This window comes from Shewanella sp. 2_MG-2023 (assembly GCF_030548905.1).
GTDB lineage: Bacteria > Pseudomonadota > Gammaproteobacteria > Enterobacterales > Shewanellaceae > Shewanella > Shewanella electrodiphila.
Genome location: NZ_JAUOSO010000014.1, coordinates 115344 through 160013, shown reverse-complemented (window position 1 = coordinate 160013; position 44670 = coordinate 115344). Strand labels below are relative to the sequence as shown.

Here is a 44670-nt window from a genome sequence, read left to right as displayed (position 1 = left end):
ATCGAAAAGGGAAATGCTGTTGTTTCCCTTTCGTCTGGTGTGGGCGAAGCGCCACGACCTTGATTAAGATCTTGATTAAGATCTTGATTTAGATTCGATTCAAATCTAGAAATCATTAGCTAACTAAAGCTGCTAACAAGTTTTGGGGCATAAACGAGTTACCCGTTTATGTGTTGCACTTTATCTATATTGGCTCAATTACTTAAGACCATCGCTTCAATCTAATCCATTGCCTGCCGCTGGGATGTTCAGGATGAACGGAATGTCGCGATCACATGGATGTGAAAAGCGGCCTTTTGTGCAAGCACGACTGTGACACGCAGCAAGTTCGTCCCTGAAAGCTCGGCCATGACAAATAACATCCATGTTAAACGGCCAGTTCGGCACCCATGCCTCTCGCTCATAGCGTTTCACACTGTGAAACTTCGCCATGTTTTCGAAGGTCTTGAACGCATCTACACTGGGATTATTGTCTCTTCGATTTGGCATATTCGTGCCAATTAAAAACTGCAAAGACCAAGAATCTTTTCAGCTAAAAGACTCCATTTGAATTGAGGACGTTGAAGAAAATCGCGTGAGCCTGACAGGAGGTCAGACTAGCTTTCGTGGTGCAGGGTCACTCCTTGGCATCCATGCCATCGTGACATTCATAAATCCATTTACTTCAGATGCACCACCGGAAGCGTTAGCATTTTCGAATAAGACCGACGTTAGCAACAAACGAAGTCAGAAACTGGAGTAATCCCCATCGAAAATTATGCGCTTTTCAGCATTTTTCGTCGGGGCAGCGGGGCCTAATTCTTTTACAGGGAGTATAGAGGGTATTGCTGTTGATACCCTTTTGGTCGGGTGTGGGTGGATAACCCACGATGTTAATCCAAACGAAGTTTGGAAATTCAGGATTAAATCCAGATATCAGAATCAGGTGTGGGCGAAGCGCCACGACCTTAATCCAAACGAAGTTTGGAAAATGTGGCTAACTACAAGTAACTTTCTTTTGAGCTTGAGTAATCCCCCTGAGTCTAAAGATACTTTTGAAACCAATTCACTAATTCCAAATTGACCTTTTCTTTGCTGTTTCTCAAATAATGGTTATCAGGATAAAGCACCAGTTTATGGGGAATATCATATTTGGTTAATGCATCAGCAAGTACGATAGATTGGTTTGCTGCCACACGTTTATCTTCGGTGCCGTGGATTAATAAGATAGGCACATTGGGGGATAAATTGCTGGCCCAGTTGATAACAGAGCGTTTTGATAACTCGGCATCTTTTTTGAGTTCATAATAAGGGATACGTTTCTTATAAACATTTTCCATTTCTGGGCGTTCTATTAACCCTTGTTGTAAATCCGATACACCCGCAATCGTAGCAATTGCTTTGATTTTGTTAGTTTGTTTCATTGCTAAGTGTGTTTGCATGCCACCGCGACTGCCACCATACATGCCAATACGCTGCGGATCTGCGCCTTCAATATTTGGGATGAAATCGAGTAGGGCAATAACGTCATTCACATCTTTTCCGCCAAATTCATCTTTTGCACTTGGCTGCTTAACGTGAACTCCACGGTATTGACTACCAATGATGACAAAGCCTTGCTCTACAATCGGAAATAGTCCGTACATCATTGCGCCAAAGACGACACTGCCAAAATTACCGTTACCACCACGGTTATAAACTAAAACAGGTAACTTAGTGTCAGATACTCTGGGCTTTATGACATAACCCATCACCTCGGTGTTATTTACCGAATAACTAAATGTGCTACAGGATAAATTCGCTTTAAAGTGATTGAAATCGTCTTCGCTAAAAGTAGCGTTAAATTGTGATAGTGCTTTATTGAATTTTTGTTCGATTTTTATCTTGTTTCGATATTTTTCTTCCATGAATTTATGCCAAGTATCGTATTCAGCAAAGATAGAACTAAAGCAATCAGTTTGATTACTGATGCGATCATCGTTAATTAAATGAATAGCTTGAGTACTGAAGGAAGAGAATAACAAGGTAAATAGTAGAAAATACTTTATCACGTGAACTCCATGTCTGTGATTAAACGTCTGTGATTAAACTGTTTTTGATGTCTATGTATTGAGTCGACTAACTTAAGTGATTGATAAAATGAAATCAACAGAGAAAATATGTCGTCAAAAAATTCAAAGTTAAAACGTTTTGGCTTTTTTAATGTTCAAATTGAATGGCAATAAACGGGGGAATTGGGCGAGTATGACAACATGAAGCATCACATCGGCTGCTTAACTCAACTCAACTCAACTTAACTTAACTCAAGCCAGTTTAACTCGAATCATTTCACAACCAAAGTTGATCAAGAAACTCTATATCAAACGTATGTTTGAATATCTTTTACTTTAGATATAAAAAAGACAGTGAGAATGGCATTAAAAAGCCCCTTAGAATCGAAACTCTAAAGGGCTAGTCAAGCTCTATGTAGCAAGTGAGCTGCAAGAGCTGTTTTGCGCTAACAAAACATCAAGGGTAACGTCCAATGTCCATAACAAGCTAATTGCATGCTCAAGACATCTTCCGTTGTATTGCTGCTCAACATGGTCCCAAAGGTGTTTCCAAAATTCAGCAGCAATATAAAACTAATTAGTACGCTTGGTACATTTCAACAAAAACACGTTTGTAGCTATTGATGAAACGCTCAAATAATTTAGTCATTTTAAAATCTCCACTCAGTAATAAATTCAAATTAGTAGAGTTGGGGATGTAACTTGAAATCCATTTTGTTCAAGTCCAATCGACCTTCTCTCAACACAGGACGAATTCTATATCTGTTCAAAAAATAGCTCAAACGAATAAAATTAATCTTTACCATTATTAAAACTAATCCAATATTTGGTTTCTTTAATGCTTCTTAATAGATTTTTTGGTATCTTAGTATTTAAATCAGTAAGTTATGTTTTTGGTTGTTTTATTTTATAGTTAGTAAATCTATTGCAGATATGTAAAAAGTTAATTTTTGGGTTTGATAATGTTTTCATTAGTTTTAGATAGTTTAGACTTAGTGATTTTACAAAAATGTAAATAAATCCCTACCAGCTATCAGTGGTAGGGTCAACACCTAAAAGGTGGTACTTTGCGCACCTACTCAAAACCCGCAAAAAACACATTTTTTATAAGTCATTTTGTTGATTGAGGTCAAATTTCGGTGGTATAAATTAAAGGTCTGCAGTATTTGTTGTTTGCTGTAAGTTGTTGAATTTAAAAGGTAAGCTAAAAGGTAAATAATGGCAGTCACGATCGCAGTCACGTTACGTGATTAAGTGTGATGTGAGTCTCACATTATTTGTGTTTTATCTGGCTAAATTGAGTTTTCGTAGAATGTTATAAAAGCGCTTAGTTAACATTGAATTAACATGTTAAAAAGAGCATTACTTTTAAATAAAATTTTTCCTGCAATGGCACTTGTTGTGATTGATGGGAATCATCATGGCATTTGGATGTACCGAGTAAGGAGTCGCCAATGATTATTGAAGAGGTTGTAGAGCTGTCACGATTGCAGTTCGCGCTAACAGCCATGTACCACTTTCTGTTTGTACCTTTAACTTTAGGTCTAGCTTTTATTTTGGCTATTATGGAATCGCTTTATGTGATGACTGATAATCAAATCTATAAAGATATGACCAAGTTTTGGGGTAAGTTATTCGGGATTAACTTTGCACTAGGTGTTACCACCGGTTTAGCAATGGAATTCCAGTTCGGTACTAACTGGGCATATTTCTCACATTATGTGGGTGATATTTTCGGCGCACCACTCGCAATTGAAGGCTTAATGGCATTCTTCCTAGAGTCGACTCTAGTGGGTATGTTCTTCTTCGGTTGGGATCGATTCAGTAAACGTCAGCATTTAGCAGTAACCTGGTTAGTCGCCATTGCTTCTAATATGTCAGCGTTATGGATTCTGGTTGCCAACGGTTGGATGCAAAACCCTGTCGGTTCTGTGTTTAACTACGAAACCATGCGTATGGAAATGACTAGCTTCGCTGAAGTGGTATTTAACCCTGTAGCGCAAGTTAAGTTTGTTCATACAGTGGCATCTGGTTATGTAGCCGGTGCGATGTTCGTTCTAGCTATTAGTTCTTACTACATCCTTAAAGGTCGTGACTTACCGTTTGCTCGTCGCTCGTTTGCGATTGCAGCAAGTTTCGGTATGGCATCTATCCTGTCAGTTATCGTGTTAGGTGATGAATCAGGCTATAAAGTGGGTGAAGTACAACGCGTTAAGTTAGCAGCGATTGAAGCTGAGTGGCACACTGAGCCAGCTCCAGCAGCATTTACTGCGGTAGGTTTCCCAAATCAAGAGAAGATGGAAACTGACTTCGCGATTAAAATTCCTTTTGCAATGGGTATCATTGCTACGCGTTCTATCGATGAGCAAGTAACAGGGATTATCGATTTAATCGACGAGCATGAGATCCGCATTCGTAACGGTATGGTTGCTTATTCATTCCTCGAGCAGCTTAAAGCTGGCGATGAAAGCCCTGAACTGCGTGCAAACTTTGAAGCAACAAAAGGTGACTTAGGTTACGGCTTATTGCTTAAGCGTTACACTGAAAACGTGGTTGACGCGACTGAAGAACAAATTAAAGCTGCTGCCAAGGATTCTATTCCTAACGTAGCGCCAATGTTCTGGTCATTCCGTATCATGGTTGGTGCAGGTATGATTATGTTGTTTGTATTTGCCGCAGCATTCTGGCAAAGCACACGTCATAAAATTGAAGAGAAGCCTTGGGTATTACGTGCGGCGCTTTACAGCTTACCACTGCCTTGGATTGCGATTGAATGTGGTTGGTTTGTGGCTGAATACGGTCGTCAACCTTGGACTATTTCAGAAGTGCTTCCGACCTTCATGTCAGCGTCAAGTCTAACGACTTCGGATCTGTGGTTCAGTATCATTTCTATCACTGTGTTCTACTCGATTCTATTAGTGATTGAATTGTTCTTAATGTTTAAGTTTGCTCGTCTAGGCCCATCAAGCCTTAAGACAGGTAGATATCATTTTGAAAACCAAGATGCTTAATCTGAGGACCTGATTATGTTTGATTATGAAATGCTAAGATTTATCTGGTGGGCTCTGATTGGCGTATTGCTAATAGGGTTCTCTGTGACCGACGGTTTTGATATGGGTGTGGGTGCGTTATTACCTGTAATTGGTAAAGACGATACTGACCGCCGTATTATGATTAATACCATTGCCCCACATTGGGATGGTAACCAAGTTTGGTTAATTACTGCTGGTGGCGCTTTGTTTGCTGCATGGCCTATGGTTTATGGCGTATCTTTCTCTGGCTTCTATGTGGCTATGATGTTGGTACTGTTTGCCTTATTCCTACGTCCAGTTGGCTTTGATTACCGCTCTAAAATTGAAGATCCAAGATGGCGTAAGTCGTGGGATTATGCATTATGTATTGGTGGCTTCGTACCACCGCTGATTATCGGTGTCGCGTTTGGTAACTTGCTTCAAGGCGTACCGTTTGATTTTGATCAGTTCTTACGTGCAACTTACCACGGTGGTTTATTCGGCCTATTAAACCCATTTGGTTTATTAGCAGGTTTAATTGCAGCGTTTATGTTTGTGATGCAAGGTGCATCATGGCTACAAATGAAGACTGAAGGTGAGCTACGTGTTCGTGCTGCTAAAGCTGCACAAATTACAGGCCTTTTAGTTGCTGTGTTATTTGCTATTGCAGGTGTTTGGTTAGTAAATGGTATCGACGGTTACGTCATTACCTCTGCTATCGACACTGCTGGACCTTCAAACCCAACGACTAAAACCGTTGCGGTTGAAGCTGGCGCTTGGTTAGCTAACTACGATAAGTACCCACTGACGATGTTATTCCCTGTATTGGGTCTGCTTATGCCAGTACTGGTTGTACTTGCTAGCCGTTTAAACCGTAGTGGTTTTGCATTCTTGTTTAGCTCATTAGCTATTGCAGGTATCATTTTGACATGTGGCGCAGCAATGTTCCCATTCATCATGCCATCTTCTTTAGACCCGAATGTAAGCTTAACAATGTGGGATTCTACAGCGAGTGAAATTACGCTTAATGTGATGACTTGGGCTGCAATCATTTTCGTACCGATTGTACTGAGTTATACCGCTTGGACTTATTACAAGATGTTTGGTCGTTTGAACCGTGAGTTCATCGAAAAGAACAAGACATCATTATATTAATTAAGGAGCCATTATGTGGTATTTCTCTTGGATACTAGGTGTATTACTAGCCTGTGCTTTTGGCATCATTAATGCGCTTTGGTTAGAAAACACTGAAAACTTAGATAGAATCAAAGAAGCTGATTCTGAAAAGTAATTAGTCGTTTAAGCTAATATTTAAAACCCTGCCATTGTGCAGGGTTTTTTATTGGCTAAGAAAAATATGGTCGCAGGTGAAGCTATTGATATAAAGAGCGTTGAGTATATAGCGTTGTGGTTAGCCTTATGACTGTGTTATCTGCTGATACTGTGCAGCAGTAATAAATTGACCAAAACTCTCGCACCAAACGATTAAGGTGTTGTACTCAGCGACATTCACGTTAGCCGTTATCGGCACTAAAAAGTTATCGAAGGTTTTGATGTCAGCGACCTGAACCATTTCTGATTTTAAGCGATTGAAGTCCGCTTCTGTTTCTACAAATTCTTTGGCCAAATAAACTTTAAAGTCGGGACCAGGTGAGAGTTTGCCATCGAGTGCGATAAATTCATCGCCGATAGTGACCGTGCCTTCGCCCCAATGTAATGCATCGCTGTCTTTTAGCTCGCGATTAAATTGAGCGGTAAATCGCTGTTGGGCGCTAATGGATAACACTTGTTCACTACTAGGCGCTTCAGGTGCTGTCAGAATTGGCAGGGCATAAATCCCAGCGCCAAAACCAATGGCGAGCACTAAGGCATGGGTCGAGAACAATGTTGCTATGGTGCGTTTTTTCATGGGCGGCCTATATTTCCTGTCATTGTTAAGTTTTCTAATAAAAAGGCATGAACTTTTCAGCTCATGCCTTCTATAAGACCTGCATTAATAGCGATAAATTTCAATTACCCGATTAATGCATATCAACAGCTAATTTAACCCTACATTCAAATTTAAACGTACCTCTAAATCTAAATACATGCTTAGACTTTAAAGAAGTTAATTTTAGTTTTTAGCTCACTAGCAAGTTCAGTTAAACCATCTGCAACCTCAACGGTTTCTCCTGCACGTTCTTGTCCTTCATTTGCCAAGGTGGATATTTGGTGTAGGTTACGGGTTATTTCATCTGCTACGGCGCTTTGCTGCTCTGTGGCACTTGCTATGCTACTGGTAAAGGTGGCTAGCTCACCGATGCTTACAGTTATTTGGCTCAATTGCTGACTTGATTGAGTTCCTTGCTCGGCTGAGAAGGTGCCCAATTTATGGCTATCTTCCATTTGCTGGGCAGTATTTTTAACTTGAGATTGCAACTGAGCAATGGTTTTACTGATTTCTGATATTGAGCTTTGGGTGCGCTGAGCAAGAGAGCGAACCTCGTCAGCAACAACAGCGAATCCTCGGCCTTGTTCGCCTGCACGTGCAGCTTCAATTGCAGCGTTAAGGGCAAGCAAATTGGTTTGCTCGGCAATACTGTTAATCACCTCAGTGACTTGGTTAATCGCTTCACTTTCTTTACTGACATTTTCAATGTTAGCTTGGCTTTCATTCAGTTGGGTTTTAAGTAAATCTAACGACTCAACCACTTCTGTTAGCTGTTGATGACCAGAGCGTGATGACTCATCCACTTGCTGGCTTTTGGTCGCGCCTTCATTTGAATGATTTGCCACATCACGGATAGAGGCTGACATTTCTTCAATGGCAGTGGCAATCTGGTTGGTTTGCATCATCAATGACTCTGATTCATCACCATTTAGTCTTGCCATATCTTGGGCTTTTTGGGCTTGTGATTCTAAGCTCTCCACTGAGTGCTGCAGCGAGTCAATTAAGTCTTTTAGGTTGGTGGACATATCAGCTGCACTGGCAGTAATAAGGTCAATTTCATTATTACTGTTGGGGTCTGTTACTTCAAATTGCTGGGATAAGTCGCCTCGGCCTAGTAGTTGAAGTTGTTGCTGTAATTTTTGTAACGGCGCGAGGGCTTTAACTTGCAGCATCGCCAATAAACCACTGATTAAGATAATCCCTAAGGCTGCAACGCCCGCAGTAATGTACAGCAGTTGCAAGCTTTCATTATTTAGCTCAGCGGCTTCAGTTAAGCCGATTAATGTCCAGTTCCATCCTGGAATATTAATACTATTAGCAAGCATGGTTTTTTGCTGATTGTTGAGGTACTCATAACTGAAATGCTGACCGAGCACTTTATTAGTATCTAGGCCATTTAAAATGTCAGGAGTAAGTGCTTCACCAACCTTAAATCTTGGGTGTGATATCAGGCGTTTGTCACTGTTTCTGACCAGCATGTAAAAACCAGACTCTTCAACCACCAGGTTGTTGATGGTTTTTTGTAGTTCAGTAATCGACTCGGTAATGTCAAAACCGATATATAAAATGCCAATGACGTCGCCAGTTTCATTTTTAATCGGGCGATAAACTGTCATGTAGTCTTTACCGAAAAGCTTGGCATAACCTTCATAGGTCTCACCCTTAATCAAAGTTTGATAACCCGGATGAGATTGACCGAGGTAGGTGACTAATGCTCTTGAGCCATCTGCTTTTTTGAGTGAAGTGGAAATTCGTAAGAAGTCATCGCCATCTTTGACAAAAATAGTCGCTGTACCGCCAGTAAGGTTTGAAAAGCGATCTACTTTACTTTTAGTCGCATTGATTTGGGCACTCTCATGGACAAGTGACGGGGTTTGGGTGCTATAGATTTTGACGCTGCGATCAGGTTTGTGAAAGTTACCTGGATACATAGCGCGCAGAATGTCGGCATTACGGCGAGCAAGGTTTAATAAGCTGACATATTGCAACTCGATAAGTGCAGCATTACTTTGCATTTGCTCATTCATCGAGTCGATGGCTTTTTCTTTTAAAACGTTAGACGAACTGAAATAGGAGACAGAAGAAATAATACCGAATACCAGTATGGTAAGCGCTAGCGAAAAGTACGTTATTTGTTTTGTTATTGACCAACTTCGATAGTTCATGTGATAAGTTCCGAAAAAAGGATAAGTATAATCTAGTGGTTATGACCCCGAATTTATTTGATTAAGATCATGGGAAGATTGAGAATTATCAAGAATTAGTAATTCAACATCTTAAACAAAAAAACGACGCATAAATGCGTCGTTTTTTGATGGTTATTAGGGCGTGTTGATCTTTTAGGGTTGTTTTTGCAGCGAGTTGTTGTTCATTTAGACAAGGCAGAGACTTTGTAGTGTAGTTATTCTACATAAAAAGCCGATAACGAAGTAAAAATGAACAACAAACGCTGCCCTTAGGGTTCGGCTAAAAACGGATTCTGCATTGTTGAGCGAATTTTGCTTAGATTACTAGGCGGCAATTCACTCGCCGCGCTTAATCCGTTTTTATCTCGAACAAAAATCAATCAGCAAAGAACAGCACGCCCTATTTGAAAATATTACACTTGTACGGGTGTCAATATTTCAGATTTCTGTGATTTTTTCTTCATTAAAATAAGATACATTGTCGGTACCCAAATCAGCGATAACATAGTCGTTAACAAGGTTCCGCCAGCAATGGCAATTGCAAATGGAGGCCAGAAACCGCCGCCTGCAATAATCAAAGGTAAAAAGCCGCCGATGGTGGTAATGGTGGTCGAGCCGATATGCCTACCGCAACTGCTGACCAGTTCGATAATGGTCTCTTTATTACCAAGCCTTGCTTCGGGCACATCTTCTAACTCAGCCAATATTACGATAGCGGCGTTAATGGCTAAGCCCATGAGTCCAAGTAGACCTATGATAACGGTAAAACCAAACGGGTAGCCAAACAGGTAAACGGCTAATAAGCCAAGACCCGCAGACTGAAACGCACTGAGTAAGATAATGGCGGTTAACCTAAATGAGTTAAACGACAATACAACCGTTGCCAGTAATAAGGTGACGACCACGACAATGTTAGACAGTAAGTTGCCAACTGCTTCATCTCGCTTAGCACTCTCACCGCCTATTTCTAAGTGATAACCTGAAGGAAGCTCGATTTGCTCGAGTTTAGCTTTGACTTCACCGAGTACTTTACCCGGCAATACTCCGCTAACGATATAAGCTTCGATGGTATTGACGCGTTCGCCATTTCGGCGCGGTATACCGCCGCGACTAACATTGATTTGGTTATTAGCAATAGCAGAGAGCGGAATGGTATCGCCATTGGCTGATACGATATTGATCTCAGATAAGCGAGTTGCTTGCTCACGAGATTGATCTGCTAACCTGACTCTCACTGGCAAGGATTCAGTTTGCTCTAAAATACTGCCGCCTATGATCCCTGTCGTCGCCATCTCGACTTGTTTAGCGATATCGGTAAGGCTTAAACCACTCATTAAGCTAGCGTCTTCATTGACTTGTAACCAGACTTTCGGAGAGCCTGCACTTAACGTCGCTCGAGTATGAATAACATCTTCGGTTTGCATTAATAGACCGCGAGCTTGTTCACCAAGTTGGTTTAATGTGTCTAATGATGGACCGTATATACGTAACTCTACTGGCGCATTAAATGGCGGGCCTTGTTCTAGTTTTCTGACTAGGATTTGCGCTTGCGGTAAGTCAGTATCAAACTCTTTTTGTAAGGATAAAATCAGTCGGTTTGCAGCGTCAAAATCAGTGACCTTAACCATGGCTTGTGCATAGTTTGTCGCACCTTGCTGACGTTGGGTAAGGTTGTAATAAAATGATGGTGTATTGCCGCCAACAACCCAAGTAATCATCTCTACATCGTCAATAGACTCAAGACGTGCATCAATGGATTTAACTTGTTTTAAGGTGTTATCTAAGCTCACATGAGGCGCTAAATACACTTCAATTTGAAACATGTCTCTGTCAGATGGTGGAAAGAATTGCTCAGTCATCTTAGTTGAGACAAAAAAGCCCACAAGCGGCAATATACCAATTAATAATGCGCTGAATAATGGGCGTTTTAGCGCAAAGGCTAAACTGGTTTTAAAAGCATGACCTAAACGAGGAAAAGCCATGCCTTTTTGATACCAAGCCATAGATTCACTGTCTTGACTAAAGCGACCAGCGAGCCCTGCGATAATAGTATGTGAAATAAGGTATGAGCCTAATAGGGCAAACATCACTGAAATCGCAATGCCGCCAACAAACTCACCTGCAGCGCCAGGCATTAGCACTATCGGGGCGAAGGCAAGCATAGTCGTTATGGTAGATCCCGCTAACGGCAACCATAAGTGGTGCAGTGTTTTACTGACGGCTTCGAGTTTGCTTAACCCTTGTTTACGACGCTGGGCAATGGCATCGACGATGACAATGGCGTTATCAACCATGATCCCAAGTGCCACGACTAAACCTGTCACTGACATTTGGTGAATGGGTAAACCAGTATATTTCATGCATGCTAAGGTAAACAGCGCGGTTAATGGTAATGATAATGCCACGATAAGCGCGTTTCTTAAGCCCAAGGTGAGCATTAAAACAAACAAGATAATAAAGAAACCTTGGATAAGGTTTATCATTAAATCGCCTAAACGAACGCTAGTGTAACCTTGTTGGTCAAATAACCATTGAACTTCAATATTGGCTGGTAAATTAGCTTTGTAACTCTCAACAACCTGACTGACTTGAGCTTGCCATTTATCAACACGGTTGTTATCAATCATACGCGCAGAAACGAGCACACCAGGTTGGCCATTAATTAACGCGATGGTTGTTGCAGGTGTTTTAGGTTGACGACTGATGTTTGCCACATCAGCGAGGCGAATAATCTGCCCATTAGTGTCAATTTTGAGTGGCACTTCACTGACGCGGGTAATTGAGTCGAGTTCACCAGAGACTTCAATTAACGCTTTAAATGTGGCGTTATTGATTTCACCCGCTGAGATTTTACTGTCTGCATTGGAAAGGATAGAAGCGATGCTAGCTGGAGTTAATTTAAGTTGGCTAATTTTATTGCCATCGAGTTCAACTAAAATTTCTTCATCTGGTGTGCCAGATAGTTTTACAAAATCAGTGCCATTTAAAACTCGAAGCTTGCTTTGTAACTCTTTTGCATATCGATTAAGTATATCGGTACGAATAGGTGTATCACTGCTCCACACCAGCCCTAAAATGGCGGTATTGGCATAGCCTGTTTGATCGTCTAATAAGCTATTTTGCGCTGATGTAGGCAGCTGATATTTGCTGTCTGCAATAAGATCTCTGGCCCTAGACCACACAGGGGCAGTATCGATGACGTTGTCTTTCAACTCAAGCTGGATAACGGAAATACCAGGTCGAGAGGTTGATTGAACCAGCTTTAACTCTTCTAATCGGCGTAGTTCATTTTCTAAGACTTCAGTGACTAAAGCTTCAACACGCTCAGCCGAAGCACCAGGGTATTGAGTGACAACCGAGGCAAATCGGTTGGTAATTGTTGGATCTTCTGTGCGTGGTAAGCTATTTATCGCGCCTAAACCTGCGACTAACAGCAGTGCAATCATCAAACTGGCTAGTCTGCCATTTTCAACAAATGCCTTAATCATAGTGACCTCGCCACAGTCTCAGACGTCGGGTTAACATGTTGGCCTACCACAAGCTTGTGTAGCCCTTTAGTCACGATGACATCGTGTTTGTTTAATGCACCATTGATGTAAGCTTGTTGTTCGGTGGTATAGATAATATCAACATCACGACGCTCAATTTTTGAGATACCTTTCTCATTTTTGGTCACTACAAACACATTCCATAAACCTCTTACACCGTCAGTGAGTGATGCAATAGGCACCCAATAGCCAGCATCTTCAATTTGCTGTTGGTACGCTAAATAGGCTATCTCACCGTTAATGATTGGCTGGTTACTTTTGGATAAATCATTACTAGGTAAATCTATGCGTAATTGCACCGTGCGGGTCACGCTATCAATTTCAGCGCTGATACCGGCAACACGGCCTTTATAGCTTTTACTGCCAATGAGTATGTTCACCATTTGGTTAGTTGTTAAAGTCTGCGCGACAGCAATAGGTACACCGATATAGGCCTGCTGTTGACTGGTGCCAATTAAGGTAAAAACAGGGCTACCTAGAGCGATTACTTCGCCCAAGTTGTGATGGCGTTTGCTGATAGTGCCATTAAAGGGCGCGACTAATGTGGATTTTTCAAGTTTAAGTTCTGTTGCATATAAAGAGGCTTGTAGACGTTTTTGGTTGGCTAACAGGCTGGAAACCTGTTGCTGGGTTTCGTCAAATTGTTGCTCTGAGACATATTGCTTCTTTTTAAGCTCTACTGAACGTTCGAAGTTACTTTGGGCTAAGTCTAAATCGGCTTGGGTCTGTTGCAATGAGGCACTTAACTGTTGATATTCAGCCTCGAGTAATTGGGTGTTCAGTGAAGCCAGTTTTTGCCCTTTAACCACAGCGTCGCCACTGTCGACAATAATATCACTTAGCTTACCAGCCAGCTCAAAACCGACCCCTGTAGTATCTGTTGAGCGAACGCTGCCAGTATAGCGCTGCTGATGTTGGTAACTTGAGCTAAAGTTGAGTGGTTGGGTTATGACTTTGGGTACTGCAATAACGGTTGTTGTACTTGCTTCATCGTTGTTGCAGGCGCTGAGTAGCATTATCGAAAAAGTCATACTCAGTAAAGAGACTGCTCGTGTCGACTTTGAGCTTGATAATAGCGATCTTGATAATAGTGATCGTAAAAATAATGGTCTTGAAAAAAATGTTCCTGTAAACAAAGAGCGTACAGACAAAGAACCTGCAGAAAAAGACCGAGACACTGTTTTCATGGGGAGCATTCCTATTGCTAATACTACTTTATAGGCAATTCAATATGGCTCATATTGACCTGCACTTAACATCGTGCGATTCTAAATTTCAGAACTAGACTGTCTAGTCCATTTTGATGTAAGTGTATTTCCATAAAACTAGACTGTCCAGTCTAATTTGTGATTAAATGTTATCTCTTGTAACAAGTTTGCTGCAAGAAAATGTAAAAAAGGCTTTAAATCAATAAGCGAAGCCCCAAAAAAATAAAAGATGAATTTATAATGATAACTGCGAAACACTCTACACTTTGCCAGCATAATGCGCCGAAAACGCGTAGTGAGCAGAAATGTGCCCAAATACTTCAAGCGGCGATCGAGCTGTTTTGTGTGCAAGGGTTTCCTAATACCAGCATGGATTTAGTGGCGAAAAAAGCCGGGGTATCAAAGCAAACCGTCTATTCCCATTTTGGCTCTAAAGATGAGTTATTTATTGCTGCGATTGAGTCTAAATGTGTCGTGCACCAATTAACCGGTGACTTACTTGAAGACTCAACGAATGCTGAGCAAACCATAAGAACGTTTGCTACCCAATTTGGCGAGTTGATTGTCAGTGAAGAAGTTTTGGCGGTATTTAAAACCTGTTTAGCTCATGCTGATACTCACCCTGATTTATCTAAATTGTATTTTGATGCAGGGCCAAAGCATGTATTAGGGTTATTAAGTGATTACTTTAGCCGAGTGAACAAACATGACGAGCTTTATTTTGCCAAGCCACACGATAGTGCAGTGCGACTGTGTTTGATGCTGTTTGGTGAACTCAAAATGCGCTTAGAGCTTGGGCTGGATGTGAGCGATCTTTTACAAAATAGGCAGAGCTATATTGAGGATACTGTGAGCTTATTTTTAAATGCCCACCGAAAATAAACCAGCCATGTTATATCATCAAATATTAATATAGCAGCGTGTATTCACTTGCTACTGTTGTGATAACCTAAAACTGTGTAATATCTCATAATACATTGAATTTGTGATCCAAATTGAATAGGTCAGAGTATTGACGTGTAGATTTGGCATTCAATATTTTGATCATAATAATAATGAGAAAGGAAGCAGTTAATGAACGTTACCCCAAGCTTGTTCCAAGCTAATCAGCTTAATGCTGGTCGATTAAAAAAAGTGGCGCAATTGAGTGTGATTGCGGGACTGTTTCTCACTCCTTATGCTGCTGCATATGATTACTCACCTTTTAAGTTCCATGTATCGCGCACTTCTACAGATGCAGCTCAAGTGGGTGACACTAATACTGAATTACAACGTGATGTTTGGCGATTAAAACTTTCAGGCGCTATGCCACTGAGCAAAGAGTGGATGCTCGGCGCTAATATTGGTTATGACAATTTAGATTACGGCTTTAAGAATATTGATAGTGACCTACTAAATGGTCGGGTTGCCCCTTGGAGTTCAATTAATAAATACAGTGCAGGTTTGTCATTAACTTATCGACCAACTGACACAAACTGGATGTTTTTGTTAGCGCCAAAACTGCAATATGCTTATGCCAATACTGCGTCATCGTCTGATGCACAAAGTTATGGTGTGGTGGGCTCGGCTATGTACCGTTTTGAATCAGGTAATATGCTTGGATTCGGCGTGGCTTACCTTAACGATATTTCTGAAGTTAAGACTGTTCCTTACTTAGCTATTCGCTGGAAAATTACCGACAAACTTACCTTGGGTAACCCATTTCAAGCCGGCTTTAGTGGTCCTGCAGGTTTAGAGCTTTCCTATGAAATGAATGACAAGTGGAACTTCGGTGTTGGTAGTTCACGTCGTTCAGAGCGCTTTTTGATTACAGATCAAGAACAAACCATTGAGATGGAAGAGTGGGTAGGCTTTGTCCGGGCGGGTTGGAACATCAGTAAAAAAGCGACCATTAATGCTTATGGCGGTTACTTCTTTAACAGTGAAATGGAGCTCAGTGAGCCTAATGTGACTGACGAAATAGAAAATCAGTCTGCGATAGGCTTAGCTTTCGATATTAAGTTTTAATCTACAAGTTTTAGTCGATAAATTTCATTGTTTAGGGGCTGAGCATATAGCACATAGCGGATTGAGTTTTTTATAGTCTCGTTGCTAACGACAGACCAAAAAAAAGCGACCATCAGGTCGCTTTTTATTGCTTTAAGCTTTTTGCTGCCAAGGTTATTGAGCCAACATGTTTTTACGTAAGCTTTTTTGCGCAGGTTCGTCGCCTAACCAAATTTTTAGCAGTGCTTGTCTGAATGCTTCACCTGCGATTGTGGCTTGTTCGACACCATTTTTAAAACTGGTGACGCCAGCGCCTTTATGGGTGACAAAGGTAAATTGATCGCCTTTACTGACTTCTTCAGTAAACAGGCCCATAAATTGGGCTATGTCTTTGTCTATTGAAGCGGTGTTGCCATTGGTTGCGCTGTCAAAGCCTTCTTCAATTGCATCGGTCATTTTGTCTGAGGTGATCATACCCGAGGTAATGTTAAGGCGAATAACAGCAGTTGATTGATCTAATACGGCGGTTAAATCATTGGCTGGCGTGGCAATGTAGAGGCTACCAACATATAAATCCATAAAGAATTTACTGCGAACGCCTGCGCCATTTAACGCTAGTGATTGCTCGGCAATAGTTAGGTTATCTGCTAACTCAACACCAGAAACGGTTTTAGCTTCAGCAAGTATTGGGGTCAGTAAAGCTGCGGTAAGTGCGATGGTTGAAAGTGCTTTCATAGGGTACTCATTTATTATTTTCGTATCAGTCAGGTCGATGTTGAACTCGACGAACATTTAAAACGCTCTGTCGAGATCATTGAGTAAACCTGGCTTATTGGTTTTTTAGCTGCGCATCCCTAGCTTATATTGTCCATTTTGTTCAAACATGATTGCTTGTTTTTTCTTGGGAGCAATCAAGATAGGACCGTCATCAAAAAACAAAAATGCTTTCCAATTACGGGCAAATACAGCCCAAGTGGTTTCGATTATTTGGTATTTTTCGTAGCAGAAAAACACTTGAGTGTCTTCGTCCCAATCAATGAACTCAGCGATAGGCTCTGGTAATGTATTATCGTCAGAATCCCATGCTGATTGCCAATGTTCGGTTTGTTTCCAAGCATCTTGCTTTGCAGCCCAATCTCCTTTAGAAAACAATTCAGCACGATTACATTTATTACTGATCCATTGATTCCAAACCGTCATAGCACTTTTTTCAGTGAGCGGTTTGATTAATGCTTTATCTGTATCTAACACGGGTAAATCTTTATGGTTAAAGATCCACTTGCGTTTGTATGCATCTAATGGAATGTAAGTGTGTGCCAAAAATAGCTCCTAGGTTTAAGAAAGGGTCTTCGATGTAAGCGAAGGATTATAACTTTTCACCATTGATAGTGCTAGCAATGTACGAGGAGAGATTGATATGAACGGCATGTTGAAGGTTAACATGCCGTTCATGGGGTGAGTAACAACTGAGATTACAGGCGAAAGCGTCTAATTAACGAATGGAAGGTACTGATGGTGCTTTCTAGTGACTCACTGGCTCGTAGAGATTCTTTAGCGGCATCTGCAGTATCAGAAGCGCCATCTGCAATGTCGATGATTTGCTGATTAATATGTTCAGCGACTGCACTTTGTTCTTCAACGGCTGATGACATTTGAAAGGTCATATCAGTAATATTACCTACAGCATCTTTAATCTCACCAAGGGCATTTCGGGTGTTTTCAACAATTTCTACCCCTTGTTTCGCTGCAAGTTCACCTTGAGCCGACATATCTACGGCACTGCTTGTACGAGCAGATAATTGCTTAATCACAGCATGAATCTGATCTGTTGATTCACGGGTTTTAAGGGCGAGGGCACGTACTTCATCTGCTACAACACTAAAACCTCGACCTTGCTCGCCTGCACGTGCCGCTTCTATGGCTGCGTTAAGAGCCAGCAGGTTCGTTTGGTCTGCAATAGATGAAATCAGATTAGCTGCTTGGCCTATTTGCTGAGTAGAATCTGCCAGCTCTTTAACTGTCACAGCAATACTGTCAACTGTGTGGCTTAATTGATGAATTGAGTTAAGTGATTCATCAGCTAAGTGGGTGCCAGTATCGACAAACTGCATCACGTTTTCAGCGCTATGTGAGTTCTCCTCAATCTTTTGAGCGACTTCTTGTATTGCCTGAGACATTTCAGTGATGGCTGACGCAATTTGTTGAGTGGCTAAGCCCTGCTGTTCAACAGAGGTTTGGGTGACTTTGACCTGTGCTTTACTGGTTGAAGAGGTATCATCAAGACCTGATACCGACTCATTAATTCGGGTGAGTGCTGTACGGCACCTCGCTATTTCACTGATAAAAGCAAGCTTTGCTTGTGCGCTTACACCAGCATCATCAAAGTAGGTTTGCGCGACGGTTTTATCTGCGAATGACTTGGGGCTAATAGCGAGTAATGACCGCCAATGTGATGCTTGTTGCTGCAGACTCCAAAAGCTACTGATACTTGCCGCAATTAGGGTTGCAATCACTGCAGTGGTGTTGCTTTGCCAACTGAAAAACAGAATGAGTAATGTGCTAGGCAAAAGGGTAGGCAATAGCTTATTGAAATTTAAACGAGCACTGGTTAACAGTGTATTGGCAGACTTACCCGCTTTGATACGTTGGTAGGCTGTATTGGCTCGCTGCTTTTCTGCAGGCTCAGCGCATACTCTAACGGATTCATATCCCACTAGCTTTTTACCATCATATACTGGCGTTACGAAAGCACTGACCCAATAGAAGTCACCGTTCTTACGGCGGTTTTTAACTAAGCCCATCCACACATTACCTGCCTTTAGGGTTTTCCACATTGTGGCAAAAACCGCGGAGGGCATATCGGGGTGGCGAACAATATTGTGTGGTTTTCCCAGTAACTCTTCTCGGCTATAACCACTGGTTTCAATGAAAGCTTGATTACAGTGGGTGATGTTGCCTTTGGGATCGGTGCTGGAAACGAGAGGGGTGTCGGGAGAGAAAAAGTACTCTTTATTGCTGGCCGTATATTGGGTCATAATGCTTCTTATATTTGACTGCAGAGATCTAATTATTATTAAAATTGTGATGCTAATCTCAAAATATTGGCCAAATGTAAACTAAAAGAGATGTTATTAAAAGTAGTGAAAACAACTGTTTAAATAGAAAAAATAGATGAAGATACTGCAAGGGTTAAAAACCTTAGTTTAAACAGGTGTTTAATTTATTTTGTGATACTTAGCTTGGATACAGATTGAAACACCTTTTATCTAAGGTGATGAAAATAAACTTTATTTTTAATATAGATGATTTCATATATCAAAAAGCCCTAGCTAAATGATGTTAGCTAGGGCGTCTTAAAGTGATAAATAGTTTGGCTTATAAACCGTTTTTATATTGCAAGTGGGTTGATTCTGGCACCATGGTCGCAAGAGTCGTGCTGACCTCATTTTGGCCATCAAGCAAAGCCTCAAACTGTTTAATTAGCTCAACCTTATCTGGCGACTCTTTGTCACCTGCACCTATGTTAGTTAAATCAATCATAAAGCCGTCGAACATATGGCTAAGATCATCAATGATCTCGGTATTTAAGAACTGATCTTGGTTATAAATACTTGGGTATCCGGCTTTTTGCTTATCAATAGCGAACGAGTCACCCTTGAGGTTTTTAATGCTGGTGGATTTATCACAAGACAACATACAGCCATTATCAATACGGGGTTTTTCACAGCCAACACTTTGCTGGAAAAAGCACTGACGGCTCGCCATCAATAGAATGGGATGATAAATACTGTAGAGCATTTTAAAGTTGTTAGGTCGGGCAATTTGCTTAATTTGCTGTTTGTTAATTTCATTAGAAATAAACGCACCTGCACAATCAAAGCCTTCTTGCATAGCCAGTAAAGCATAAGAGTTAGTGGTATTTAAAAACGGACCTGCAATCCACTTAATCCCAAGTTGCTGCGCGTGATAAGCAATACCTGTGTTATTGGTGACAATTAACTCGGGCTTAACTTGCTGTAAAATATTTAATGCTACGTCATAATCCTTACCAATCAGCACTGGTGGGAACCAAGGGATCAATCTTGGGTTTTGTTGTAAAAAGTCAACATACTTAGTACAGCCACGCTTGTATGCATCAGGTAATTTAAAGTAGATGTCCCCATCGGTCACTTCAGCAAGTTTGGCATCTTCCTCATCACAAATTAGCATTGAAAGTGCAGGCTTTTGCTCTGCATCTTTTGGATGACGTGCAAGTTTAGGTAGTTCAACTTCAGCAATAACTGCAATGCCATCATTCAAGTAAGCTAACAATTCATTTTTTAAGGTGGTGATTTCACGGTATGGAATACTTAATCCATCGGTAAGCTTGTCAGTTTGCAGTTGGACTAATTCATAGTTGGCATTGTTGATATTTTTAAAGCGTTTTTCAATGGCTTCTTTATCAACACTGAGCTTCTCACTTGGCATCATTAAGCTACTCGAGCTAAACACCACTGTTTTAGTTTCAGCATCGGCCAAATCACTGCTGTTATGTTCAGTGGTTACCGTTAAGGTTAACGGCTTATTTGGCTCGCTTGCAAAGCTTAAGTTGAGATTTAATTTCTCAATACTTAGATGTGCAATTTTATCGTCAACTGAAGCATTAATTTGTTGCTTGTCGACTTGTAATTGTTGCTGAGCATCATGGATTTGCACCACTGAAATTGACTCGCCTTTGTCAGCTTTGAGTTGATCAACTAAGTGATTTTTTGAATTGTCACGTGGGTTATCAATAAACATTGACTGATTTAAGTCACCACGTAAGAAGGCATTAGTGAAGTCACGGTTAAAGACTTTGTATAAACGCTCGCCGTCTTGGGTGAGTTCGCCTGTTTCAACATAACCATCAATTTGTTTACGGAAACTATCAATCACAGTGTGAACGTAACTTGCGCCTTTAATGCGGCCTTCAACTTTAAATGAATAAACGCCAGCGTCGATTAATGCAGGTAGGTCAAAAAAGGCCGAGTTATCTTTAATGTTAAGTGGAAAGTTATTTCCTGACTCTGTGGTTTCGTATTCTTCACGGCATGCTTGGCTACAACGGCCACGGTTACCAGAATTACCAGCACTGGCAGAGGTTGAATAACATAAACCAGAGAAAGCGACACATAACGAACCATGCACAAACACTTCTAATAAGGTGTCGTGTTCTTTACTGACTTGCGCAAGGGAGGTAATTTCTCGTAAGTTAAGCTCACGAGATAAATTGACTCGGGTTGCGCCTAGTTTTCTTAAAAATGGAATTTGTCCGGCATTGTGGGTGGTCAACTGGGTTGATGCATGAATATCTAAGGTTGGGAAATGCTTACGCAATACATAAAGCAGCCCCATATCTTGCACAATTACACCATCTAAAGTGGTGTTAACCAATCTGTTGAGCAGCTTCAATAGGGTCTTAAATTCTTGTTCTAAAATAACGATATTTAGGGTTAAGAAAATACGACAGTCATATTGATGGGCAAGTCTTATGATCCCGACCAATTGATCGAAGGAAATATTAGCAGCGCGATTACGGGCGTTAAAAGTATCTAAGCCGCAATAAACAGCATCTGCACCCGCAATAATGGCCGCTTTAATCGCATCGACATCACCACCTGGGGCTAATAATTCAATCTTCGGTTTCATGATCTAAAAGGTTCTCAGTTAATTTTAATGGGGGGATGTTACCCGTATATTTTGCTAATGAATATCGTTAAAGTACATTATTAATTAGTAAGCCCGTATATAAGTTGTAGGGAAAACAACACAAGAATGAATAAAATCATGGATTTACCCGTACTCTACTCGTTAAGAAACTGCCCCTTTGCAATGCGGGCAAGAATTGCCATTTATAAGTCGCAGCAGCCTGTTTTGCTGCGAGACCTGGTTTTGAGTGATAAACCTTCAGAAATGTTAGTGGCCTCACCTAAAGGAACTGTGCCAGTGATTGTGACTGAAAAGGGCATTGTGATTGAAGAAAGCTTTGAAGTGATGCTATGGGCATTAACTCAGGGTGACCCTGATGATTTGTTGTTTACAGATACTCCTGAGTTACTGGATAAAATGCTGATATTAATTTATCAATTTGATAGTGAGTTTAAACGCTGCTTAGAGAACTATAAATGTGCCAAGCGTTATAGCGAGTCAAATATCGATGAATGTCGTCAAGCGTGTGAAAAATATATCCATCAGTTAGAGCAATTGTTAGACGGGCAAGATTATTTAATGGCCGATCGAGAAAGTTTAGCCGATATAGCACTGTTACCCTTTATCCGTCAGTTTGCCCGCGTTGAACGTCAATGGTATTTACAGTCACCTTATCCCAATGTCAGAGCATGGTTAAATCGTTACTTACAAAGCAAGATGTTCAGTAAGGTGATGACGAAATACCCACTTTGGTTAGATGCCAAGCAAGATGTGATGTTTGGTGGTTAAGGTAGATAAATATGCAAAAACACGACGCTTTATTTTCAAAAAAGTCAGCCCCTGAGAGAAGTGCTCGTATGGTTGAAACGATATACGGGTGTAAGTGGTCACTGACGGTCTATCAATTACTGGCTAACGGTATTAATCGACCTGGAGCGATGGTGAACCATGTTGAAGGGTTAACCACTAAAGTGTTGAACCAATGTTTAAAGCGTAACGTTGAATTTGGTATTTTAGATAGGGTGACTTTTAGTGAAATTCCGCCAAGAGTTGAATATCAAGTGACAAGTTTTGGACAAAAGTTTTTGCGGATTTTAGATGAGTTAGAGAAGCTACAGCAGGAATTGGATGCTAATGATAGTTAACACCAACCAAGCATGCGCGATTAAATAATGAAAGACATATAAAAGCCCGCTAAAAAGCGGGCTTAGTTATCTTAAAGTGGTGCAAGATTAATCAACGTAATTACAGCTCAACGTTAATCCACACTAAACGGTGATCTGATGAGACAGACTTTCCGCCACCGCCCCAGTTACCTACACGTTCGTCGTTCATCATTAAACGACCATCTTCAAATGATGCAGGCCAGAACACACCAGAATCAGTGATATTTAAATCGCTTGAAGGAATAACGTGGTCTAAACGAAGGCCTGAAGTGCTGGTGATAACATCTGGGTATTTAGTGCCCCAGTTTTCAGCTCTACATTCACCATTGGATAAACATTCAGGGCCACCTAAACTGCTTGGTGCATATACACCATGCGTAGCAAGTTGATTAACGTGGTCACTGTACATTAACCCTTTGATGGTATCTAAGTAGCCGTCGCCTGATTCAGGATCGGCATTTAAATCGCCTAGAATAACGAAAGATGAGTCAGCAGAAATACCGCCTTTAGTGCCAGCATCATCGTAAATGTAACTACCTTCACCTGAAATGTAATCGTCCCAGAATTTGATTTCTGCACGGTTAAGCAGTTTGTTATTTTCGGTAACCGTGTCGAAAATAGGGGGAGTTGGGTGAGACATTAATAAGTGAATCACTTTGTCGCCATCAGCAGTAGGGATGATAATAGGCGCATCAACGTGGTTTTTAGATGACATTGGCTTTTCAGCCCAAGCTTCTGCTGTGTACCATTCATCACCACAAGCCAAACCTTCAGGAATTGGATTGTTTTCGTCTTCACAGTTAGTGATAGTTGGGTTTGCTTCACCTGGCATATCTTTCCACTTAAAGTTTTGGAAAGTACGCACGTTGTCTGTATCGATTGGGTATTGTGATAATAGTCCGAAGGCATATTGACCGTGGTAGAAACCAAAGCCCCATGCATCACCTGGCAATGCGACAGTGCCATTACGATCTAAGTCGTGATCACTTAATAGGCCAGTGTTAGTGGCAAAGCTCTCAGCATACCCGAATTGAATAGGCTCAAGTAATTCAACATCATCAGATGTCGAACCTAATGCGTTTTGCGGCACTGAAAGGTAGTTTAAGCGGAAACCTTGAATGGCTTGTTGGTCTTCACCTGTCCCGTCGTTATTGAACTCACCCATTAATAGAACTGCTGGGCGCTCAGTTTGAATAATCGCTGCTACGTTACGGATTTGAATGACTTTTTCTGCAACTGCGAGTTCATCGTCAGTTAATGTGCCGTCAAACCACTTGTCCATTAAATCCTGCTGAACAGCCGGTGTTAGCTTCATTTCTTCAACAAGATCTGCGTAGGTACTTCTGTCAAAAGAAAGGTTATAGGTACCGATACGAACATCTGTGGTTTCAGGTGTAGGTTCACCTGGGTAATAATTGTTGGTTTCGTCGTTGCAACCCGCTAGTAATGCAACACTGACAGCAAGTGCTGCAGCTGTTTTGAATACTTTCATTTTAAAACCCCATTGTTATTTATATATGCTGCCTTTAGTGGAAGCTGAGTGGGATTTTATACAAGTGTTTTTATATGTTCCAAATAAAACATATCAATGTAAACAGTAGGTTGCGATTTTATCTCTTTGTTGTTTTTGTGCTTGAGGTGAGTGTTAATTGGGTTGTGTTTTGGTTATTTGTTTTGATGTTTATTGCTGATTGCTTAAGTTGGTGGGCTGATGTGATGTGATGTGATGTGATGTGGTCAAGTAAATCTGTACACACTTAGCGGGAGCTTGTTGTAAAGCTTGAGCACTTAAATTTTGCTGAAAAGGTTAAAAAAATGGGCAAGACATTAATAGCGTCAGTACCCATTTTGATTATTGAGGGTATTTATTCACCTTTTTGAAAGCTCAGCTCTGTGGTGCTTTCTACCGAAGCCGCAATATCAGATTCAGCAAACAAAAGTGGTCTAAACTGTTTTTCAGTTGAATATAATATGCTTTGATCAGCAAAGGCTGGTTTAAGAATATTACTCGACTCAGAGTAAGTTAATATGCCTTTTGCGACAGGCCCTTCATCAGTGAAGCTCACCGCCATCATCCAGCTAGAACCATAGCGGATTTGATATCCTTCTGCAGTTAACCCTGAAGAAAGCGGTGCACCTGAAACTGCATCCATCACTGCAGCATATTTGTGCTGTGGTATTAACGTATCATCGCCAGATAAGCTGGTGGAGAATACATTAAAACCACCTTCTGCGTTATGTGTACCTGGCCAAGGTAGTTTAGTACCTGAAGCAGTACCATCAGGCAGTGATTTTTCAACGAACTGAACCGTTCCCATTGTTGAATCAACGGTAAACCCAGCAGTTTCAACATTCATAGCTGCGCGTGCAAGCGCCACGAGCGCACTACCATCAGTGGCTAATGTGTTGGGTGTCATGGCTGCATTGGTGGCATCAAATGGCACTGATAACATGGTGCTTTGATCGAACAGATGGGCAAATTCACGAATTAACGCGCCGCCGACACTGTCGTTATCTTGCTTGCCGTTCCAAGCCGTTAATGCACCACATGCAGCACTGATGTCTTTTGACTGGGTTGCACTTACTTCTACAGGAGTATCCGCTTGTGCTTGGCACTGGCTGATTAAATCACTGAAAACCAGATCGTTTAAAAAGATTCGGTTGGATAAGACTGCGGCTTCTAACTCATCAACATTGAACTTACCGTCATCACCGGCTGCATCTTCCATCAAGGTTAAGCCCATTCGGGTTCGCAATGATAATTGACCGCGTTCAGGGCCGTACATGGGTGAGTAGTTTTCCAGTGGCTGAGCTAAGTTAGTTGACCAAAATGAGTTATTTGAGTTTTGTACGAAATCAGTTCGCTCAAGCTTTGGTGCTCGCTCATATGGCATTGGGCTATCAAAATGAAAAATTGACGTGTTCCCCGGTAAAATGGTAAATCCTGCCTGCTCTCTTGCGGCAATGATATCAGGGTTGGTTTTAAGCAGTGATACGGCGAAGTCGGTTAAACCAGGTACTGTGGAGTCATCAATATAAAAAGCATTGCCTTCTTTATCTGCATACATAGTGTTATTAAATATAACCCCGTCAAAGCTTTTAAACGCTTGCTGAAACTCCTCTTTATTTGTTGCACGGTTCATAGCAAACCAATGATCGATAGGATCTTTATTTGCCATATTGGCATCTTGAAGCATAAAGGCTTGGCCATCATCCCAACCAAAGGGAGCAAGGGCTGCTGGGGCTTCAACAATGGGGCCTTTAGCTGTGGTGTAAATATCTTTTTCAGCAATAAGCATCCCTGCTGCGCCGCCATTTACCAAAACCTGTACGGTTTCTTTGGTAATTGGCATTGGGCTGCCTTCATACATATATTGCATGCGGTCGCCACTGACGAGCTCAAGGTTATACATCACAAAATGCTCAGCGGTTGAGAAGGTATGTGTCCAAGCTAAATCCTTGTTAAAGCCAATATTAATTAACCCTGGCATGCCTACTAATGAGCCGCCCATGACATCAAGCTGACCAGGGATCGTCACATGAGATTGCCAAAAACGTAAGTTACCCGTATGCGGGAAATGCGGATTACCTAACACCATGCCTTTACCATTTTCAGTTTTATCTTTGCCTAAACCCCAGCCATTTGAGCCTAGGTTACGTGGATTGGTTTCTGGCGTAGTAATGGTGTTTGCTCGAGCTAGTAGCTTATTATTCACATCTTGAATGAAGGCGGTTTGAGATGCAGACGGTGCAGGGCCGACGATACGAGGAAGATACTCTTCTCCGTCACCAGGATTGGCGTAGAAAATGAGGTCTAAGAAGTTTGCTGCACCGGGTAGCAGGGCGATTGAGAAGAGATAGTTGGCAATGTCGACGCCTTCAATCGGTTTAACCCAAGGTTGGCCGGCACAAAATGGTTCTGCTTCTTGTTCACCTGCTTCAACATCGGCTAGGAATTGATTGTAGCCTGCGCTAAAGCCTTCCATTAACGCACGGGAGTTATAGCTAAATTGTGGATACTGGGCTTCCGCCATTTCTCTTATTTTTAATGCTTTATAGGCGAAATCAGAAACCAGGTTACCGTTATCTTCTGCAGTAGGTAAACCAGTGGCAAAGTCAATTGAGGCGTGGGGACCAAAGTACATCGAACGTTCAGAGTTTGCTTTAATAAATCCATCAGCTAAGACACATAAGTTATCTTGTGCTTGAGCATAACCGCTACCAAAGCCCAAACTTTCAAGGTTGTCAGCTTGAATGTGGGGAACCCCATATGCAGTGCGGCGAATTTGCGCTTTAAGCATTCCGTCTGGGGCAAAAGCTTGTAATGGTGGAGTGACTTCAGGTTCAGGTGTGACTTCTGGCGTTTTTGAGTAGTCAGTGTCGTTACCACAACCAGCGAGAAAGACTGTTGACGCAACGCCAATAGCCAGCATGAGCTTATTCAGGTGCATTATTTTGTTCAAGATAATTATCCTTATTATTGTTGTCTCAGCAATTTGCATTGTTGAGTGAGTCTCACTTTTCCTTGTGTCTCAACTTTAAGCGTTAACAGCCTCAATCGTGATTCCCATCATCACTTGTTGATTGTGTGAAAACCTTAAATACAACAAAAACACTTATTTGATTAAATCAATCATTCAAACGTATGTCTACATATACCTGTATTAGTTGATGTTAATTTATAGATTAAAATCGTTACGAAAATAAACGACTTCGTTAACGGTTTGAGGCGTAAATGATGAGGGGGTTAACCGATTAACGCACGGAAAGTACTTATGGGTTCATTAGTGAAATAATTAGCAAAAACAGTGAACTATTTTAGAAGAGCTCCGGTCTTATGCTGCAACTGACGCTAACGGCTATTCTGTAATTTTTATTCTGGTACTAGCTTATTCCATGCTGATCCGTTAGATTGCGCTCCACTCGATATTGATGCAATAGAGAGTGAGTCACTAGCAATTAATTCATTCGCTATTTATTCAATATTTTTTGATTAAATACGATAGGTTCAAAAAAATAGAGGCTAATATTTTTAACACGATTTCTCATCCTAAGGTTAAGCAGTGGACAGCCAAACTGTTCATGCTACTGACATTATTTTGCTTATTGCAAAATGGTGGGATAGCGTCGTTGTTTATTAATAGCCTGAACTTGTCGAGTCTGCCTGCTGCCAATGTCAGCTTGATGGCTACTCAAGTGGCTAAAATAACGCCAATGCCAGCGGTTGAATCAACATCTAAATCTGCAACTGCATCTACAGCAAAATCAACCAATACGGCAGATTTTTCAAATGAGAGTGAGTTCAAAATGTGCGAACTCTCAGAGAAATCAATGCGAAGCTGTGTGGATAGCCCTTCAGTATTATTGCTGCTGGTTATTCTGAGTAGTTTTGCGTTACTTCCCTTTATACGACCTGGTCTATTAGGTCGCCTGTCATATCACTGCCACGCCAAACCTCGGCGTATACATATCTCTTTGTGCCGCTTTCAAGAGTGAAGCCGCAGATAAACCTCACATTGTTTGCTATTTCTAAGCTCATTGCCGTTATTTAACTGATTTCATTGGTTAAATGGATGCTACTTGAGCCCATTGTTATGTGTTAGGAGAATCTGTTGAAGATTTTTAAATCATTCTTACAATCATTGATGGTATTGATTTCACTCAGTATCAGTTTATCTGCCGCCGCAGCGACAACTGGGTGGTTAACCAATGAAAACCACCCACCGGTAAAAGTACGCTTTATGCTAACGGGTGAAGTTAACCCGCAGACCAATATCCTCCCCGCCACGCTTGAAGTGCAACTAGAAGATGATTGGAAGACCTATTGGAGAACACCTGGTGAAGGTGGCATCGCGCCAAAAATCAATTGGCAAGGTTCAACGAATCTTGCTGATGTAGATTGGCAATGGCCAATGCCAGAATCATTTTCGTTAATGGGGCTGCAAACCTTAGGCTATCAAGGTGAGGCGATTTTCCCGTTATCGTTGAAAGTCGATGACATTGATTCAAACACACACCTAAGTGGTAAATTTACGCTCTCGTCGTGCACCACAATATGCGTATTGACTGATTATCAGTTTGACCTTGAATTTGTGCCAAGTGAACTAAGCGCTGATACCGAGGCGATGTTTACTTTTAATAAAGCGATATCTTCAGTGCCGCAAAAGGTGATTGTAGATAAGGGCGATACGCGTGAAGCAAACACGATTAGCATCGGTTTTGATACAGAGCAACAGCTACTTCAAGTCACTTTAGCTGATACCAACTGGCAGCAACCAGAGATCATTATTGATGGTGAACCAGACAGTACCTTTAAATTATCCAGCATTAATTACCTAGATAAAGGTGATGGCCAAAAAGCGTTAGTGGCTGTTTTTGCTGTCAGCAGTTGGTTGGGCGAGCCCGATATTCTCAATAAGCCCTTAAATGTCATCATTGGTGATGCTAATCGTGCACTTGAGTATTCAGCGGATGTCAGCCCAACTTTTGTTGAAAAAAATGCCAGTTCACTCATTACTATGATGCTGTTTGCTTTACTCGGCGGGCTTATTTTAAATGTCATGCCGTGCGTGCTGCCAGTATTAGGTATGAAGCTCAGCAGTGTTATTGCCGCACCCGACTTACAGAAAAAGCAAATTAGACAACAGTTTATTGCCTCAGCAATGGGCATCATGGTGTCGTTTTGGTTATTAGCTGCCTTTATTATCACGCTTAAGTTTACTGGCCAAGCCATTGGTTGGGGCGTGCAATTTCAAAACCCGTGGTTTATCGGTTTTATGGTGCTGGTTACCTCGATTTTTGCGCTGAATATGTTGGGCGCATTTGAGATAAATCTGCCATCGAGCTTTCAAACCAAACTGGCTACCACGGGTGGCAATGATCATCGAGGTCACTTTTTACAAGGCATGTTTGCCACTTTGCTGGCCACGCCATGCAGTGCCCCCTTCTTAGGTACGGCGGTGGCATTTGCACTGGGCGCTGATGTGGTGAGTTTATTGGTGATATTTACCTTCCTTGCATTAGGGATGGCATTACCTTGGTTGTTGGTGGCTACATTTCCTCAAATTGCCCGTTACTTCCCTAAACCTGGCCGTTGGATGAATACCGTTAAAGTGGTGTTCTCAGTGCTGTTATTACTGACAAGTTTGTGGTTAATCAGTTTGTTATCAAGCTTTGTTGCAGTATTACCATTATGGATGGCCGCAATGGTGTTAGTCATCACTTTCTTTGTGTTAATGGCTAAGCATTATGGTATTTCAGCGGTTATCGCCAGCTTTAGTATCGGTCTGATATTCGCGGCCATTGGTGCATTTGCCACATCTGATGATTGGTCACAACCATTACCGACGGATTTAGCGTGGACACCACTTGACCAACAGCTCATCGCTGCAAAAGTCGCTGAGGGGAAAACGGTGTTTGTGGATGTGACCGCTGATTGGTGCATAACCTGTAAAGCCAATAAAGTTGGCGTGGTGCTACAAGACCCGGTTTACAGTGCCTTAAAACAAGATCATATGTTCTTGATAGAAGGAGACTGGACCACGCCTTCAAAGCCGATTACTGACTACTTACAAAGTCATAATCGATTCGGAGTGCCATTTAATGTGGTTTACGGTCCTAATGCGCCTCAAGGCATAAAGTTGCCTGTAATTCTAAGCAGTGAACAAGTGCTGGCGGCGATTGATAGCGCATCAGGCAGTTAAGCTCACTCAATAAGCCAGTGAAATGAATAGCGCGACAATGGGCTATTCAATTCTTTTTATCAGTACCTGGCTATCGAAAATATAACGATCAAAGTCGATCTGTTAATGACAGATGTTAATGACAGCTATTCATGGCTTGCACTGCCAATTAACCGTGGCAAATGAAACTGCATTAATAGCAATCGACATGACTAAATTGGAAAATAAAAATGACAGTATTTAATAAGAAAGCTTCTAACAATAAAGCTTCTAACAATAAAGCTTCTAACAATAAAGCCTCTAACAATAAAGTACCTAATAAGAAAGTCGCTAAATTTTTGCGCTCGACCCCGTTACAGTTATTCGCCATAGCGGGTTTAACAGCGGGGGCATTTATGCTGATGTCACCATCACCTATCATAGCAGCGGCCAATGCCAATGCCAATGACACAGCACTAAGTGTCGAGCAACAACAACAAGTAAAAGCCATTATAAAAGATGCCTTAACTAATGATCCTGAGCTACTTAAAGAAGCCATTATTGCATTACAGATCCGTGAGCAACAAGGCGCTGAGTCCGCTGCGCAGTCGGTTCTGCAAGAGCATCATCAACAGCTTTACAATACCGCAAGTGATCCTTTTAAAGGGGCTGAAAATCCTGAAATAACCATGATTTATTTTACTGATTTTAACTGTCCATATTGTAAGAAAATTGAGCCCGCTATTAATAAGCTTGTCGAACAATATCCGCAGTTAAAAGTGGTTATCAAAATGGTGCCCCTGCAGGGCGAGGGCTCACGTGTCGCCACTGAACTTGCGCAAACGGTATGGTTAAATGAACCAGAAAAATACCTAACACTTAAGAATAAATTAATGGAAAGTCCACGTGGGTTGAACGGCAATACCATCGCTAAAGTGGCCAAAATGACAAATACTGAGCACTGGCTAACCAATACCGACCCAGCAGTGGCAAAACAAGTACATGACAATTTAACACTGATGCGCAATATCGGCTTAGGTGGCACCCCAAGTATGATTATTGGCGATACCGTTATTCCAGGCTTAGTGTCTTATGAAGTTTTAGAGTCGACTTTACAGCAGGCTATTAGCAGCCAAGAAAATAAAAAACAAGCGGTGAATGATGAGTAAATTACCCTCTACAGGCACTCCTAGTAAGGAAGCGGCTAATATGGAAGCGACTAATAACGAGAGTACCAATATGGACACAGTAACAGTGTCATGGTTTAAAAAAATGATGGGCTGGTTAAAACAAATCATGCTGTTTCTGGCATTTTCTATCGTGGTAACAGGCCTGTTCGACATTTGGCGCGGCAAGGATATTGAAAGAGACAATCTACCAGACATGAAGGCGATAAGCTTAAATGACGAAATGGTTGATGTGCTAGCGATGAGCCAAGATCAAACGGTATTAGTTTACTTTTGGGCCTCATGGTGTCCGGTGTGTAATTTTGTTAGCCCTGCTGTTGATACTTTGTCTGCCTATTATCCCACAGTGTCAGTGGTGATGAATTCAGGTACTGATGAGAAAATGAAGCAATACTTGCAGCACAAAGACTATTCTTTTGAAACGATTAACGATAGTGAAGGTCTTCTTGCTCAAGATTGGTCTATCCGAGTGACGCCAACCATCATGGTGTTTAAAGAAGGCGAGCTGCAATATTATACTACCGGTTTTACCAGTTTGCCGGGTATCTGGTGGCGAATGGTACTTGCTTAATCGACAAACCGTCGTTAAATTTTAATTAAATACGAGTCGATACTTTATGAGTATCGACTCTTTTTTTGCAGAAAATGCGTTTATAAGTTGTTGTTTGAAAGGTTTTTATTCACCTTAAAGTAAAAATAGGTTCAATTAAATAATGCTAATCTTGAAATGTTACTTCTGTTACTTCTGTTACTTCTGATGCATCTAGAAGAGTGATACGAACAAATCAACAATAATGAAAAACGTTCGAATGGCTTTAGGTTAATTGAGCTTTAATCATGGTTATTATTTTAGCGTTCTGCCAGGGGAAAAAGCTTGTAATGATGGAATAATTTAAAGAGTGACTTTAGGAGTGACTTTTGGCGTTTTTGAGTAGTCGGTGTCGTTACCATAACCAGAGAGAAAGACTGTTGACGCAACGCCAATAACCAGCATGAGCTTATTCAGGTGCATTACTTTGTTCAAGATAATTATCCTTATTATTGTTGTCTCATTTCGCTAAAAATGAGTGAGTCTTGCTTTTCCTTATGCCTCAACTCTGCGTTTTGTTCTCACAAATTCGCTAACAACAAATTACTTTCTCTAAAGTAATTACCCCCAAATACAACAAAGACACTGCTTACGATTAAAGTAATCATTCAAAAGTATGCCTATATTTAAGCTGTTTCAGATGATGTCATTTACAGCGTCTATGTTTGTATATAAAAACACCAGATATATATTGATGTGTGGCGTTTAAACAACCAGCATCACAAAATTTATTTAACTCAGCTAAATAGTGTGGATCATGATGAACTATATTCGGTAAAGTCCGGTCTGATGAAAGTAAAATAACGTTTACCGTTAATTGAGTGCGCTAAAAGGAAAGATCTTTGAAAATATTCAAATCTGTTGTGATATCAATGTTGCTGCTAATGTCAGCCGTTGTCAGCTCGAGCACAATTGCCGCGACAACCGGTTGGTTGGTTAATGACAACCATCCGCCTGTGAAGGTCCGCTTTATGCTGACTGGTGAGTTGGACGCCGCGACTAAAACGGTACCTGCAATTCTTGATGTGCAATTAGATGATGATTGGAAAATGTATTGGCGTACGCCAGGTGAGGGCGGTATTGCCCCTAAAATTGACTGGGGCGAATCGACTAACTTTGGTGCAGTCAATTGGCAATGGCCGACGCCGCAGCAATACACCATTATGGGGTATAAAACTCAAGGTTATCAGGGCGAAGCTGTATTCCCTATTCACATCACTGTCGACGATATTAATGCCAATACAGCGTTAAGAGGAAAATTTACATTATCCTCATGTACCACGGTTTGTGTGTTAACTGATTATCAACTAAAACTCGATTTTACCGCCAATGAATTACAAGCTGATACTGAAGCGATGTTTGCTTTTAATAAAGCGATTTCAACAGTACCTCAACTTGTTGATGCTGAGGCCTCTGCTCAAAATGTTCAAATTGGTTGGGATACTGCTCAGAGCTTACTACAAGTGACTGTATTAGACAGTCAGTGGCGCAAACCGCAAGTGATTGTTGATGGCGACAAAGAGACTAACTTCAATCCTATAGGCGTGACTCGTCACTCTCAGCCCGATGGCAGTGATGCTTGGGTGGCACAATTTGAAGTATCGAATTGGTCTGGCGATCCAAAATTGCTCGAGAAACAACTCAATGTGACAGTAAGTGATAACCAACGGGCTTATGAATACACTACTAGTGTGCAATTAACCTCAATTGAAGCTGCTGGTAGCTCTTTGTTAACGATGATGTTATTTGCGCTAATTGGTGGTTTGATTCTCAATGTTATGCCGTGTGTATTACCGGTATTAGGAATGAAGTTAAGCTCAGTGATTGCTGCGCCCGATCTTCAAAAAACACAAATTCGCCAACAATTTATCGCATCAGCGCTAGGCATTCTGGTTTCATTTTGGCTACTAGCGGCTTTTGTCATTATGCTTAAATTTACCGGCCAAGCTGTTGGCTGGGGCGTACAATTTCAAAACCCGTGGTTTATTGGTTTCATGACCATAGTGACTTCGGTGTTCGCCCTTAATATGCTGGGTGCCTTTGAAATTAATTTACCTTCGAGTTTACAAACAAAACTGGCTACAACAGGGGGTAATGATCACCGTGGTCATTTCTTGCAAGGGATGTTTGCCACCTTACTTGCCACACCTTGTAGTGCACCGTTTTTAGGTACAGCTGTTGCATTTGCATTAGGCGCTGATGTGCTCAGTCTCATTGTGATATTTACCGCACTAGCTATTGGTATGGCGCTGCCTTGGATATTGGTTGCTGCATTTCCGCAAGTGGCACGTTACTTCCCTAAACCGGGACGTTGGATGAACATTGTTAAAGTGTTCTTCTCGGTATTATTACTGATCACCAGTTTGTGGTTGATTAGCTTATTATCAAGTTTTATTACTGTGGCTGCTTTATGGGTCATTGCTGCAGTGTTAGTACTTACTTTCTTTGGTTTGATGGCGAAGCAATATGGACTTCCTGCCGTAATTGCCAGTTTTAGTATGGTCATCATTTTTGCTGCCATTAGTGCGTTTGCAACGTCAGATGATTGGTCAAACCCGCTACCGACTGACTTAGTCTGGACTCCACTTGAGCAAACAGAAATCACTGCGACTGTAGCGCAAGGCAAGACAGTGTTTGTTGATGTGACCGCGGATTGGTGTATTACCTGTAAAGCCAATAAGGTTGGGGTGATATTACAAGACCCCGTATATTCAACACTTAAGCAAGACAATATCATGTTAGTTGAAGGCGACTGGACCACTGCATCGCAACCGATAACAGATTACTTGCAAAGCCATGGTCGTTTTGGGGTGCCATTTAATGTGGTTTATGGCCCTAACGCACCCGATGGGATCAAGTTGCCAGTGATTTTAACAACAGAGCAGGTCTTGGCGGCGATTGAACGAGCATCAGGTAATTAGTCATTTTTAATGTGTTGAACTGAATACAATGTAGATGATGCTCGGTCTTATCAGTGAAGTGAACCATCATCAGTTAACACATTGGAATGAATAGAACATGGCTGATTTAGATAAAAAAACATGGATTCAAAAAGGATTAAGCGGTATTAAACAATTAGGCATAATGTTGCTGTTGTTTTTAGTTGTTTCTACCGCAGTTGATTTGTGGCGCGGCAAGGATATTCCCACGCAAGATTTGCCACATATAAGCGCCTTGGACTTGGATGGCAACTTGGTTGATGTGATGGCCATGAGCCAAGAGGCGCCAGTTTTAGTTTATTTTTGGGGGACATGGTGCCCAGTATGCAACTTTGTCTCACCTTCAGTGGATATATTGAGTGACTATTATCCTGTGGTATCAGTAGCAATGAGTTCAGGTAGTGACGAGCGCTTGGCACACTTCCTAGATGATAAAGGCTATACGCTCAGTACCATTAATGACAAACAAAGCTTTTTAGCGAGAGAGTGGTCAGTACAAGTGACGCCGACAGTCATGGTGTTTAAAGATGGAGAGTTAGTACATTACACCACTGGTTTTACAAGCCTGCCGGGTATGTGGTGGCGAATGGTGTTTGCTTAATATTATTAATATGTACTTAGTTTTTCTATTTGAATAGAGAGTTAGCAATGAGTAACTGGTAACTATCAATTGGTAACTATCAATTGGTAACTAATAGAAAGTCAGTCGCAAAAATATGCTCGTTTCTTGAAAGTTAGCGATTTTACAGCCATAAATAAGTAACGATAAATTTTACTGAAAGTGACTAAAGTGACTAAAGTGACTAAAGTGACTAAAGTTATAAAAAATAACAATAGCAAAGGGTTCACATTGATTGAATTGGTGGTGGTTATTATCATTCTAGCCATCATTGCGGTTGTTGCAGCACCAAAATTTTTGAATATTAAAACCGACGCTGTTATCGCAAATTTAGCAGGGATTGAAGGGAGTTTAAAATCTGCCAATACGTTGGTTTATTCAAAATCTGCTATTCAAGGGCAAGAAGGCCTTAATTCGGGCCTAGTTGATTTAGATGGTCAAACAGTAACGACCTCATTTGGTTATATAACACCATCAAAGGATAACATCGAAAAGATTGTTGAAGGGGCTTTTGACACCATCACTATCGCTGATTTAAATACTCCTGTTACAGAAGATTGGGGCATTTTTGATTTATTTGGAATTGTGTCAATAATCGTTCCGCGTGGATATGCTTTTAGTGACACTTGTTTTATCTTTTATCTAGTCTTACCTAATGCAACTGAGCCTACTTACACGACTAACACTAGTGGCTGTTAACCTTTTAAACCTGCGTATTATAGGGGCAATTAACTAATTGCCTCTGACATATCTCAATACATTTTCTTCGTACTATCTATCCTAAAATTACTTATATTAGTAGCTGCAAATTTAAGCTAAATAAAGCTTACTGTTTTAAGTTATTTTTAGGGATGAAATATGAAAACGACAATACTTGCCTCAATGATATCAGCTTCAATGTTTTTAACTTTTACTGCTTCTGCTGCAATTACGCCTTTTCAGCAAGAAGTGATTGAGGTGATGAAAATGGAGCACAGAACTGATGCGGATAAGTTGAGGGATGCGAACCGCACTCCCGAAATAGCACTTGATTTTTTTGGTTTAAAGCCTGATATGAAAGTGATTGAATTTGTCCCTGGAGGTGGTTGGTATAGTAAAATTCTGGCTCCAATACTTAAAGAAAAAGGTGAGCTTCATATTGCGTTTAAAAAAGAGTGGCTAGATGAAATGGATGATCTGCTCTCGATAGACGCGATGAGTAAAACCAAAAAGCTACCTATTGAACTTGATTGGAACTCTGAAGAGAGAAGATTCAACTTGGGGAATATTGATTTTGGTATGTCAGACGCAGATATGATGCTCAATATCCGTGAGTATCATAATTTAAATATAGAAGACAAAACGAAATTAAATAAAGCGACTTTTGAAGCGTTAAAACCTGGCGGTATTTATGTCATTGTCGATCATACTCGTAGACATATGATGCCTGAAACCGTTGAAATGCGTCGCCGTGAAGATCCTATTGATGTTATTTTAGAAGTACAAGCAGCAGGTTTTGTATTGGAAAAATCATCCAATATGTTTTATCGACCAGATGATGAACTTCGCTATGAAGTGGCTAGAAAATCGGTAAAAGGTAATACTGATAGGTTCACGTTAGTGTTTAAAAAGCCGTATTAGTTATATTGCCAAGGGTATGCTTTAGGTAGGTTAATTTTGCTGTTTAAAGCTAAAGCTGTGTTCAGAGAAGGATTATTCTCTGAACAATACATCATCTTTTAAAGCTGGCTTAGCTTTTATTTGTATGATTTATTCGTGTGGTTTGTTTGATAGTTAAAAGCTGTAACGAATTCCGATACGGCTTCTTAGTTCTCTTTGGCTTGAATCATCTGAGACCGAAACATCGCCAAACTCTACCCAGGGGGACCAATTTCCGATTTTATAGTGGGCAGTTAAATTATTCTCATAATTTGTTCTGCTATCGTTATATAACAAGTATTCTGAGTTATCGGCATAGTAGTAATTCCCCTCAAATCCAAAGGTCCAGTTTTCAACTTTATAACCTATATTCACCGTATAGCGATGGCGTAGGTGTTTAATGTCTTCCCCTGGCTTTACATCTAAGCGATAGCGTCCACTTAGAGATAAACCGTCAATGGCGTCTGATTTGTAAGTTAAGCGAAGTTGGGGCTTGTAGGTGGCTCCTGATGAGCCGAACTCAATTGGCATTCCTGTAATGAGTGTCCATTGGTCATTGAGCTTTATACGATAGCCTAGGTCTAATTCAGAGCCATTTGACTGTAAGTCTTCCATGAACTTACCTTCAGCCCCTTTGAATTTTAGCTCTAAGCCGACAGAGAAACGACCATCAAAAGTATGCCCCATTTTTACACGGCTAGCATGCTGATCAGTAGAGCTTTTATATTCCTGACGGAAGTCTAGTGAAGCAGCATCAGCATTTGAACACATTAACAATACAACGCAAATCAATAAAACTAGTCTATGTAATGACATCACTAACTCTATCTAGGATTAAGTTGATTTGTATTACAATATTAATTAATGAAATTTCCAATATACAACTTAATGAAATGTGAGCGATGACATGATTGGCAGTTAAAGAATCTATTTTAGGGGCAATAAGTAGACAAAAAAATTACTTATAGTTAACCCTGTAACATAACTGGCTGTTAGTTAACAATTTTGAAACGGGCGTGGCGTAAGCATGGGTGACAGCTAGCAAGGATCTGAAGCTTTTGAAGGCATGATCTATATAGTACTTAAAAGTATTACTTATTTATTTCAGTTAGATGGCACAGATATAATAACTATTTCTGATCATTTTCTTAGTTTACTAGGGATATTGTTGACTCCACGATACCGTGGCGTGGATTTTGGCTGTTTAATGATTTATGGCTAACTACATTGCGTACTTTATACACTTTTATCGTGTACTAATCTGAGTGCTGATTCATTATCTAAGAAACTAAGTCATCCAATCGTCAATGATTTGACTTTGTATTCAAGTATATCGACAGATAATGCTGCTTAGTGAACTTGACTGAGTTAAAGCAGGTATCAACGATATGTTTCACAACTTTTATATTATTTATATTGTTGAAGATTAAAATGAAGTAAAGTAGTCGTAAGTGATTAAAATATAATAGGTTAATTTTTATATGGTCTATATTTCTTTATCTTTATAGTATTATTAAAATTTTTCACTTAAATTAAAAAAGTATCCTAATAAAAAACTGGTTCAAAACTTGCTGTGTTTAGTGATAAACGCTTTGACTGAGTTGCACTTGCGAATAAATTTAATGATTTGGAGAGTACATGTTTGATAATCAATCTATTCTGATCACAGGCGGTACCGGCTCGTTTGGGCAGAAATATACCAAAACTATCTTGGAGCGTTATAAGCCAAAAAGGTTAATCATTCTGTCAAGAGATGAACTTAAGCAATACGAGATGCAACAGGTTTATAACGATCCTTGTATGCGGTATTTCTTAGGTGATGTACGTGATGCAGATCGAATGCTGCAAGCGTTTAAGGATGTTGATTATGTTATTCACGCAGCAGCTATCAAACAAGTACCAGCGGCAGAATACAATCCAATGGAATGCATTAAAACCAATATTCATGGTGCAGAAAATGTCATTAAAGCTGCTATCGCAAATAACGTTAAGCGCGTCATCGCACTTTCTACTGATAAAGCTGCTAATCCGATCAACCTGTATGGCGCAACAAAGCTTGCGTCAGATAAATTATTTGTAGCAGGCAATAACATTGTCGGTGAAGGGCGTACACGTTTTTCTGCGGTACGTTACGGCAACGTAGTCGGTTCACGTGGCTCAGTAGTACCATTTTTTAAATCACTTATTGAGAATGGTAAAACCACACTTCCAATCACACATCCCGATATGACTCGATTTTGGATTACTCTCCAAGACGGCGTTGATTTTGTGCTGAAAAACTTCTCTAGAATGCAAGGTGGTGAGATTTTTGTACCTAAAATTCCTTCAGTACGCATTACTGATTTGGCAGAAGCCTGTGGTCCAGGAATGAAACAGGAGATTGTCGGTATTAGACCTGGCGAAAAAATGCATGAAATCATGTGTCCAGGTGATGACTCACACCATACTATCGAATTTGATGATCATTTTGTCATTACACCAAGTATTGCATTTTTTGGTAAAGACCATGATTACTATACGAATAAACTAGGTGAATCAGGTGAACTCGTGCAGTTAGGATTTGAATATCACTCAGGAAATAATCCAGACTTTCTATCCGTAGAACAAATAAAACAACTTGAGGATAATTAGTCATGATTCCTTATGGGCGTCAATCCATTTCACAGCAAGATATTGATGCCGTGACCGATGTTTTACAATCTGACTTTCTTACTCAAGGGCCGCAAGTACCTCGATTTGAAGCTAATATAGCCGCTTTTACACATTCGAAATTCGCAGTAGCAGGAAATAGCGCAACATCATTATTGCATGTCGCTTGCCTTGCCCTAGGTGTGACCTTTAAAGACACTGTCTGGACAAGTCCAATATCTTTTGTTGCTTCATCAAACTGTGCTGTTTACTGCGGTGCGACTATAGATTTTGTTGATATTAATTATGAAACAGCCAACCTTTGCCCAAAAGCATTGGCAAAAAAGTTATCACAGGCAGCATTAAATAATAGCTTACCTAAAGTTATTATAGCGGTACACATGGCTGGTCATAGCTGTGATATGCAAAGCATTGCGCAACTTGCTCGTCAGTATGGAGTTAAAGTCATCGAAGATGCTGCACACGCAATTGGTGGCAGGTATCTTGATTTCCCTATAGGTAGTTGCCAGTTTAGCGACATTACTGTTTTTAGTTTTCATCCAGTCAAAATTATCACTACAGGTGAGGGAGGCGTCGCAACGACTAATGACGCTAAACTTGCAGAAGCGATGAAACGTTCATGCAGTCACGGCATCACTAAGCAGTCTGAAGAGTTAATTAATTCGGATGAAGGTGACTGGTATTATGAACAACAATCATTAGGTTTTAATTATCGTATAACTGATTTACAGGCTGCTTTAGGCAATAGTCAATTATCATCGCTTGAGAGCTTCGTTGAAAAAAGAAATAGTTTAGCTAAACGTTATGTTGAACGATTAAAAAACACCAATGTTCAAATTGTATTACCTCTAGAAGAAACGGTTAGTGCCTATCATTTATTCATTGTTTTACTGCCCCCAAAAGTTGACCGTAAAGAAGTATTTAACGAAATGAGGCAAGCAGGAATAGGTGTGCATGTGCATTACATACCAATTCACCTTCAACCTTTTTATCAAGAGTTAGGTTTTACAAAAGGTGATTTCCCTCAAGCTGAGTCATATTATCAATCGTGCCTGACGCTACCCATTTTTCCAAGTTTAACCGAAATTGAACAAGACTTAATTTGCGAAAAACTCAAGGGGTTACTTAATTGAAAATAGCAATTATTCCTGCTCGTGGCGGTAGCAAACGAATTCCTAAAAAAAATATTCGTCACTTTTGTGGAAAGCCTATCATCGCCAGATCAATTGAGGCAGCTGTTGAGTCAGAGTTATTCGATCATGTGATTGTGTCGACTGATTGCTTTGAAATTGCAGAGATAGCGAGAAGTTATGGTGCCACGACCCCCTTTATGAGACCCGCTGAGTTATCTGACGACATGGCGACAACCCGTGTAGTCGTCAATCATACTATTAATTGGGTGATTGATAATGTGGGCAAGGTTGATCATGTTTGTTGTTTATATGCCACAGCCCCATTTGTTACAGCAGAGGCTTTAAAGCTGAGTTTTGACCAATTACTCAATATGGGGACCGATTTTTGTTTTAGTGTAACCAGTTTCGCTTCAGCGATTCAACGAGCCCTTTATATGGATGATTCCGGTCATGTAAAAATGTTTGCTCCTGAGCATCGACAAAGTCGTTCTCAGGATCTTATTGAGGCTTACCACGACGCAGGGCAGTTTTATTGGGGTAAGTCTGAGGCATTTTTAAGAGGCGATATTATGTATTCAGAGAAAGCGACTTCATATATCGTCCCAAGATACCAAGTTCAAGATATTGATACAGAAGAAGATTGGCTGCTTGCTGAGCGTTTATTTTTAGCTGGAAGCATGTGACACAGGTTTTAATCCGTACCGATAGCGGACAACATATCGGCAGTGGCCATATCATGCGCTGTTTGACTATAGCCAACTCATTGTCCAGAAAAGGGGCGATTGTCACTTTCTGTTGCCGTAACCATAGTGGTCATCAGGCTAAAGTTTTGGAAGGTTTTAATGTTTTACAGCTTTCTGAATCAGCGCAATATACCCAAGGCGATGGAGATTACCCTCATAGTCATTGGTTAGGATGCACTGAAGCGCAAGATGCCGAGGACACATTAGAAGCTGTCAAGCATAATGGAATTAAACCTGATTGGATTATTGTTGATCATTTCTCTTTAGGTGCACAGTGGGAGTCACGAGTTGCAACAGAGACTCAATCTCAAATTGTTGTTATCGATGGTTTGAGAGATAGGCCTCATCAATGTCAGATGCTAATAGATCCTACTCTACATAGTCGTTCTTGTTCGCCGAGTGACGGAAGAGTATATATAGGACCTTGGAACATACCGCTTCGTGAAGAATTTAGAGGTGTTAATCCGAGTTTAAGAACACAGCTTAAAAAGGTGTTTGTGTGTTTCGGTGGTGTTGATAAAGATGATGTAACAGGCCAAGTTTGCCAAGTGTTATTGCAGCGTTCACTTCGTCAGGAATTGGATAGAGTCGATGTGGTGGTGGGGGCTTCGTATCCCCATATTGAGCGACTCGAAGCTTTATGTCGTCAACATGCTAACTACTTGAACCTTGAGATTCAATCTTCGCAAATATCGCAGTTAATGGAACAGGCCGACTTAGCAATAGGTGCTGGTGGCGGTATTTCTTGGGAGCGCTGTGCTGCTGCTTTACCCGCTTTGTGTTGGACGATTGCGGACAATCAATCTGTACCTAATGAACAATTAGCTAAGTTAAATGCAATCATGCACTTAGGTAAAGTAACAACGGCATTAGAACAACAGCTAGAATCGGCTATTTGGTCATTAATAAATCAACCTAATCAGCTGCAGTTAATGTCACAGAGTGCAAAAGAAGTGATGCAAGGATGGCAAAAAAGAAGTGTGTGGATGGCAGAGTTAATTAACTAAGTTATTCGTAATCAGGAATAAAAGAATATGAGTAAAAAGCGAGTGGTCATTATCGGCGGCGCAGGCAATGGTGCAGTCTTAGCTCAAATCATTATGGATATGCAGCGCGCGGGCGATGCAATAGAGCTAGTGGGTTTTCTTAATGACCATCATAGCGCTGGTGAGTTACTTTTCCACTGGCCTGTACTAGGGAAGTCTTCTCAGTGGCAAGAATTAGATAAAGATATCTTATTTGTATTTGCGCTATTAAGCGTGGGGAAAATGCGCGAGAGAGCAGATTTATTAAAATCTTTAGCTATTCCTTCGAGCAGGATGGCAACTTTAATCCATCCTAGTGCGATGATAGGTTTCGATTCTCAAATTGGCGCAGGGAGCGTGATTTGCTCACAGGTATCGATTCAGCCGCAGGTGAACATAGGCGAAAACGTCATGGTAAGAGCGGGAGCTAATATTGGACATGATGTGCAGGTATCTAATTATGTTGATATTGGCCCGAATGTTTGTCTTTGTGGATATAGCAGTTTGAGCGAAGGCGTTCATGTTGCAGCAAATGCAGTTGTACGTGATGGGTTAAGCCTTGGTGCTTATTCAGTAGTTGGTGCAGGTTCAGCACTGTTAAAAGATGCTGGCGAAGGTTCGACTTGGTTAGGGAATCCTGCCCGCCGAGTTAGCTAAGTAAAAGGTGGTTAAATGTTCGAATTTAAAGGTAATCGTAATTATTTACATGGAACAGATTTTTATTTGTTCACTGTTGAGTATGCCAAGAAGAACTATCCAGAAGGAGCCAGACTGACACAACTTAGCTTTCGAAAACTTGCTCGTTGTCAATGTGAATTAATGACACAAAAACCTGAAACAGGAACAATTGTAGCAACAGGAAAATTCCATCTAACCGATGGGACTAAAGTCCCGTTTTGGTGGGTTGAAGGTAGTGCTTCAGTCGAAGGACGCTATGAGTTTGATGAAGATGGATTAGTTTCTAACGCACAGATGACAACTCATCCAGCAACAATCAATATGCTTAAACCTTCAGGAAACTATACCTGTATTGAAGTGCTCGTTGCCTTAACTAAGAAAATGCACAATGAGATCGCGCGACCAAGCAAAGGGAAGTGGTTATTTGGCCAACTAAACCTTACGAAAAGTTTACCGATACAGTATGAAGCATCAGAAATTAGGCTTCAGTCGATGTTACATGACAAATTTTCGGTTTCTGAAGTATGGCTGGATGGACAATTAATGGGGCAAATTAGGTTTATCGTGGAGGGGCAATAATGGATATTGGCATAAAAGCGGTAGCAAGTTACATTCCGTCTACCGCAATTGATAATCTAGAGCAGGGGCGTCAATTTGGTGAATCTGCTGAGTTTGTTGAGTCTAAACTTGGCGCCCTTGTTTTACCTCGAAAAAGTCCGCAACAAGAATGTTCAGATTTATGTGTTGCAGCTATTGAACAACTAGTAAAACAACAGCCCAGTTTTGAAAAAAACAAAATAGATGCTCTTATTGTTGTGACTCAAAATGGTGATGGTGAAAACATTCCTCACACAGCAGCCATAGTACAAGAAAAAGCAGGCCTGCCGAAAACAATAGCCGCTTTTGACGTGTCTTTAGGCTGTTCAGGTTATGTTTATGGTCTTTATATCATCAAAGGCTTACTGCAAGCTGCAGGGCTCAAGCAGGCATTATTAGTGACAGCCGACCCCTATTCAAAAGTCATTGACCCTGCAGACAGGGTCACTTCAATGTTATTTGGAGACGCCGCAACCGCGA

The 44670-nt window shown here is 40.9% G+C and carries 36 protein-coding genes (1 of these 36 cut by a window edge); 23 read left to right on the top strand and 13 right to left on the bottom strand.

What is annotated here, in order from left to right:
* Positions 1 to 1022: 1022 nt before the first annotated feature.
* Complete coding sequence (locus Q4600_RS15005; protein ID WP_303516940.1) at positions 1023 to 2030, bottom strand: S9 family peptidase; 1008 nt, start codon at positions 2028 to 2030, stop codon at positions 1023 to 1025.
* 1454 nt (positions 2031 to 3484) lie between these two features.
* On the opposite strand from Q4600_RS15005, the gene Q4600_RS15000 reads away from it, so the two are divergent.
* Genes Q4600_RS15000 through cydX form a run of 3 tightly spaced genes read left to right on the top strand, consistent with a single transcriptional unit; the run spans position 3485 to position 6332 of the window.
* Positions 3485 to 5041 carry a cytochrome ubiquinol oxidase subunit I gene (locus tag Q4600_RS15000; RefSeq protein ID WP_102529401.1) on the top strand — a complete coding sequence of 519 codons (1557 nt, stop codon included), beginning with the start codon at positions 3485 to 3487 and terminating at the stop codon, positions 5039 to 5041.
* 15 nt (positions 5042 to 5056) lie between these two features.
* On the top strand, positions 5057 to 6196 hold the full coding sequence (cydB, locus tag Q4600_RS14995; protein WP_102529402.1) for a cytochrome d ubiquinol oxidase subunit II: 1140 nt from the start codon (positions 5057 to 5059) through the stop codon (positions 6194 to 6196).
* 13 nt (positions 6197 to 6209) lie between these two features.
* Positions 6210 to 6332, top strand: coding sequence for a cytochrome bd-I oxidase subunit CydX (gene cydX, locus Q4600_RS14990; RefSeq protein ID WP_102529403.1), 123 nt, complete (start codon positions 6210 to 6212; stop codon positions 6330 to 6332).
* Positions 6333 to 6458: 126 nt separating this feature from the next.
* On the opposite strand, the gene Q4600_RS14985 is transcribed toward cydX, so the two are convergent.
* The 4 genes from Q4600_RS14985 to Q4600_RS14970 form a co-directional block, all read right to left on the bottom strand.
* On the bottom strand, positions 6459 to 6950 hold the full coding sequence (locus Q4600_RS14985; RefSeq protein ID WP_102529404.1) for a DM13 domain-containing protein: 492 nt from the start codon (positions 6948 to 6950) through the stop codon (positions 6459 to 6461).
* A 182-nt stretch (positions 6951 to 7132) separates the two neighbouring features.
* Positions 7133 to 9136, bottom strand: a complete 2004-nt coding sequence (locus Q4600_RS14980; RefSeq protein WP_303516941.1) for a methyl-accepting chemotaxis protein — start codon at positions 9134 to 9136, stop codon at positions 7133 to 7135.
* A 434-nt stretch (positions 9137 to 9570) separates the two neighbouring features.
* Positions 9571 to 12645, bottom strand: a complete 3075-nt coding sequence (locus Q4600_RS14975; protein WP_303516942.1) for an efflux RND transporter permease subunit — start codon at positions 12643 to 12645, stop codon at positions 9571 to 9573.
* Positions 12642 to 13721, bottom strand: coding sequence for an efflux RND transporter periplasmic adaptor subunit (locus Q4600_RS14970; RefSeq protein WP_241906477.1), 1080 nt, complete (start codon positions 13719 to 13721; stop codon positions 12642 to 12644). The genes Q4600_RS14975 and Q4600_RS14970 overlap by 4 nt, the downstream gene beginning before the upstream one ends.
* On the opposite strand from Q4600_RS14970, the gene Q4600_RS14965 reads away from it, so the two are divergent.
* From Q4600_RS14965 to Q4600_RS14955, 3 genes are all read left to right on the top strand, one after another.
* A complete protein-coding gene (locus Q4600_RS14965; protein WP_303516943.1) occupies positions 13699 to 13926 on the top strand; it encodes a hypothetical protein in 228 nt (75 codons plus the stop codon). The two genes, Q4600_RS14970 and Q4600_RS14965, sit on opposite strands and share 23 nt — an antisense overlap.
* A 227-nt stretch (positions 13927 to 14153) precedes the next feature.
* A complete protein-coding gene (locus Q4600_RS14960) occupies positions 14154 to 14795 on the top strand; it encodes a TetR/AcrR family transcriptional regulator (protein ID WP_303516944.1) in 642 nt (213 codons plus the stop codon).
* 192 nt (positions 14796 to 14987) lie between these two features.
* Positions 14988 to 15920 (top strand): DUF6268 family outer membrane beta-barrel protein, encoded by a 933-nt coding sequence (locus tag Q4600_RS14955; protein ID WP_303516945.1) that lies wholly within the window; start codon positions 14988 to 14990, stop codon positions 15918 to 15920.
* 153 nt (positions 15921 to 16073) lie between these two features.
* Here Q4600_RS14955 and Q4600_RS14950 read toward each other — a convergent pair whose 3' ends face one another.
* From Q4600_RS14950 to Q4600_RS14935, 4 genes are all read right to left on the bottom strand, one after another.
* The gene (locus tag Q4600_RS14950; RefSeq protein WP_303516946.1) at positions 16074 to 16634 is read right to left on the bottom strand and encodes a chalcone isomerase family protein; all 561 of its coding nucleotides are present in this window, start codon (positions 16632 to 16634) and stop codon (positions 16074 to 16076) included.
* Between the two features lie 105 nt (positions 16635 to 16739).
* Positions 16740 to 17219: a DUF2947 domain-containing protein gene (locus tag Q4600_RS14945; RefSeq protein ID WP_303516947.1), complete on the bottom strand. Its 480-nt coding sequence runs from the start codon at positions 17217 to 17219 to the stop codon at positions 16740 to 16742.
* Between the two features lie 152 nt (positions 17220 to 17371).
* Positions 17372 to 18934: a PAS domain-containing methyl-accepting chemotaxis protein gene (locus Q4600_RS14940; protein WP_303516948.1), complete on the bottom strand. Its 1563-nt coding sequence runs from the start codon at positions 18932 to 18934 to the stop codon at positions 17372 to 17374.
* Positions 18935 to 19274: 340 nt separating this feature from the next.
* The gene (locus Q4600_RS14935; RefSeq protein WP_303516949.1) at positions 19275 to 21566 is read right to left on the bottom strand and encodes a peptidase U32 family protein; all 2292 of its coding nucleotides are present in this window, start codon (positions 21564 to 21566) and stop codon (positions 19275 to 19277) included.
* A gap of 126 nt (positions 21567 to 21692) precedes the next feature.
* Between Q4600_RS14935 and Q4600_RS14930 the strand changes: the two genes are divergently transcribed.
* Entirely contained in the window at positions 21693 to 22355 is a 663-nt protein-coding gene (locus Q4600_RS14930) for a glutathione S-transferase (protein ID WP_229369317.1), read from the top strand.
* Positions 22356 to 22366: 11 nt separating this feature from the next.
* Positions 22367 to 22711 carry a helix-turn-helix domain-containing protein gene (locus Q4600_RS14925; protein ID WP_229369316.1) on the top strand — a complete coding sequence of 115 codons (345 nt, stop codon included), beginning with the start codon at positions 22367 to 22369 and terminating at the stop codon, positions 22709 to 22711.
* A 100-nt stretch (positions 22712 to 22811) separates the two neighbouring features.
* Here the strand turns inward: Q4600_RS14925 and Q4600_RS14920 are convergent, their stop codons facing one another.
* Both Q4600_RS14920 and Q4600_RS14915 read right to left on the bottom strand, forming a co-directional pair.
* Positions 22812 to 24224 (bottom strand): endonuclease/exonuclease/phosphatase family protein, encoded by a 1413-nt coding sequence (locus tag Q4600_RS14920; protein ID WP_303516950.1) that lies wholly within the window; start codon positions 24222 to 24224, stop codon positions 22812 to 22814.
* A gap of 373 nt (positions 24225 to 24597) precedes the next feature.
* On the bottom strand, positions 24598 to 27183 hold the full coding sequence (locus Q4600_RS14915; RefSeq protein WP_303517002.1) for an acylase: 2586 nt from the start codon (positions 27181 to 27183) through the stop codon (positions 24598 to 24600).
* A gap of 679 nt (positions 27184 to 27862) precedes the next feature.
* Here Q4600_RS14915 and Q4600_RS14910 point away from each other — a divergent pair.
* The 4 genes from Q4600_RS14910 (at position 27863) to Q4600_RS14895 (ending at position 32151) form a co-directional block, all read left to right on the top strand.
* The gene (locus tag Q4600_RS14910; RefSeq protein ID WP_303516951.1) at positions 27863 to 28228 is read left to right on the top strand and encodes a hypothetical protein; all 366 of its coding nucleotides are present in this window, start codon (positions 27863 to 27865) and stop codon (positions 28226 to 28228) included.
* Positions 28229 to 28377: 149 nt separating this feature from the next.
* A complete protein-coding gene (locus Q4600_RS14905; protein ID WP_303517003.1) occupies positions 28378 to 30435 on the top strand; it encodes a protein-disulfide reductase DsbD in 2058 nt (685 codons plus the stop codon).
* 209 nt (positions 30436 to 30644) lie between these two features.
* Positions 30645 to 31562 (top strand): DsbA family protein, encoded by a 918-nt coding sequence (locus tag Q4600_RS14900; protein WP_303516952.1) that lies wholly within the window; start codon positions 30645 to 30647, stop codon positions 31560 to 31562.
* Positions 31563 to 31602: 40 nt separating this feature from the next.
* The gene (locus Q4600_RS14895; RefSeq protein ID WP_303517004.1) at positions 31603 to 32151 is read left to right on the top strand and encodes a protein disulfide oxidoreductase; all 549 of its coding nucleotides are present in this window, start codon (positions 31603 to 31605) and stop codon (positions 32149 to 32151) included.
* Positions 32152 to 32472: 321 nt separating this feature from the next.
* Here the strand turns inward: Q4600_RS14895 and Q4600_RS14890 are convergent, their stop codons facing one another.
* A complete protein-coding gene (locus Q4600_RS14890; protein WP_303516953.1) occupies positions 32473 to 32604 on the bottom strand; it encodes a hypothetical protein in 132 nt (43 codons plus the stop codon).
* A gap of 437 nt (positions 32605 to 33041) precedes the next feature.
* Here Q4600_RS14890 and Q4600_RS14885 point away from each other — a divergent pair, with 437 nt between their 5' ends.
* The 4 genes from Q4600_RS14885 to Q4600_RS14870 all read left to right on the top strand — a co-directional run bounded on the left by Q4600_RS14885 (position 33042) and on the right by Q4600_RS14870 (position 37347).
* Complete coding sequence (locus Q4600_RS14885; RefSeq protein WP_303517005.1) at positions 33042 to 35090, top strand: protein-disulfide reductase DsbD; 2049 nt, start codon at positions 33042 to 33044, stop codon at positions 35088 to 35090.
* Positions 35091 to 35187: 97 nt separating this feature from the next.
* Positions 35188 to 35709, top strand: coding sequence for a protein disulfide oxidoreductase (locus Q4600_RS14880; RefSeq protein ID WP_229369314.1), 522 nt, complete (start codon positions 35188 to 35190; stop codon positions 35707 to 35709).
* Positions 35710 to 35907: 198 nt separating this feature from the next.
* Positions 35908 to 36426 (top strand): prepilin-type N-terminal cleavage/methylation domain-containing protein, encoded by a 519-nt coding sequence (locus Q4600_RS14875; RefSeq protein ID WP_303516954.1) that lies wholly within the window; start codon positions 35908 to 35910, stop codon positions 36424 to 36426.
* A gap of 159 nt (positions 36427 to 36585) precedes the next feature.
* Positions 36586 to 37347 (top strand): class I SAM-dependent methyltransferase, encoded by a 762-nt coding sequence (locus Q4600_RS14870; protein WP_102529422.1) that lies wholly within the window; start codon positions 36586 to 36588, stop codon positions 37345 to 37347.
* A gap of 153 nt (positions 37348 to 37500) precedes the next feature.
* Here Q4600_RS14870 and Q4600_RS14865 read toward each other — a convergent pair whose 3' ends face one another.
* Positions 37501 to 38181 (bottom strand): oligogalacturonate-specific porin KdgM family protein, encoded by a 681-nt coding sequence (locus tag Q4600_RS14865; protein WP_102529423.1) that lies wholly within the window; start codon positions 38179 to 38181, stop codon positions 37501 to 37503.
* Between the two features lie 822 nt (positions 38182 to 39003).
* Between Q4600_RS14865 and pseB the strand changes: the two genes are divergently transcribed.
* The 7 genes in view from pseB to Q4600_RS14830 are tightly spaced (at most 27 nt apart) and all read left to right on the top strand, a layout consistent with a single transcriptional unit that may run on beyond the window.
* On the top strand, positions 39004 to 39996 hold the full coding sequence (gene pseB / locus Q4600_RS14860; protein ID WP_303516955.1) for a UDP-N-acetylglucosamine 4,6-dehydratase (inverting): 993 nt from the start codon (positions 39004 to 39006) through the stop codon (positions 39994 to 39996).
* Positions 39997 to 39998: 2 nt separating this feature from the next.
* Positions 39999 to 41147: a UDP-4-amino-4,6-dideoxy-N-acetyl-beta-L-altrosamine transaminase gene (pseC, locus tag Q4600_RS14855; protein WP_303516956.1), complete on the top strand. Its 1149-nt coding sequence runs from the start codon at positions 39999 to 40001 to the stop codon at positions 41145 to 41147.
* Complete coding sequence (gene pseF, locus Q4600_RS14850) at positions 41144 to 41830, top strand: pseudaminic acid cytidylyltransferase (protein ID WP_303459799.1); 687 nt, start codon at positions 41144 to 41146, stop codon at positions 41828 to 41830. The genes pseC and pseF overlap by 4 nt, the downstream gene beginning before the upstream one ends.
* Entirely contained in the window at positions 41827 to 42897 is a 1071-nt protein-coding gene (pseG, locus tag Q4600_RS14845; RefSeq protein ID WP_303516957.1) for a UDP-2,4-diacetamido-2,4,6-trideoxy-beta-L-altropyranose hydrolase, read from the top strand. The genes pseF and pseG overlap by 4 nt, the downstream gene beginning before the upstream one ends.
* Positions 42898 to 42924: 27 nt before the next feature.
* Positions 42925 to 43572: a NeuD/PglB/VioB family sugar acetyltransferase gene (locus Q4600_RS14840; RefSeq protein ID WP_303516958.1), complete on the top strand. Its 648-nt coding sequence runs from the start codon at positions 42925 to 42927 to the stop codon at positions 43570 to 43572.
* 15 nt (positions 43573 to 43587) lie between these two features.
* Positions 43588 to 44172, top strand: coding sequence for a hypothetical protein (locus Q4600_RS14835; RefSeq protein WP_303516959.1), 585 nt, complete (start codon positions 43588 to 43590; stop codon positions 44170 to 44172).
* Positions 44172 to 44670, top strand: the 5' portion of a protein-coding gene (locus tag Q4600_RS14830) for a ketoacyl-ACP synthase III (protein WP_303516960.1). 425 nt of this gene lie beyond the right edge of the window; the window shows 499 of its 924 coding nt (coding positions 1–499); it begins with the start codon at positions 44172 to 44174; its stop codon lies off the right edge, out of view. The genes Q4600_RS14835 and Q4600_RS14830 overlap by 1 nt, the downstream gene beginning before the upstream one ends.

What these genes read in the sequence shown, in the direction of transcription:
- Q4600_RS14925 (WP_229369316.1), top strand. Translation starts at nt 22,367, where the DNA reads ATGCAAAAACACGACGCTTTATTTTCAAAAAAGTCAGCCCCTGAGAGA.
- Q4600_RS14955 (WP_303516945.1), top strand. Translation starts at nt 14,988, where the DNA reads ATGAACGTTACCCCAAGCTTGTTCCAAGCTAATCAGCTTAATGCTGGT.
- Q4600_RS14880 (WP_229369314.1), top strand. Translation starts at nt 35,188, where the DNA reads ATGGCTGATTTAGATAAAAAAACATGGATTCAAAAAGGATTAAGCGGT.
- Q4600_RS14915 (WP_303517002.1), bottom strand. Translation starts at nt 27,183, where the DNA reads ATGCACCTGAATAAGCTCATGCTGGCTATTGGCGTTGCGTCAACAGTC.
- Q4600_RS14870 (WP_102529422.1), top strand. Translation starts at nt 36,586, where the DNA reads ATGAAAACGACAATACTTGCCTCAATGATATCAGCTTCAATGTTTTTA.
- Q4600_RS14985 (WP_102529404.1), bottom strand. Translation starts at nt 6,950, where the DNA reads ATGAAAAAACGCACCATAGCAACATTGTTCTCGACCCATGCCTTAGTG.
- Q4600_RS14840 (WP_303516958.1), top strand. Translation starts at nt 42,925, where the DNA reads ATGAGTAAAAAGCGAGTGGTCATTATCGGCGGCGCAGGCAATGGTGCA.
- Q4600_RS14920 (WP_303516950.1), bottom strand. Translation starts at nt 24,224, where the DNA reads ATGAAAGTATTCAAAACAGCTGCAGCACTTGCTGTCAGTGTTGCATTA.
- Q4600_RS15000 (WP_102529401.1), top strand. Translation starts at nt 3,485, where the DNA reads ATGATTATTGAAGAGGTTGTAGAGCTGTCACGATTGCAGTTCGCGCTA.
- Q4600_RS14930 (WP_229369317.1), top strand. Translation starts at nt 21,693, where the DNA reads ATGAATAAAATCATGGATTTACCCGTACTCTACTCGTTAAGAAACTGC.
- Q4600_RS14835 (WP_303516959.1), top strand. Translation starts at nt 43,588, where the DNA reads ATGTTCGAATTTAAAGGTAATCGTAATTATTTACATGGAACAGATTTT.
- Q4600_RS14975 (WP_303516942.1), bottom strand. Translation starts at nt 12,645, where the DNA reads ATGATTAAGGCATTTGTTGAAAATGGCAGACTAGCCAGTTTGATGATT.
- cydX (WP_102529403.1), top strand. Translation starts at nt 6,210, where the DNA reads ATGTGGTATTTCTCTTGGATACTAGGTGTATTACTAGCCTGTGCTTTT.
- Q4600_RS14960 (WP_303516944.1), top strand. Translation starts at nt 14,154, where the DNA reads ATGATAACTGCGAAACACTCTACACTTTGCCAGCATAATGCGCCGAAA.
- Q4600_RS14895 (WP_303517004.1), top strand. Translation starts at nt 31,603, where the DNA reads ATGGAAGCGACTAATAACGAGAGTACCAATATGGACACAGTAACAGTG.
- Q4600_RS14980 (WP_303516941.1), bottom strand. Translation starts at nt 9,136, where the DNA reads ATGAACTATCGAAGTTGGTCAATAACAAAACAAATAACGTACTTTTCG.
- Q4600_RS14885 (WP_303517005.1), top strand. Translation starts at nt 33,042, where the DNA reads ATGTTGCTGCTAATGTCAGCCGTTGTCAGCTCGAGCACAATTGCCGCG.
- Q4600_RS14950 (WP_303516946.1), bottom strand. Translation starts at nt 16,634, where the DNA reads ATGAAAGCACTTTCAACCATCGCACTTACCGCAGCTTTACTGACCCCA.
- Q4600_RS14940 (WP_303516948.1), bottom strand. Translation starts at nt 18,934, where the DNA reads ATGACCCAATATACGGCCAGCAATAAAGAGTACTTTTTCTCTCCCGAC.
- Q4600_RS14865 (WP_102529423.1), bottom strand. Translation starts at nt 38,181, where the DNA reads ATGTCATTACATAGACTAGTTTTATTGATTTGCGTTGTATTGTTAATG.
- Q4600_RS14905 (WP_303517003.1), top strand. Translation starts at nt 28,378, where the DNA reads ATGGTATTGATTTCACTCAGTATCAGTTTATCTGCCGCCGCAGCGACA.
- pseB (WP_303516955.1), top strand. Translation starts at nt 39,004, where the DNA reads ATGTTTGATAATCAATCTATTCTGATCACAGGCGGTACCGGCTCGTTT.
- Q4600_RS14970 (WP_241906477.1), bottom strand. Translation starts at nt 13,721, where the DNA reads ATGCTACTCAGCGCCTGCAACAACGATGAAGCAAGTACAACAACCGTT.
- Q4600_RS14935 (WP_303516949.1), bottom strand. Translation starts at nt 21,566, where the DNA reads ATGAAACCGAAGATTGAATTATTAGCCCCAGGTGGTGATGTCGATGCG.
- Q4600_RS14900 (WP_303516952.1), top strand. Translation starts at nt 30,645, where the DNA reads ATGACAGTATTTAATAAGAAAGCTTCTAACAATAAAGCTTCTAACAAT.
- cydB (WP_102529402.1), top strand. Translation starts at nt 5,057, where the DNA reads ATGTTTGATTATGAAATGCTAAGATTTATCTGGTGGGCTCTGATTGGC.
- pseC (WP_303516956.1), top strand. Translation starts at nt 39,999, where the DNA reads ATGATTCCTTATGGGCGTCAATCCATTTCACAGCAAGATATTGATGCC.